We start from the raw sequence: 57671 nt of genomic DNA on the forward strand, positions 1-57671 counted from the left end.
AGCCAGCTTATTGAGCCAGACTGTTTTTATCATGGCAAACCAGCTGATCAAAGGCCTGAGCCTTTACCAAAAGAAATTATTTTGACAAAACAATAAAGTTACATTCAGGATGGATTAAATTCTTTTAATCAGCCTTTCTTTGAAATATATTACTAAATAATACTATATCGAAAAGCCCCGTATTCCAGGGCTTTTTTATTTCTTATTCCTAACCATTCGCCATCTAATTCCCAATGACCATATTTTTCTCCTACCGGTAATAACTCTGCGACCTCACAATCTAGCACATCAGTAATTTGCTTCAATCTACTAAGCGGAGGCTCAATTGTGCCGCTATTATACCTACTCATGGTAGTTATATCTCTACCGCTGAAGGGAAATATATTGCTCCGGAGCAGGATAAACAGGCAGATATCAATATTCAATCTTTTGGGCTATGTAAATTAAAACCTACTTCGGGCGGATATTTACCATGTATTCCTGCACCAATTGCCTGAGAAAAAACAACAGAAAAAGATACCATCAATAGTTATAAAATTCTTACAGAAAATTCATTTTGTCTGTGCGAAACAGATGGGAAAATTGAAATAACTGACACAGGACATAGTAAAATCCATGAAATTTTAAATAATAGATCGGTCTGATTCAATTATTATTTAAGAATTATACATAAGAACAGGGCTATTAATAGAATATTCTTCTTCCGTCAAGTTTTATTGTGTTATTATTGACCATCTTCTTAACAGTTCTGATTACCGTTTCTACACGAAGACCCGTGAGATCAGCAATCTGCTGGCGGGTAAGTTCTACCGGAAAACACTGTTGACAGTCTCCGTCATAATAGCTTTTAAGATAATCCATTAACCCCTGTAAGCGGTGAATAGGATCCTGTGAAGCCATATTGCGTACCATTAAGCTATTATAATACAACCTTTGTGACAGACATGCATTCATTTCAAGAGAGATATCGGGGTGCTTTTCCAGCATTAGCAAAAAGTTATTTTTAGGCATTCTGATGACTTCCGTGGTTTCTAAACTTACAGCATTGGTAGGATAAAGCCTGTCAATAAACAGAAGCGGATCCCCAAAGCTTTGATTTTTCCCTAAAATATTCTGAATAAATTCTTTTCCGTTCTCATTAAAGGTGTTCAGTTTTACCTTACCACTGAGAATCTGAAAATAATAAAGTGAGTGATCACCTTCTTTGAAAATAGTCTCTTTACGGATATATCTGATGTTTTCGCCGCCAAATTCGTGGAGAATAGCCTGGTCGATATTCATACAGCTTATTGTTTTTTTCATGCTTATTATTGGTCTAAAGAATTAGAAATAAGGTTAAAAAATATAGTAGTTCATTTCAATCCTCATGCCATAGTTTTTTTGAGCAGAAAATGTGGTATGAAATACCTATTCATAATACTGTAAAAGTTAGTGTTTTTTGAAATATTGTCAGTATTTTTGAACCCCGAGTACCTATAATTAATTATTGATTTTAACTTCTATGATTTTAATTGTTGATGACAACCCAAGTAACCTGTATTCACTGCAGAAATTACTCGAATCTAAAAATTTCCATGTAGACACGGCAGGTTCCGGTGAAGAAGCTCTTGGTAAAGCACTAAAAAACGATTATGCCTTAATTATTCTGGATGTTCAGATGCCGGATATGGATGGTTTTGAAGTAGCTGAGACACTTGCCGATTACAGTAAAACCAAAGAAGTACCTATTATATTCCTGTCCGCTGTCAATACAGATAAAAAATTTATCACAAGAGGCTATGCTTCCGGTGCTAAAGATTATGTAACGAAACCGGTAGATCCTGAAATCCTTTTGCTGAAGGTGAAAACTTTTTATAATCTCCAGGAACAGAACAGGGCAATGAAAAAAACACAGCAAAATCTGGAACTGGAAGTAAAAGGCAGAAGGGAATCCCAGGTAAGTATGAAATCCCAGCTCGATCATTTTCATCTGATGTTGGAATCTCTTCCCCAGATTGCGTTTACTGCGAATGCCAAAGGAAATATAGACTTCGTAAACGGTAAATGGTATGATTATGCTCATTCCGAACAAAACTTTCCGGAGACCCATGCGGATGATCACAATATTCTGGAAGAGTTTGAAAGGGCCCGAAAAAAGGGGAAATCTTTAGAGTTAGAAGTCAGAATTAAAAATGTACGTTCTCACGATTATCGGTACCATTTGCTTCGGGTTACACCGGTATATGATGAAGGGCAAATTAAAAACTGGGTAGGAACTTTTACGGATATTGACGGGCAGAAAAAGGCTGAAAAGGAAAAAGATGAATTTTTAAGTATTGCCAGTCATGAGCTGAAAACCCCTTTAACCAGTATTAAAGCATATATTCAGTTGCTGGATAGAAAATTGAAATTAGATAAAGACAGTTCCGAAGCAGGATTTGTGGCAAAAGCCCAAAATCAGATTGAAAAACTGAATACCCTGATCACAGACTTGCTGGATGTCTCCAAAATAGAAAACGGTAAATTAAAAATCAACAAAAAACCGGTCAATCTGGAGCAGGTGATCAGCAATGCTATTGATACCATTCTTCAGACTCACGATGAGAATAAAGTGAAAATTGACCGCCATGGCGTCAAACCCGACTTGTTGATTCCGCTGGATGAAATAAGAATTGAACAGGTACTGATTAACTTTCTTACCAATGCTATCAAATATTCACCCCATAATAACCAGGTGATAGTCACTACTTTTGTGGATGATGAAGCACAGGAAGTAAGAGTCAGTGTAACCGATTTTGGAATCGGAATTCCTGATTTTAAACAGGAAGCCGTATTTAAGAAATTTTACCGTGTTGAAGAATCTTCATTACAGTTTCAGGGGATGGGAATCGGATTGTTTATCTGTTCAGAGATTATCAAACAGCACCATGGAACTGTTGGGGTTTCAAGCATTATTAATGAAGGATCTACCTTTTATTTCACGCTACCATTAAATTGATTTTTATGCCGAAAAAAATTATACGAAATCTTCAGATCGGAATAGGGCTGTCACTTTTGATTTTAATAGCCAGTTCAGTTGCTTCTTATTGGAGTATTCAGAATCAGATGAAGCATCGGGAAAGCCTTTCCAAAAGCAGACGCTCTGTTACCGCAGTTAAGGATGTTCTGGTTGCCCTGCTGGATGCCGAAACAGGAAACAGAGGATATCAGCTGACCGGAAGAGAAGATTTTCTTGAACCCTATAAACGAGGAGTCCGGGAATATTCAAAAGCTCTGGTACTTGCTGAATCATTGGGAGTACAGGATCAAAACCAACAGGAAAGACTGGCCGGTCTGAAGACAGCAGTTGATCAGGTGATGAGTAATCTGAACGATCTGGTTGAAAACAGACGCAAAGGTATTGTCATGACCCAGGAGCAGATTATTACCGGTAAAGCATATATGGATGAATGCCGTAAAATCGTAAGAGACTTTGTACAATATGAAGAAAGCCAGGTTGAAATCAAAAATAAGGATTTAACACGCTCTTCCGATACCACCGTTCTTTTCATTCTTTTCTCAGCCATTGCAGCAGTGGTAGTGACTGCATTTTTCTATTTTAAAATGAGGGCAGACCTCATCAGAAGAGATGAGCTCGAGAAAATGCTGAAAGATAAAGATCAGGAAATGACAAAGCGTGTAAGTGCCATTCAGAAGATTGCCAACAGAGTAGCCAATGGGGATTACAGCGAAAAGGCGATTGATAATGCAGAGGATGATCTGGGAGATCTTGTAGACTCTCTGAATCATATGACCGAATCGCTTAAAACTTCTTTTGAAAAAATAAACAAAAGCGACTGGCGCCAAAAAGGGCTGGCTTTACTCAATGAGTCCCTCGTCGGGAATACATCCGTGAAAGAAGTTTCTGATAAAGCTTTGCATCAGCTGATTGAATACGGAAATTGTATCAACGGATCGCTATATCTTTACGATGAGGGTATTTTAAAACTGAATAAAGCATTCGGACTGGAAGCAAACATGAAAAAGATCTTTGAACCGGGAGAAGGAATGGTAGGCCAGACTTTCATTAATGCTAAAACACAGGTGTATAATAACCTCCATGAAGAAGATTTTGTAGTAACCTTTGCAAGCAGTACGATTAAGATCTACGGAATACTACTGATTCCGGTTTTTGCAGACGGACATGCTATAGGCATCCTAGAGTTAGGTTCCACCTCTAACTTTGATGAAGACAGAATCAGCTATTTTGAAGAATGCTCTGTCAATATCGGTATTGCGCTGAACGCTGCCAAAGGAAGAGAGAAAGAACAACAACTATTAGAAGAAACGCAGGCTCAGTCTGAAGAATTACAGGTTCAGCATTCTGAACTTGAAAATCTGAATACAGAGCTGGAAGCACAGACCCAAAAGCTTCAGGCCTCTGAAGAAGAGTTAAAAGTACAACAGGAAGAGCTGATGCAGGCCAACGCAGAACTGGAGGAACGCTCAAGGCTGCTGGAAGAGAAAAACCATCTGATTGCTGAACGTAATACGGAGATTCAGAAGAAAGTAGAGGAACTGGCGTTAAGTACCAAATATAAATCAGAATTTCTGGCCAATATGTCTCATGAACTGCGTACTCCTTTGAATTCAATTCTTCTTTTATCACGACTGATGGCCGAAAATCCGGATGAAAACCTTAATGAAGATCAGGTGGAATCCGCAAAAGTAATTCAGAGCTCAGGAACAAGCTTATTGACCCTGATTGATGAAATTCTTGATCTGGCCAAAATCGAATCCGGTAAAATGACGCTGGAATATCAGGATGTAGTGGTGGAAGAAGTGGTTAAAGATTTAAAGAGCCTTTTCAATCCTGTATTTCAGGAGAAAGCTCTTCAATTTGATATTCAGATCGATTCAGGTGTTCAGAAGGTAATAGAAAGCGACCGCTTGAGAATAGATCAGGTATTGAGAAATTTACTGTCTAATGCCTTAAAGTTTACCACACAGGGAAGCATTGGTTTACATATCAGAAAACATGCTGAGAAATCTGATTTTATTGTGTTTTCTGTAAAAGATACGGGAGTGGGAATTGCTGAAGATAAGCAAAAAATTATTTTTGAAGCATTTCAGCAGGCAGACGGATCTACCAAAAGAAAATTTGGCGGTACAGGTTTAGGTCTGTCCATAAGCAGGGAGATAGCGCGGCTTTTGGGAGGGGAGCTTATTTTAAAAAGTGAACTCAATAAAGGAAGTGAATTCAGCTTTATCATCCCTGTATATGCTGTTACTGAAATAGATCAGAATGAAACAGATCAGAATCTGGTAGAAACCATCCGCGAAGATGTTGAAGAAATTCAGAATATTCTTGAAGACGGAGAATTGGAGTCTTTTCAGCTGAATACCCTGGAAATTCCTGAGGATGTAGCTGATGACAGAGATCAGATCAAAGAAGGAGATAAAGTAATCCTGATTATAGAAGATGATATCAATTTTGCCAAAGCACTTTTAAAGTATGCCCATTTACAGAAATACAAAGGTATTGTAGCGGTAAGGGGAGATCATGGGCTGTCTGCAGCTCAGAAATATCACCCGCACGCCATTTTGCTGGATGTACAGCTGCCTGTAAAAGACGGTTGGGAAGTAATGGATGAGCTGAAATCCCATGCAGATACCAGACACATTCCGGTACATATGATGTCTGTGCTGCATCTTAAAAAAGAAAGCCTACTGAAAGGCGCTGTAGACTTTATCAATAAACCGGTGGCTCTGGATAAAATGACAGACGTGTTCAGAAAAATTGAAGATGCATTAAAGAAAGGACCTCAAAAAGTACTCATTGTTGAAGAAAATGCCAAACACGCCAGCGCATTATCGTATTTCCTGAGTAATTTCAATATTTCGCTGTCTGTAGTTCATAACGTTGAAGACAGCGTAGAAGCCTTAACGTCTGATCTTGTAGACTGTGTCATCCTCGATATCGGAAATTCAAAAGGGAATGAGTATCAGGTAATAGAATCGATAAAGAGCAATGAAGGGCTGGAGAATCTTCCGATCATTATTTTTACAGAACAGAATTTATCGAAAGAAGAAGAACTGAAAATAAAAAAATATGCGGATTCTATTGTGGTTAAAACTGCACATTCTTACCAAAGAATTTTAGATGAAGTAGGTTTATTCTTACATTTGGTGGAAGAAAAAAATAACTCACCTGAAAATAATTCAGGCAGAGTGTTGGGTTCTTTAAAAGAAGTGCTTGAAGGAAAGAAAATACTCATTACCGATGATGATGTACGCAATATTTTTTCTTTAACGAAAGCGTTGGAAAAGTACAAAGCCGAAGTGGTTGTCGCGATGGATGGAAAACATGCCCTTCAGCAAATTCAGGCAAATCCTGAGATTGATGTTGTCTTAATGGATATGATGATGCCGGAAATGGACGGGTATGACACGATAAAGGAAATCAGGAAAATGCCCGCATATAAACGATTACCTATTATAGCCATTACTGCAAAATCAATGATTGGGGAACGTGAAAAATGTATCACTGCGGGAGCTTCAGATTATATCTCAAAACCTGTAGATATTGATCAGCTGTTGTCTCTGCTCCGTGTGTGGTTGTATGAAAGTTAAACAGATAGAATTCTGATGAGTAAGAAAATTTTAATTGTGGATGATGATCCGCGTAATATATTTGCACTGAAACTGACCTTAAAGGCCCGTGGATATACCATCGAAAGCTGTATAATGGCGCAGGAAGCTTTTGAAATTCTGAAATCTGATTCTGAGGTTTCCGTGGTGCTGATGGACATGATGATGCCGGGAATAGATGGTTATGAAGCAGTCCGGACCATAAGAAGGACCCCGGAAATTAAAGACATTCCCGTTATTGCAGTTACTGCACAGGCTATGCCTGAAGATCGTCAGAAATGTATTGAGGCCGGTGCCAATGACTATGTATCCAAGCCAATCGATGTGGATCTTTTAATAAAGGCTATAGAAAAATTATCGTAAATGCTGGAACCGAGTATTGTAAAAGATGAAGAAGTAGAATCTCTCATTAATGATGTTTATGAGATGTACGGTTATGACTTTTCAGGGTATAGCAGGGCTTCTTTTAAACGAAGAGTAAACAGAATATGCCTGCTGGACAGATTTACCAGTTTTGCTGAACTTCGATATACCCTTATGAATGATCCTGAATACTTAAAACGTTTTGTAGAGGAGGTTACGGTAAATGTTACAGAAATGTTTCGCGATCCCGTTTTTTTTAAAGCATTACGGGAAAAAATTTTACCACAGCTCGGTACTTACCCGTTAATCAGAATCTGGATTGCAGGGTGCTCCACAGGTGAAGAGGCGTATTCTATGGCTATTCTGCTCAAAGAAGCAGGTCTTTATCATAAATCCCTGATTTATGGCACAGATCTGAACCCTTCAGTATTGGAAACGGCAAGAGCCGGTGTTTTTCCTTTGCAGCAGATGAAACTTTATTCTGAAAACTATATGCTTTCAGGAGGAATAAAGGATTTTTCCGACTATTATACGGCGAATTATGACAGTGTGAAGTTTGATAAAAGTTTACAGGAAAAGCTTATTTTATCTACTCATAATCTTGTGTCGGACAGTTCGTTTAATAGTTTTCAACTGATTGTTTGCCGCAATGTACTCATCTATTTTGACAGAGAATTGCAGGAAAGAGTTTTCAGGCTTTTTGACAACAGTCTGGAAAACCTGGGTTTTCTCGCATTGGGAGCTAAAGAAACACTGAAATTTTCCACCATAGACAAAAATTACCATCAGGTCGAGGAACAGAAGATCTGGAAAAAACTGGATCACCATTAATTCATTCCCTCATGAAAGCACAAACGAATATAGAACTGATCATTATCGGAGGTTCCGCGGGAAGTTTACAGGTCATTATCGAGATGATCAAAAAGCTGGATGATTCTTTAGCGGTGCCTATTGTACTGGTACTTCACCGTAAAGCTCAATCCGGTAACGTTTTAAAGACTTTATTACAGCAGTTTACCAGAATACCGGTGATAGAAATTGAAGATAAAACCGAAGTTCAGGATAATACCATTTATATTGTTCCTGCAGATTATCATCTGTTATTCGAAAACAGAAAGAATATGTCATTAGACAGTTCGGAAAAAATGAATTATTCCCGCCCTTCTATTGATGTTTCCTTTAGATCCGCAGCGGAAATTTACAGAGAGAATATGATCGGAATTCTTTTGTCCGGTGCTAATGCAGACGGAGTGGAAGGGTTAAGCTATATTAAAAGAAATAACGGGCAAGTGTGGATTCAGGATCCCGAAACAGCAGAAGTAGACTATATGCCCAGACATGCTATAGAAGAAATTGATTATGATTTAGTGATAAAACCTGGTAACTTAGCAGATGGTATCAACCAATTGTAATTGAACCCAATAAAGATAATCTAAATAAAATGAATAAAAAGAGAATTTTAATTTTTGATGATGATACGGCTATTTTAGAAGTAGTTACCATTATATTTGAAGAAAATGGTTATGATGTTAAAATCTCAGAAACATCACACGATATTCTTGAGAAGGTAGCAGAGTATCAGCCGGATGTTATTTTAATGGATAACTGGATTCCTAAAATAGGAGGAGTAGAAGCCACAAAACTTCTTAAAAGCAGCAAGGAATTCAATCATATTCCGGTGATCTATGTCACGGCCAATAACGATATTGTTGCTTTAGCTGCAGAAGCAAGGGCAGATGACTATGTTTCAAAGCCATTCAATCTGGATGATCTGGAGGAAATCGTTGCTAAACATTTGAAAGAACAGGTATAAAAATATCCCGGAACGGATCAGTAAATAAAAATCTCTCAATTTTTTTGAGAGATTTTTATTTAAATTATTCTGTGTTTACTGATTCGATCTGAGTGTTTCCAACACTTTCATCATCTGCTTTTTGTCCAGTACTCCGGTATTTATTTTTTGAATTAAAGACTGCATTAAAAAGTAGAGCTCAGGATTCATAATAATGGTCTCCGAAAAGGTTTTGACCAGTATTAATTTTTTTGACACAATGTTTTGTGCCACAACATATTCATTGCTGAGATTAATATCGATGTTTAATTCCCTTTTTACAGTTAAGCTGAAGTATTCATCAATAAAATTTTTATCTCTTGCCGGATGTATCCGTTCAGTTTCTGTATGATCCATACCGTTATTTTTAGCCTTATTTATTTTGAAACAATTTTTATACCGTATAAATATTAAGTTTATTAATAGTCTTAATGAAATATTTAATAGTATATTTGTGTACTATATTTCAAAAAATAGATTATGGATAAAGTGAATGTTTTCTGGTTCAGAAGAGATCTCAGGCTGGAAGACAATACGGGTCTTCATTATGCTCTTAATTCCGGACTAAAAGTAGTTCCGGTGTTTATCTTTGACACAGAGATCCTGGACCGGCTTCAGGATAAAAGCGACAGAAGGGTAGATTATATTCATCAGGCTTTACAAGAAATTCATAAAGATTTACAGAAATATAACAGTGGAATTTATGTTTATTACGGAGCTCCAAAGGATATTTTTAAAGAAATAGCCCGTGATTTTAGTATTGATACCGTTTTTTGTAACAGGGATTATGAACCGCAAGCCATACAGCGGGATCAGGAGATAGCCGGGATGCTTTCAGAATATCTTATTCGGTTTAAAGATTGTAAAGATCAGGTTATATTTGAAAAAAATGATATTTTAAAAAATGACTCGTCTCCTTATACGGTTTTTACTCCTTATTCTAAAAAATGGAAAGAAAATCTGAAAGAGCTAGAAACGATGTCTGTGAACAGTTCGCATTTTGCAGAATATCAGGGGTCTTCAGAGATTATCCCGCTCAAAGAAATAGGATTTGAAAAAACCGATATCAAATTTCTAAAACCCGTATTAAACAGAGATCTCATAGATTCCTACGGTAAATACCGGGATTTTCCTGCTATGGATCTTACTACCCGTCTTGGAATTGCACTTCGTTTTGGAACCATTTCTGTCAGAAGATGTGTACAATATGCTGTTGAACATAGTGAAACATGGCTTAATGAACTCATCTGGAGAGAATTTTTCATGCAGATTCTGTTTCACTTTCCAAATGTTGTGCATCATTGTTTTAAAAAGAAATACGAACATATTGTCTGGAGAAACAATGAAACAGAATTTAAAGCCTGGTGTGAAGGTAAAACAGGATATCCAATCGTAGATGCCGGAATGAGGCAGCTCAATGAAACCGGATTTATGCACAACAGGGTACGAATGATCACAGCAAGCTTTCTTACCAAGCATTTGCTTATCGACTGGCGTTGGGGAGACGCTTATTTTGCTCAAAAACTGCTGGATTACGATCTGGCAGCCAATAATGGAAACTGGCAGTGGGCTGCAGGTTGTGGCTGTGATGCGGCACCTTATTTCAGAATATTCAATCCTTATGAACAGACGAAAAAATTTGATAAAGACAATCTCTATATCAGGAAGTGGCTTCCGGAAAATTATAAAGAAGAACCCATTATAGAGCATACAAAAGCCAGGGAAAGAGCATTGAAAGCTTATAAGGAAGCATTGGCAGAATAACCTGTAATATCAACTATATTCACTATAAAAATAAAATACATTGGCTAAAAAAGGAATCTTATTGATCAATCTCGGTTCTCCGAGATCAACGGCGGTAGAAGATGTAAAAGAATATCTGGATGAATTTCTGATGGACGAAAAAATAATCGATTATCGATGGTTTTTCCGTGCACTTCTGGTTCGCGGAATTATTTTAAAGACCAGACCGGCGAAATCGGCAGAAGCTTATAAAACGGTCTGGACAGATGAAGGTTCTCCCCTGATTGTAATTACAAAAAAGATACAGCAAAAACTTCAAAACATAGTAGATGTACCTGTTGAGATAGGAATGAGATATGCAGAGCCCGGGATTGAAACGGGAATAAGAAATCTTGTGGAACAAGGTGTTACAGAAATTGTACTTTTTCCATTGTATCCGCAATATGCCATGAGTACTACTGAAACTGTGATTGAAAAAGCAGAAGAAATCAGAAAGAAAAAATTTCCCGATATAAGAATCAATTATATTCAGCCCTTTTATCATCGGGATGTATATACTGACTGTCTTACAGAAAGTATTCGGGAGAAACTTCCTGAAAACTTTGATGCTCTGTTGTTTTCTTACCACGGGATTCCGGAACGGCATATTTATAAAACAGACCCCACCGGAACATGTAATATGAACGATTGCTGTTCCAGAGACAGCAACCCCAGTCATCCGTTTTGTTACCGCCATCAGTGTTTCAATACCACTGAACGGGTCATCGGAAAACTGGGATTACCAAAAGATAAAGTCATTGTTTCTTTCCAGTCAAGACTTGGAAAAGATAAATGGATAGAGCCTTATACAGATCATACATTAGAAACTATTCCTGCTAAAGGAATTAAAAATCTTGCCATTGTTTGTCCGGCATTTGTTTCAGACTGTCTTGAAACGCTGGAAGAGATTTCTGTTGAAGGAAAAGAACAGTTTCTGGAATCAGGTGGTGAAAATTTCACCTATATCCCTTGCCTGAATGATGAAGATCGCTGGATTCAAGTGATCCGGACTTTATGCGAAGAAAAATTAAACCAGTTTTATCTGGCGTAATTTTTTATATAGAGATCCAATTATAATTGAATTGTTGCATCGCTTAACAGCAATGTTTTTATGAAAAAGTATATTTGTAAACTATTTAACTGAAATGAATTATACGCTTATTAAAGATTTTATGGTTTTATTGGAGCAATTTGAAACTGAAACCCGACATGATTCCGATAGTTATCCGGAGACTATTCAGGGTTTTAAATCATGGGTGTCTGATAAAGAACAGCTGGACAAACGGGAAAACATGAATGAGCCGTACTGGGAAGGAAAGGAAAACGGACGAACTCCCGAAAGCGCTATCAACACTTTACTGGTTCATCTTAACCGGTATGCAAAGACCTATTCAAAATCAGCCATTTCAAATTCTGAATTTTCCACCCAGGAAGACTTTATTTATTTAATTAATCTTAAAGCATTCGGACAGATGAGCAAAATGGAGCTTATTAAGAAGAATATTCATGATAAACCGGTGGGAATGCTGATTATAGCCCGTTTGCTTCGTCAGGGCTGGATAGAGCAGGCAGAATCGGATATAGATAAAAGAAGCAAACTTATTCATATTTCAGAATCAGGATTACTGGCATTGGAGCGTCAGATGGAAAGAATCCGTCAGGCTACAAAAATTGTCACCGGAAATCTTACCTATCATGAAAAAATGGATCTTATCCGGATCCTTAATAAACTGGACAGGTTTCATTATCCTATTTTCGCGAGAAATATACAGTCTGATCTTCTGATTTCAACAGTTTCTGAAGAATATCCGCTGGGAAATTGATGCATCATTAAGAATAGCATACCATATTTTGATATCTTAGCCCGCTGATAGGCAGTGTTGGCTTGTAAATTGATACTACAAACTGTATTGAATTTTGATGACTAATGACTAGATCGACTGTAATTTTAATTTTCTTTTTGAGTGGTTTTTTCTTTTTAAATGCGCAGGAGAAGAAAGATTCATTGTATTATAAAATAGAAGAATTTTCAGATAAAAGAAAAGTCACCAAATTTATCCATCGTTTCATATTCCGTAGGGAAGCTGATTCCACTTCAGTAAAGTCCAGAACGAATAAACTCCCTCAGGAAACTTACAATAAAAAATACATCAGAAAGGTGAGAATAGAAACCATTGATCCCTTTGGTTATGATTCCAAAGATCAGAAAGAAAGGCTCAAATGGTATGACTGGCTGGCTGATCATCTTCATTCTACCACAAAAACGTCTACCGTTAATAACTATTTGCTCTTTCAGGAAGGCGAAGAATATAATGCCCAGAAACTCTACGAATCTGAACGTTTGCTGAGAACAATGCCTTTTATAAACAGGGTTAATATCAGCGTTTCCGAAGATCCTTCCACTAAAGACTCTATCGATGTGATCGTAAAGGTTCTTGATTCCTGGAGTCTGAAGCCGAGAATCAGCTATTCAGGAAGTAAAATCGGCTTGGGAATGACTGAAGAGAATGTATTCGGGTTAGGTCATGAACTGAATTTCCTTTACAGAAACGATTCCAAAGAAAAACAAAATTATCTTTTCGGAAGTTATACCGCCTATAATCTGTGGGGTTCTTATATCAATGCTCAGGTTTTAGGGGAAAGGGATTTCCTGAAAAATGAAAGAATCAATTTTAATGTAAGAAGAGATTTTTTCTCACCATTGACGAAATGGGCGGGTGGTTTTACATTCGAATATTTTATGCGGAATGTATTACTTCCTTTAGAAACGGAAACCGCTTTTCCTGAAGTTCAGATCAAGGTATACAGTCAGGACTTATGGGGTGGCTATCAGATTCCTGTTTCATCGGATCCCAATGAAAAAATCTCCAGTAATATTGCAGTGATAGGACGATTCCAGAATTATCAGTACAAAGACAGTCCGGGAATCGACCAGTTTCAGTATTTTAATTCTTACAGTAGTTTTCTGATGTCTGTCGGGTTTATCCGGAGGAACTTTTCCATTCAGAGAAATATTTTTCAATATGATTTACCAGAGGATATTGCATACGGGAATTCAGTGAATTTTACAGCGGGAGCTTTATCCAGGAGCAATGATGTAAAACCTTATTTGGGAATTTCTACGTCTTATGGTACTTTTACAAAGTTAGGGTATTTCAATCTGAAAGCTGAATTTGGAAGATTTTTTAATGAAGATGATCAGAATCGTGAATCTTTTCGCCTGGACGGAACTTATTTTACCAATCTTATGGACTGGAAATTCGCCAGAGCCAGACATTTTTTTTCTCCAACATTAGCATTAGGAAACCCCCAACATAATTATTCTTATAAAGACAGGATTAATCTTTCTTCTCCGGACGAATTTCCTGTTTATAACTCAGACTATATAGGAACTAAAAAGCTTGTTCTGAGATATCAGTTACAGCTTTTTATTAATAAAACCTGGAAAAACTTCCATTTCAGTCCGTACTTAACAATGGCTGTCGGCTGGCTGGGAATGCCTGATGAACAGCTTCTGAAAACAAAAACAAATACGAAAATAGGAGTTGGTGTATTAATTAATAATCCATTTCTGGTTTTCAACAGGATTCAGATTTCTTTTATGTATTATCCCCGCGTTCCTTTCGATAATAATTCGGTTTTTGATTTCAACAGTAATAGGAATAATCTTTTACCAATGAATAGTTTTGCAACGGATATTCCGCATTTTGTCAACTTTGGAAACTAATACGAAACATCCATATTACATTAAATGAACTCCCACCCGGAGGTTAGATTGGGTAAGAAGTGCACGGTTGTCAATCAATAAAAACAAAAAAGGGATATCCATCTATATCTGCCTATTGTAAAGCCTGGAATTTTCATAAATTCCAGGCTTTACTGTTTCTTATTGCTCTTAGATTATAGGTTTCCTGTCTGAAGAGGGATATTAATTAAGGTCATAATTGGCAATGACCAGACTCAGAATAAAATGAACATAGTCCTGGTCAGCATCTTTTCTGTTGATCAGTTTGTTTTTATATTCATAGGAGCTCAGCCTTTTTGATAATCCGTGATAGGTTTCAAAAGTATCGCCTTTAATTTTTACCCTTGTATTACCATCTCTTCTCGGAATAAGCTGATCATCTAAAGTTCTTACTTTAAATAAAGCTTCACATAGCGTTAGACGGGATTTTGCCGATCCGATATATCTTTCCACTATATTAATCTTGAACGAATCAAATAGGATTGTATTAAAAACAATTTTAGAGTTGGGCTCTTGAGTATTGAGTTCAAGCTTATAGTTCATTATTTTAAATTTTGGTAAAGATAAGTTTAATTATTCCAAATAGTGGTACCATTTTAATAGATCATGCCCATTATAATGATTGAGGTGATGGGAAATCACACGCTACAAAGATACATTTTTTTAGATAAAATATTGAAATTTAGTCTTCTTTGTTCGTCAAAATAAATTGAAAAAAATGTAGTTTTTCTTTGAAAAAAAATGATGTACGTTCTAAAATTATCAGCTTATAAATGAGCGATCAAGGAAAAGATAATAATTTTTTTACATTCTTTATTTTTTTCCTCCTGTGCATTTGCGTAAATTTATTCTCTGTATAACAAATTCATATTAATACCAATACAATGGAGAGATATAATTACGGGATGATTGGCCTTGGAGTAATGGGGCGAAATCTTCTTTATAATATTGCAGATAACGGTTTTTCAATTGCAGGATTTGATCTTGACGAAGAAAAAGTAAAAGAATTAGAGGAAGGTGCCACTTCGGAAATGAAGGTGAAAGGCAAAGTTTCTTTGGAAGATTTTGTATCAGTATTGGAATCGCCCAGAAAAATTATTCTTATGGTTCCTGCCGGAAAACCTGTAGATGCTGTTCTGGAAAATATTACCCCGCTTTTGAATAAAGGTGATATCGTTATTGATGCCGGTAATTCCTATTTTGAAGATACCAACAGACGTGTGACTGCTTTAGCCTCAAAAGGACTTCATTTTATGGGGATGGGTGTTTCCGGAGGAGAAAAAGGAGCAAGAACAGGACCGAGTATTATGCCGGGAGGAGATCTTGACGCTTTCCACCTGCTTAAGCCAATGCTTGAATCTATTGCTGCAAAAGTTGAGGGCGAAGCATGTACTGCCTATATGGGAAAAGGCTCTGCAGGAAACTACGTGAAAATGGTTCACAACGGAATTGAATATGCTATCATGCAGTTGATCAGCGAAGCTTATGATATACTGAAAAGAGGAGCAAATCTTACTAATGATCAGTTGTATGACGTTTTCAAGGAGTGGAATGACGGCGAGATGAATTCTTTCCTGATTGAGATTACAAGAGATATTTTCAGACAGAAAGATACCCTGACAGACCATTACCTTGTAGATCAGATTTTGGATAAAGCCGGAGCGAAAGGAACCGGAAAATGGACTTCTGAACAGGCAATGGAAATCGGAGTTTCTATTCCGACCATTGATATCGCAGTGACATCAAGAATTTTATCTGCCTATAAAGAAGAGAGAATAAAAGCTTCTCAGCTGTATGGTGAAAAAGAAATTACAAGTCCGGAAGACATCAAACTATTCATTCAGGAAGTGGGAGACGCTCTTTTCCTGGCTACACTCATCAGCTATGCACAAGGGCTGGCTTTACTGGTAAAAGCATCTGAGGAGTACGATTTCCGGATTCCCCTGAAGGATGTTGTAAAAATCTGGAGAGGAGGTTGTATTATCCGTTCAGTATTGTTAGAAAAGTTCTATCAGGCTTATACTAAAAATCCTAATCTTTCTAATATTTTACTGGATAAGGATATCGCAATTCTTGTTAAATCAAAGATTAAATCATTAAGAAAAACTGCCGGATATGCTGTGTCAAACGGGATTTCCAGTTTAGGAATTCAAACGGCTTTAGGATATTTTGACGCTTATACGACAGCGTCTTTACCCGTTAATTTAATTCAGGCCCAGCGTGATTATTTTGGGGCACATACCTATCAGAGAATCGATAGAGAAGGAGTCTTCCATACTTCATGGAATAATGAAAACAACTAAAATTCGGAAAAAATGAATCAAAATAAAATCTTGCAGCCAACGACTATTATTATTTTTGGGGCTACAGGAGACCTTGCCAAAAGAAAACTTTTTCCGGCATTTTACAACTTATATATAGACGGGAGAATGCCTAAAGGCTTTAATATTATCGCATTGGGCAGAGCTGATAATACCGATGAGAATTTTAGAAGTTATATCAGGGAAAATCTGGAGAATTTTTCAAGAAAAAAAATAACGGCTGAGGACTGGGCAGGTTTTCAGGCTCATATTACTTATTTCCAGCATCAGTTGGACCAGGAAAATTCCTATACCGGTTTGCGTCAGAAATTAGAGAGTCTTGACAATATTTACGGAATGAGAGCCAACAGATTGTTTTATCTGTCAATCGGACCGAATTTTATCTCTACAATTTCCAATCATATCAAAAATACAGCACTGGCTTCTGATCCGAAAAAAGACCGTATTATTATAGAAAAACCCTTTGGACATAATAAACAGTCTGCGATTGAACTTAACAGCCTTCTTTCAGAGACCTTTGAAGAAGAACAGATTTATCGTATAGACCATTACCTGGGAAAAGAAACTGTACAGAATATACTGGCCTTCAGATTCGGAAATTCTATTTTTGAACCGCTGTGGGATCATAAATATATAGAATCTGTACAGATTACCGTTGCAGAAGAGGTAGGTGTGGAGACGAGAGGTGCTTTCTACGAACAGACAGGAGCACTGAGAGATATGATTCAAAATCACCTGTTGCAGATTTTATGTATGGTTGCCATGGAACCGCCGGCTTCTTTAAAATCAGGTGAAATCAGAGATCGTAAAGTAGATGTCCTTAAATCCATTCGCAGAATTACATCCGATCAGGTGGATCATTACGCAGTCAGAGGACAATATGGAAAAAGTACCATCAATGGGGCAGATATAAAAGGATATCGTCAGGAAGAAGGAATTGCTCCGGATTCCAATACAGAAACTTTTGCAGCGATCAAATTCTATCTGGATAATGAAAGATGGCAGGATGTACCGTTTTATGTTCGTACCGGAAAAAAAATGAAAGAAAAGCATTCCTATATTACCATTCAGTTTAAACCCCTTCCTCATTCCACTTTTTCAGGAAGCCCGCATCTTTTATCAGCCAACAGGCTTATTATCAATATTCAGCCGTTAATGGATATCAGATTGCAGTTTATGACTAAAAAACCGGGACTTTCAATGGATTTGCAGCCGGTAGAAATGGTTTTTGATAATTTTGCCTGTCAGGAAGATACACCGGAAGCCTATGAAACTTTATTATTGGATGCTCTTCTGGGAGATCTTACTTTATTCATGCGCTCTGATCAGGTGGAAGAAGCCTGGGATGTGGTAACCACTATACAGGAAGCCTGGGAGAATAATAAAGATTCTTCATTTCCTAATTATGAAGCAGGAAGTTGGGGACCAAGAGATAGTTTTACATTGGTTGAAAGACAGGGACATAACTGGGTATAAAAATAATATTAAACAGACTAACAATGAATATTACAGTATTTGATAATTTAGAAAAACTGTATAAGGAGGCAGCGGATATTTTTGTGGATCTTTCAAAAAAATCGATTGAAAAAAATAGCCGCTTCGTAGTAGCATTAAGTGGAGGGTCTTCTCCTAAAGCTATTTTTACTCTATTGGCAACTCCCGAATATGCAGGGAAAATAGAATGGAACAAAGTCTTCTTTTTTTGGGTTGACGAACGATGGGTTCCACTGGATGATGAGAAGAGCAATGCCCGTATGACCTTCGAGACGTTACTTGGTAAAGTGGCGGTCAACAAAGATCAGGTTTTTCCAATGTATCAAGAGGGAGTACTTCCGGAAGACTATGCGAAGGAATACGAACAACAGATCAGAAATGTTCTGGGGAATGATGGTGTTTTTGATTTTATTCTTTTAGGAATGGGAGATGACGGCCATACCGCCTCTTTATTTCCGGGAGAAGAAGTACTGAATGAGAAAGAAAAATGGGTTTCTGCTTATTATCTTAAGCCTCAGGAAATGTTTAGAATTACTTTAACGGCACCATTGATCAATAAGGCTGAAAATATATTGGTTGTCGCATTTGGAGAATCTAAAAGACATGCGCTGAATGAGGTACTTAACGGGGAATACAATCCTGCGTTGTACCCATTGCAGCTTATTGAAAAAAAAGAAGGATTCAGGTTTTTTACAGATGAAAAAGCCAGAGGATAGTATGCCGTCTTTTTAAAAAGTAAACATGATCTGCTAAAAATTATATAAGCCTGTCTCAGCATTGAAGCAGGCTTTTGTTATTTAAGAACATGAATAGAGTATTAAAACATTCATATGTGATGGCCAAAAATAAAGGATTATACATGGGATCATTTGAGATTCAAAAACGGGAGGACTGTTGTTTACAGCACGCGGATAGTAAAAAGCTTACAGTATGGCTTCTGAAAAACGGATAATATATTATTTATAAAAATAAATTATGTCAACATATGTATAGGTTTTAAAAAATGATCGGCGGTAGATTTGCTTTCATAATTCAATACCAAAAATAATGAAACGTATATTATCTGCAATTCCGGTACTATGTATAGGATTTCTGGCTTTTTCACAAAATATTCCTAATCATAAAACAATTAAAAAAAATATAATGAGCACTATCAGTCATAAAAACCCAAAAGACCTTTTTGATCCGACACCATTTGCATTCTCTCATTCAACAACAGCTGAAGGAAATGGAAAATATGTATTTATATCCGGACAAAGCGGAGGAGAAGATTTAAAGCATACGCTCTCGGAAGATTTCAGAACCCAGGTTAGGTTTTCTCTGAAAAATTTAGAAACAGTTCTCACTGAATATGGATTAGGAGTTGGAGATGTTCTTAAAGTTACCGTACTCATTGTAGATCATAATCCGGAGAAGCTATCTATATGGACGGAAGAAATGCATAATGCATGGAAAAAGAATCAATTCCCGGCAAGTACTTTAATTCCGGTTCCCAAACTGGCACTGGAGGGAATGCAGATAGAAGTAGATGCTGTTGCTTTTATGAAAAAATAAAAAGGAGTATTCTTTATCCCCGAAAAGATGAATAAAATGAAATCAATAAAAAGGCTTTCAGAATAAACTGAAAGCCTCTATGTATTATCTGACAGGTTGAAAATTAATCTTCCATAGCCTCACCAGCCTTTCTGTAGGTAAAATTTCCATAAATATGTCTTCTGGCAAACCGGCTTGGAGAATCAGCATTTACCATTTTAATATAGGTATTTCTTGGAACCCCAATGTATTCATACATTTTTCCGTTTAAATGCTGGATATTCAAAATCTGCTTTTCAAAATAAAAATCCTGAATATTAGATTTTGAGATCGTTTCGGTATATTCTTCTTTGTATTTTTCCTGGGTTTCCGGGTTGATACTTACCAAAAAGTGGTAAGCTTCAATCACAGCCTTGCTTTTTTCTTCTGCTTCCAGTTTTCCTTCTTCGTTATTAATGAATTTATCAGGATGCGAATCTTTCATCGTATTCCTGTAAATGGTCTTTAACTCTTTTAAAGTCACGTCTTTATCTACTCCAAGAAGCTTTCTGTGCTCACCTATTCTTTTCATATTTTGAATCCTTATTTTCGGGGTGCAAAATTAGGAAAATAAATCTGAAAAAAGGTAAGTTATTCATTATTAATTTATTTGAATGTTCCTTAATATAAGGAATTTAACTTAAAATCAAAAAAACAGCACCATTAGTTTCCTAATAGTGCCGACAACATTCAGTGTTTTTACCCACTTGCTTGTTCGAAATAATTTTTTACTCATCATGTACACATCATCATCATTTTATGCGTTTCACTCCCTCATCATTTTTAGCATTTTGTAAGTTGACAAAGCCATTTAATATGCACGTCATCAGGTTTAAATTCTTTTTCAGCAGCTTGAATAACTGCTTCGATTAAAATTAACCATAAGCTCAGTACAAAAATCCGGCAAATCGTTTCTTCAACTTCGATTGTGTTTTTGATATATTGAATGGTTGATTAGTTTATACAAATATATAAAATAAGACACTAAGTAGTGTCTAAAATTTTGTTTTTTTTCAAAAAAAAGATATTTGCTTTGTTTTTTTATTGATATTCAGAATCTTATTTTTATGTTTTGACATTTTCTGCCGCACATTCAAAAATCAAATTTATAGAACATACAGGTTTTTCCGTAAGCACACACTCCTGTTTATGAGTTCTTTTGCTCCTGATACCAGAAATAATATTCCCAGATAGCGTGAGGATCATTCAGTATAATGGAATTCATAAAAGCTACTTATAACAGTGGTTTTACTGGCTGATCCTGCACGATAAGTGGATTTCAATTTTTCAATGTCAATATGACAGTGAAATTGAAAATGGTTATTAGTTTTTACAAATATATAAAATAAGACACTATGTAGTGTCTAAAATTACGAAAATTTTTATTTTTTTTTAAAATTACTGTTAGATAGGTAGTTATACGTATTCTTTATTCAATGAAGTAAGAGGTCAGAATGAATATCTTGTCTATTTTTCAGGGAGTATTTCTTTACGAGTCAGTTTTGAAACTCCCATATAACGAGCGGACCATTCAGTATTATACAATTTATAAAGCTGCTTATGACAAGGTTACTGACTGATCCTGCACGATAAATGGTAATCAGGTTTTTCTCAGTTTGAAAACTGGCTCCTGAAATTTGAAATGGTTATTAGTTTTTACAAATATATAAAAATAAGACACTTCTTGGTGTCTAAAAATAAAAAAATGTTATTTTTTTTTGAAAATCACTTAAAATGAGAATGTTATATTTTGTAAGGGCAGCGATTTCATTCCAAAATGGTGTTTCGGAATCGGAGAGACCTGTTGATTGGATCAAATATATAAAATAAAACACTGATTAGTGTCTAAAATATTCCTGAATTTTAATTTTTTTTTAATTGCTGAAAGATAAGTGGTTATAATAATACACAATTCTGTAGGTCGTATTTCGATCAGAAGCCCAGATTCAAACGTGCGGATTACCTTTTTAAATTTTTTTTTCCCGGTTTAAAATTCTTTTGCTGAAAGATTATTATGTGTGAGCCTATCTTTTACAATACCCATATAGTGCTGTTTTTATCGGTATATAGAGAAATCTGTCTACTCATATTGACGATGTTTTTTATGAAGCCTGATGATTAAATTTAAACAAATATATAAATTAAGACACTTTAAAGTGTCTAAAATAATAAAAAATTTCATAAACTTGTATATTGAATCTTAGTCATGGAAAGAAAATCAGCAGCAGGGAGTATCCGAAACAAAGAACGCAGTAAAAAGAAATTTTTGGATGCAGTTGGGAAAATTCTGAAAACAAAAGGATACGCAGCATTAAAAATCAATGATATCGCGGCTACTGCCGGGGTAGATAAGAAAATGATCTATACGTATTTTGGCGGAATGGACGGTCTTATGGACGAGTATATCCGCTCACAGGATTTTTGGAGTAATGTAACGGCGGGAGAATCACCCAATTTTGAGGATGGCGGAAAAGAGCTGGGTATACAAACCTTATGTGCTCAATTTGACTATGTATACAATAATAAAGAAGTACAAAAATTACTGTTGTGGCGTTTATCCGAACATCGGAAATCACTGGTAAAGCTTACCGAAGTTCAGGAAGCTAACGGAGAGATGATGTTTAAAGCAATCAGTGATCCTTTCTTTAAAGAAAATGCAGATGTTTTTCGTTCCATAATGGCTATTTTAATTTCAGGGCTTTATTATTTAGGAACATCTCCCACGGCAATGAACGGCAGTATTTTTTGTGGTATTGATATGAGTACTCCCGGCGGACGTGATAAAGTGAAAGAAGCCATATCTTTTTTAATGAATCAAACCTTTGAACATTTGCCGGGTAAAACAGATAAAAAAGAATAATTGTTGCTGGATTTTATATAACATAAAAAAGAGGCAGTAAACTGCCCCTTATTGTATCGTATCGTTATGTACTTTTATTCCTTATGATAAGGACACCCTTCAGGTGGATTTTCCATGCTGTTACCTACCACAACTCCGGGCTGATTAAGCAACTGATCTTCTATCACTTTTCTCTGGTCTTCAGGAATATCTTCCAGTTTACGAAGTGTATTGGTCTGAATGTGCGGCCAGCTTGTAGTACCTCCGTCATTTCCGAAATCAAATTCAAAGAATACAATCTGCTCGTACTGAAGCTGAAGAATTTCTTTTTCATCTTCAATTACGGTCTCAATCCACATTTGCATATCCACCTCAACAGTCGGAACAAAACGATTGACAAACGGAACATTTAAAATTCCTCCCTGTGCACCGGTCTTCATTTTAGATGACATCGTTACATGAACATAGTTGGTGATATGCTGGCCTCTTACTGTATCGCGAAGGCGAAGATCCGGGCGTACAGAATAAGGATATAGATCATTAGCCAGAATTCTCTGGGTGTATATTTTATTTGAACCGGGGTCATTCTCATCCGTCAGTGTCTGATCTACCCATTCCGGTGCAGGCTGATCAAGATCGATGATATTAGCTGCTGTTACTCCGGCGCCACCCATGGTACGTGAAATGCTAAGATGATCAGGGTCCCATGCCGCTTTACCATATGGAAACTCAGGAGACCCTTCAATTAAAAAGCTTCCGTCCTGAGGAGCAATATCACCTAATAAAGTTATCGTACTGCCATGAGGAATGACGCCGCTTCGGGAAATAGAGTAGTCCGGAATAAAATAGGGCCCGTCCAGCCCGTCTCCCGGTTTTAATTCCTGAGCCGCGATGATTTCGTAATAAGGTTGGTCTGGTTTCAGCTCACTTTGAAGAATGTATTTTTTCTCCTGTCCGTCAGGCGATACTCTTACGAGAGGTTCGTCTCTGTAATTTCCGTCATACCCGTATTTTTCATAATCACTGGTAGAAAATGCGTGAATACCGCGGTCTTTTTTTATCGATTCTTTACTTGCTGCATGGTTATAAACATCACTCAGCCATAGATACATTCCGTTTTCTTCGTGGATGGGAGTGTATTTCAGGTCCGGTTTTCCCTCTACAGTATTTACACTTTTAATGGTTTGTTCATATTTAACAGCTCCGCAGAATAATTCGCTTGCTCCTCCTCGGTTACGAACTCCGCCCGGAACCAGAGAAAAGGTTAATTTTTCAATATACTCTTCACAGTCGAAACTGAATTTTCCGGGAATGGTACCCGGATTAGTACCCGGTGAAGGCATAATCGTAGTATGTATTCCGCTTGCTAATGAAGGTCTGGTAACATTTTTATTGTAATTGGCATTATAGCTTACCCAGGTACCTTCCAGAGCTGCTAAAACTCCATAATCAACATTATTTCCTATAGCATCCAGATTTTCTTCTTTAAACGGCCTCATAGGATCATCAATAAGAAGTTTGGAGTATCCATCCATCAACTGGGCTAAAAAGCCTTTGCTTGTATCAATACTTCTGCGGAATAGTTTACCTTCCGCCTGTGGGGTTTCTTTTTTACGTTTAAGCATGATCTAAAGTTTTTATGATTATAAATTCGTGTATTCGAAAGTAGGCCCTGCATTATGCTGAGAATCCAGAGGCTGTTTCATTAAACCTACCGCCTGTTCTTTCAGGGCATACATATACATGATTGATTTTTCCAGCTCTCTATGGTTTCCTTCTACAGCGCTTTGAATAGCATCTAATAAGCGTCTGTATGTTTTATTGAATTCAACACCTTGTGCATACAGTTCTTTATTACCAGCGTAGTCATTTACTTTCGGATTGGGTTTCATAGGGTAGGATGCACTCCAGTCCACAGGAAGAGGTTTACCTGTGGGCGGAGTAATGACAGGCATCATTCCGTCCTGATCTGTGAAAGCTTCATAATTACCACCCATATAGAAATGTTCATGGAAAACTTCTTTAAATCTGAAATAATGAGCCAGTTCAGCCCCTTCTTCAAACTGTGAAGGATCCACGTCATAAATAGAATCATCGGCACCTTCTCCCTGTCCTTTAATCTCCTGGAAAACTTGGATAACACCGGTTAGCGCTTCTACCGGATGTAATTTTCCTCCGCTTCCGTAATATTGCTCAGGGCGGATTTGCTTTTCCGGATTTCCTGTGAAGATTCCACCTGTATTTAATTCCTCAAAATTCTGTGGAAGTACTTTATGTTCCTTGTAATAAGCTGCGATCTGGAAAACAGAGATATAAAAGAATACGACATCATAATATTCACCTATAGTATGCACATTATCCATGATAAAGCCTTTCATATTCTCAAGAGTCCAGAAGTTATTTTCCTCTACGGCAACGCTTTTAGCAACTAATGCCTGCGGAACTTTCATTAAGCCGGGCTTGGGAGCTTTTACCAAAGGATTGGTGGGGCTTTCAATGGCGATAAAAGTAGCGATACTATTCGGAGAAAAAGTTTCCAGCCCTACATAGAAATCAACATTCATCGGAAGCTTCATCGGGTAAGTAGGATAGTTCTGTGGTTTGTTGACAGAAGGCTGAATGTGTATGGCATTTAATACATTACAAACCATAATCAGGTGAAGCATTTCTTCCACAGCAACACTTCTTATAATCTGTGAGGCCAGTGCATTGGTTCCGTCTTTGATAGAATACAAAGCTGTAAGATAAGGGGGAATCGTGGAATGTTCAATAAGAATTGCTGTTTGCAACAGATCCTGTAAAATAGGACGGTAATCTAAATCGATTAAGCCGCTTTTAGACGGATAAAGGTCTGCGCTAAATTCTGCGCTTAAGTACTGGTTAAATGCTTCAATCTGATCGTTTAATAAAAGATTTGTGAAGATTTTGCTGTGGTGTTTAATTCCTCCTGTCCAGTCATCTTTACTGATTGTGGTATCAAATAACAAGGATTGTAATGAGATACTATTTTCTACGGCTGCCGCACTTCTGCCGGTCATGTTTACTCCCTTTACCAGGGTAGATTGAGGTTCTGTTTTATGGATAAGTCTTTGTCTCATGTTTTCAGTTTTTAAATTGTACTTCCAGATCAGTCAGGATAGATTCTACTGAACGGATCGTGAATGCAGATAAGGTTAAAGTAGGGTTTGAAGTTCCCAGAGTTGTCATATTTCCGGCTCCAACAATGTATAAGTTGGGATGATCCCATGATTTACAATAGCTGTTTGTTACAGATTCATCCGGTGATGATCCCATTCTGTGGGTTCCCACAATATGGCCGGCTCCGTTGTAAGAATATCTTACATTGTTGTAAATGAATGTATTATTATCTGTTGCGTTATAGGTAGTAAAATCTTCAACGCCTAATTTTTCAAACATTTGATCTGAGGCTAGTTTAGCCTGTTCCATTGCTTTTTTTTCATACTCTGTAAGCTCATAATGAATAACAGGACGTGGAATTCCCAGGACATCCATGTATTGATTATTAATGGTGACTCTGTTATTAGGATTAGGCAATTGTTCAATTTCAAAATGAAATAAAACCTGTCTTGAAAGCCTGTCAGCCAGGGCTTCTTTTAAGTCGGTTCCGAAAAGACCGTCACTTAAAAATTCTGAAAGGTCAGATCCGGGAGAGAATGTTGGCCAGCTCCATCCCCAGTTGTCGAGGGGTGAAATCCAAGCTGAAAATTCGCTTCTGAAGCTTCCGTCACGGAAGGAGGAAATATTGGTTGTAGAACCTGGGCCTCTGTAAGCATACACCGGTTCAGGAAACAATCCCCAGGTCAGCATGACCATATGATCCATAAGATTTCTTCCTACCTGATCACTGCTGTTGGCAACGGTTTTTTCAACTTTCTGCCTGTTTTGGGTAACCGTATATTTTGAGTTCAGTAATATTTTGGGATTTTCAAAAGCATTGGCTGCCAGAATTACGATAGAGTCTGAAGTATCAATCATCTCTTCAATGAAATCTGTTTTTTCTTTTGAGGTATATCTTCTCAAATGAACTTTTGAAATTTTCTCATGATCCTTTTCATCAACGCTTAGTTTGTAAACAACACTCTGGGCTCTGACTTCAATGTGCGGGTTGCGTTTAAGATTATCATTTTCATTAACTTTATATAAAGCTTTTTTTAGCGTTTTTAAAGCATTGTATTTTGCCTGAACCGGACAGATCGGAACACAGGAAGCATTTCCTTCACAACGTTCTCCCATATAAGGATTCCAAAGAGAGCCAAGAGCTTTGTATTTCTCATCGGCAGTATGATCTAAAACCAGTTTGTATCCCGATATACCGGTTTCAGCTTTAATTATTTTGGTATTACCATACTTAGGATTCGGAATAGAATTTCTTCCCTGAGGAGAAGGAACCAGTAATAACGGAATAGGCTGGAAATTTAATGTGACACTTGTATCCTTAAGGCCTTCTATGATTTTTTCATCCATATAACTCTGGGAGATTTCTTCCATCGGGAATACATAGTCTCCGTAATATTCTTCCCTACTTTCGGAAATAGGATATTCCTGTTTGGAAACATTCCCTGAAACCCCGATTTCAAATTCGGCCATTTCATAATAAGGTTTTAATGTTTCATAGTCTATCGGCCAGTTGATAGGTGTTTTTACCTTAGCATCAGGACTGTTGATTTCAATGCCGTATTTTTCCGTAAGTTTAAAATCATTCGGAAGCATCCTTGGAGTGGTACCCAGCCAGTGAAGGGTGGTTCCCCCTCCGACTCTTATCGCATCACTCGCAAAGGGCATTGGCCCAAACTGAACCAGATAGCCCTTTTTTTCAGGAAAAGGAGGAACAATTTTTCCCATATCCAGAACATTCGGCGAAGGAGCCTGCTTTAAATTAGGATAGGGTGAATTGGGAACTTTAGCTTCCTGCATATAAAAAGTACGCATATACTCATTATAATTGGTCATAGATGATACAGAATCCAGTTCCAGACCAGCCTCCAGACCAGCTTCATACATCAGAACAGAGATCTCGCGGAAGAATTCCAGAAAGAAGAAATCTTTGAAAACGTCAATTCCGATTTGGTTTTTAAGTGTTTCAGGATTAATATTCCTTTCATTTGCCTGAATCTCTATTTCTTTACCGGTTTGATTCTGAGCATTTTCGATTTCTTTTTTATAGGATTTTGGCTGCGGCAGATCTTCAGTTTTTTTAATGTTTTTAAGGCCAATTTCTGCAAGGATTTCCTTAAAGGCGTGAGTGGCTATCGCACGGTGAATAAATTTTTTTTCACGCAATGAATACACGTGGTCCGTAAGAAGTTTCGCGATCAATGAACCTGCAATCCCCGTCCCTACGATGATCACATTCTTTTTGTTGTCTGTTTTTCTCATAAGTTGCTGTTTACAGGTTTAATGGCCCAGGATTTATAACCAGGTTGTTTAGCTCCCGGCGGATGCGAATGCATGACATTCCAGACCAGCCCTTCCTTGTAGGAAAGATCATTGACGTAAGCACCTTCCCAGGTTCCCAGATACCAGAGCGTGATTACTTTTCCCGCAATATCATTTAATCCTGGATCTGCCATGATTTCAGAAGCAATGGAATTTTTCAGTTGATCTGCAGTAAACGAATTTTCGAACACATTTTTAGAAACCGTCAGGAAATCTACAAAAGTAGCAGCCTGTAGATTTTCCAGAATATGCGTGTAATAGGTTTCTGCCAGGCCTGTGGCCTGTAATTCGTTCAGCGGAAAACCGGTGAGTGCCTCCGAGACAGACATGAACACGTCAAAGTAATAATCGTCGATGTTGAGGATTTTGTTACTAATAATCATTTCGTTAAAAATTTGATGGGTTAAAATATCTCTACTCAATAAAGAGCATTTAGTAATAGGGGTGTATTTTTCCTGTCTTTCTTTTGGAATACTGCAGTAGAGCCCATCTCTGTTCCTGAAAAGGTTGATTGTTTTCTAAGCTATCCATTAGTATCAGTTTTTGTTTATTCGAAATTAATCAGATCCTGCCATATACGATTCAGTATTTCTACGTAATTTTTACGACTGTTTAAATATGGATTCCTGTAAAGCCTTTAAACAAGGGGATGTGTGGTGATTTGTTTTCACATTGTTTAGAATTATTTTAAATAATGTGGTAGCACAAAGGCTATGTGTAATAAAAAATATAACATAAAAGTGGAGTTAATTTTAATAAATGCTTTTACAACGATATTTATCATGATATCTTTATTCAAACTTACTTAACACATACTTCATATTTTATTCATAAGTTTTGAAATTATAGCGAATATTTTTGTGAGTATAAATAATTTTAATGAAATCAGTTCTACAAAAGACTTTCTTCATTACCCTATGTACTACTGGAGTATGGGCATCTGCACAGGAATTTAAGGGTAAAATTTTCAATTCAGAAACCGGAGAAGTTGTTACAGGTGCCGAAATACAGATTTTCCCGGGTAAACAAAAGGTATTTTCGGGGTTGGATGGTGAATTTAAGTTTAAGAATCTTACCCCGGGTCAGTATACTTATACGATTACTTACAACCCGTTTAAAGCGGTTCATAATACCATTCTGATTGCTGAAGAAAAAAATGAGATAGAAGTATTTTTAAGTACCTCACCAGGAAAAGAAATTGAAAACATCCATATTAAAGGAAGCAAAAAATCAGATACAGACGGTTTTGCAAGAAAAAGAGAACAAAAACTTCCTCAGGTGGCTAATATTGTTTCAGGAGCCGCTATTGCCAAATCACCGGACATCAGTGTGGCCAATGTTATCCAGAGAGTGTCGGGAATTTCTGTAGAGCGAAGCAGTAACGGAGAAGGGCAATATGCAATCCTCAGAGGAATGGATAAAAGGTATAATTATACGCTGGTAAACGGAGTAAAAATACCAAGTCCGGATGGTAAAAACCGCTATATTCCTCTGGATATATTTCCTGCAGAATTACTGGAAAGACTTGAAGTTTACAAATCCCTGCTTCCGGATATGGAAGGGGATGCTGTAGGAGGAGCTGTAAATATGGTAATGAAAGAAGCCCCTGCCCGTGAAGAAATTAATGTAAATCTGGCGCTAGGGTATAGCCAGATGCTGTTCGATAGAAAGTTCAAAAGCTTTCCTTCGGATCAGGTTAAATTCCGGTCTCCTTATGAAGTTTTCGGAAAGGCTTATCAGGCCAATAATTCAGATTTTCCAAAGGCTGCCTATACAATTGAAAATATGACGGCAATGCCTAATTTCAGTGGGGGAGTTTCCTATGGAAAAAGGTTTTTTAACCAGAAGTTTGGAGTTATAGGTGCGGTAAGTTTTCAGAATACAAGCCGCTTAACGGAAAGTCAGTTTTTTAATTCCAGTAATGTAGACGTGATGAAATATGCCGTTATTACTTCATTAAACGACAGAAATTATTATGAAAATCAGCAAAGACTGGGAATTCACACCAAATTGGACTATAAATTTAATCCGAATCACAGTATTTCATTATACAACCTTTTTGTACAGCTAAGAGATACACAGCTAAGAGAAACGATAAATACAAATTTCTCCAATTCTGTTTACGACCCTGTACAGGGTAATGCTTCCTTAAGTTTTCAGAACCGTACAAGACTTCAGCAGCAGCGTATCTGGAATTCCACCTTAAAAGGAGAACATAAGCTTATTCCGGGCCGCCTTAATATGGACTGGTCTGCCGTAGTATCTTCTGCAAGTAATGAACTCCCGGATACGGCCTTTTTCGGGACCCTGGGCGTACGCAATAATTTTACGGATACGCATACTTCGCCAACAGATGCCAACAGAAGCTGGCAGAGAAATACAGATAATGATTATGCCGGTTATCTGAATCTGGGATTAAATCTGGGAAAGAAAACAGAACTTAAAGCCGGAGGATTATACAGAGACAAAAAAAGAAGCAGCTTCTACAACAATTACGTACTGAAACCAGCCCATCCTGCAGCACAATGGGGAACAGACTATCAGGATTATACCGAGATCGATTACGAGGTACAAAACCCGAAAGGAGCTGTTGCCAACCCGCTTACGTATGATGCCACCGAAAAGTTGGGAGCTGCCTATATAATGTTGAATACCCAGATAGAAAATTTACACATCAACGGAGGGCTTAGAATGGAAAATACCAAGCAGGGATATAAACTGTATTTTCCTCAGGGAGAATCAAATCCTGAACTGAATCAGAAATATACCGACTACTTACCAAGTCTGAGTCTGAAGTATACCCTTCATAAAAATCAAAATTTCAGAGCTACTTATTTCCGTTCGGTAAACAGACCCGGTTTCTATGAAATCGTACCTTCCAAAATTACTTACGAAGAATACCAGGAGCGTGGAAATCCCGATCTTAAAAGAGCTTTGGCTGATAATTTAGATTTCAGATACGAATATTTCCCTACAGCAACAGATCAATATATGATCGGTATTTTTCATAAAACCATTAAAGATCCTATTGAATATACCTTGCAGCCGGACCCTACCAGACCACAGGATATTTTTTATTCACCCGGAAACTTCGGAACTGCCTATAATTTAGGACTGGAAGTGGATGTTATTAAATTCTTCAATAAAATCGGATTGAAAGCCAACTATACTTTTACAGACAGTACCATTGAAACACCTAAAAGCCAGAAGATAAGAAATCAAGCCGGCGATCTTGAGACCATTCAGGTCATGCAGAAAAGACCGTTGTACGGGCAGAGTAAACATATCGCCAATCTGTCATTATTGTATAAAGATGTACAGAACGGATGGGATGCCCAGCTTGCGGGTTCTTATACAGGAGAGAGAATCAATACTATTTCTCAGTATCTGGATAATGATATCTGGCAAAAAGGATTCGTTCAGCTGGATTTTGCCGTTGAAAAAAGATTCAAAAACGGGGTAACTGTTTTCCTGAAAGCCAACAACCTGCTGAATACTCCGATGGAACTGTTTATCAAAGGAAGTAATCCTGAAAATGCCAATATTCCGTATCAAGATATTTCTAAAAATGAAACCCTTATCAGAAAGGACTATTACAAACAAACCTATTTACTGGGCATAAAATTCAAACTCTAAGAAGCTATGAAAATGAAATACTTTAAAATACCGGCATTCATTGCTTTACTGGCAATTACTTTTTCATGTGAAAATGCCAATTCCATGGTGGATACAACTGTTGAAGCTCCCAATACCAATGGTGTACACGGGGAAGTATTCGGGATCTGGAATAAAAATTCTACCGTGTATGTTTCTGGAGATATCATTATTCCGGAAGGAAAATCTTTAACCATAGAAGAAGGCGTTACCGTGATTATGGATCCCAATGCAAAGCCTGAGATTATTGTAAAGGGAAATCTTTACAGTATGGGAACGGCTGCTAATCCTGTAAGAATTACCGGTCCTGCTGAAACCAGAAAACCGGATTCATGGGGACAGGTTTGGGGAGGTATTCTGGGTGCACAGTCTTGTCAGGAACTTTTATTGGATCATACCATTATTGAACTGGGCGGAGCTACGACTACGGAGGCGTCTACCTCAGTCAAAATGGGACTTTATAAAGCCAAAGCCGGGGAAAATCTACCTGCAATCTGGTTTTCCAATACCAAAGGAAAGCTGGTTATGACCAATTCGGTGATCAGGAATTTTCAGGATGACGCTACTTATCTGGAAGGAGGTGAGCTGATTATTACAAGGAACAAATTCTACAGTACCGGAAATAAAGGCGGCGAAGGTGTTAACATCAAGTCAGGAGTTCTTGCCGATGTAAGTTATAATTTATTCTTCTCCAATAATACCAATGCGTTAAAGCTATCTAATGCCGGTGGACGTACTCCTCAGGCGCACGTGGTTGCTTATAACAATACAATCATTAATACAGGATGGAGAAGACCGGATATTAAAGGAGGTTCTGTATGGCTGGAGAGTTCTGTATATGCAGAAATTTATAATACGCTGTTTGCCAATACCCGCTTCGGAATTAAACAGGATACTAAAAATAAACCTGATTCACGTTCCAAATCATCCAATAACCTTTATTACGGATATACAGCCAGTGCAGTAACCGGATTTACTCCTAATAACGGAGATATTCTTAGCGGAACTAATGATATTATCAGTACAACTCCCCAGGCTAATGATCCTAAGTTTAAGAATTATCCGTTGGATAATAACCTGATGAGTTTTATATTCAATGACGCATGGGATTTTCACCTGTTACCGGGTTCGCCGGCTTTCGGAAAAGGAAGTGTTGTGATTACCCGTAATTTCCCGAAAGGAATTACCATTAATAATATATTGTATGAATCTCCCGAACCTGCTTCCTATATTGGGGCATTCGGGCAGTAAAATATTTTATTTTTATAAAGACCAAAGAGGCGGCTCGAATGTGAGACCGCCTCTTGGTTTTCGGTAATTTTTTAACTTTAATAAAAGTCTGCGCATTTGTGGCCGGAGCCCCCGCTTTTATTCCACTACAATGCTCTCAATACCTTTTTGTAATGCCGTCTCCTGAATTACCGGTACCGAAAGCCCCTCTGCACGGACCACCGCAATATCCGTCATTCCCATAAACCCAAGTGTTTTCTTAAGATAAGGAACCACAAAATCATAAGCCTGTTTTTCTCCTTCCGAATAAATTCCGCCACTTGAAAAGGCAAGGTATACTTTTTTGTCTTTAATTAATCCTTCAGGTCCGTTTTCCCCATAACGGAATGTAACACCCACTCTTGCGATATGATCAAGCCATGATTTCAGTGTAGAGGTAATGCTGAAGTTATATAAAGGAGCCTCAATGATAATAATATCTGCTTCCTGTAATTCTCTGATCACCGTGTCGGAAAGTGCTACGGTCTCCAGTTGTTCAGGAGTACGGTTTTCAGCAGGTGTGAAAAACGCATTGATCTGAATCTCTTCCAGATGTGGAAAAACAGGATCTGTAAGATCTCTTTTTTTAATTATACTGTCGGGGTATTTGTCTGTAATTTTTTCCACTACTGCTTTTCCCAGTTTTTTACTGACTGAAGATTCCCCTCTTGGGCTTGAAGTAATATGAAGTACTTGTTTCATTTTTTATTCTTTTAAAAATTTGATGTTTCAAAATTATCTATATTTACTAAATAAAAGTTAGTAGTTACTCAAAGGTTAGTACTAACATTTAGGTTAGTCAGAAGAGAAAATTGTAATATGGAACATGAAAAATTAACATATTCACAGCCACAATGCACGATGCATTTATCAGCTACTGAAGACGCTTTGTATGTATTGGGCGGAAGATGGACAATAAGGGTAATGATTGCTGTTTTAGGGGGACATACCCGGTTTAATGAACTGCAGCGAACGATAAAAGGAATTTCGGCAAGAGTCCTTTCCAGTGAATTAAAAAAACTAGAGGTTAATCATTTGATAGAAAGAACTGTTCTGGCAGAACAAAAACCTGTATTGGTAGAATATATACCCACAGAATACAGCCAGTCGTTAAAAGATGTTATTGCTGCTTTAGCAGATTGGGGAAGAAAACACAAAACGAAAATTACCACTTAACCGCAAAATGTACAGGGTGACAGGTTTATTCTTTTCGTGGTATTGATTAAGTTGTATTATTCGTTGTACTTTTCCTAATTTTACTAAAAATAATAATGATAAGATGATTATATGTGAAGATTTGTTATTTTCTCGTGGAGCCAAGTTAGAAAAATACAGTGCCTCAGAGTCTGTTTTTCGGGAAGGAAGCAGTGCTAAATATTATTTGCAGATAAAAAGCGGAACGATAAAACTGAACACCTTTTTGGAAGACGGAAAAGAATTTGTTCATGGACTACCGTTTGAAGGACATTGCTTTGGAGAAAGTTATTTATTTACGGATCATGGCTATGCCGTGAATGCTATTGCGGTAACCCATTGTGAAATCATTAAGCTTCCGAAAAATAAATTCTTAGAAATTTTGCTCGAAAAACCGGAACTCATGTTGGAAATCAACCGGTATACAGCAGACAGGCTGCACTTCAGATATATGATTTCCAGTTTTCTGGCAATTTCCGATCCTATGATAAAGCTTCAGAAGTTATTTGATCATCTTAAAAACTATTTTGGATGTAAAGAAGTCTATTCTTTTCTGATCCCCTATACGAGACAACAAATTGCTACGCTCACAGGATTGAGGGTAGAAACTGTAATCAGGAATGTCAAAAAAATGCAGGAGCAAAATCTGGTTAAGCTGGATAGTACAAAGATCTATTATTAATGCTCTTGATCATGAAAAAGACCCCTAAAAAAGAGCCGATATTATTATTTTAGAATTAAAACAGGTTGATTAGTATTTTGATAAATTCCTTCGGAAATACTTCTGCTTGCCATATAATACAGGAAACTATGCCTGCCCGGTAAAGCGATAATAAGGTCCGCATGATTGGAAGACGCAAAACTTAGAATTCCGTTGATAACATTGTGATCATAGGAATAATAAATACTGCTTGGGATTTCTGTTAAATGTTGACGAATATATTCTTCCAGCTCTTTTTTGTGCTCATTACCGGTATCATCTCCCTCATGGGTGTCAATATTCAAAAACAGCAACTGTACATCCTGTTTTTGAATGATAGATTTATGATGAAACAATCTCTGTAATTTTTTGATTCCCTTTATATCACAAGGAATAAGAATGTTTTTTATAGGACTGTAGCTATAATTATTAGGAACAATTAATGTTTTTACAGGACTTGTTCTCGCAATACTGATGATATTCTCTGAAACATAACTGTCATTGGAAGACTGGTCATCACTTCCCAGTACGATAAGTTCTATAGAGGGCTGGTTTTTCAATAATTCATTGATACTTCTGGTAAGTGCCCAGTCGCTCAATACTCTTGAAACTTTTATGTCAGGAGATTTTTCTCTAATCATATGACTTAGCTGGTCTAATAATAATTCCGTTCTTTCCAGCAGATTATTAACATTTTCTTCATTTACGAATGAGTGACCTTCTGAGATGTGCAGAAAATCAAATTCAGATTCTCCGGCCGTTTTCAAGAGAATAATGTGTTGGTATTCGTAATGATTGGCCCATTCAGCAGCAAGCTTTACCGCATTTTCTGTAGTTGATGTAAAATCAATAGGTACAAGAATTGTTCTCATATTGTAATGGTTTAGATCTTGATTATTCGAGATTGGCTGTCATTTTTTTTACAAGAAGTAGCGCATTGTTAATTTCATCTTCATGAAGATCACCCGCTGCCTTTTTATAAAGTTCCAGCGCCCATGGATAAATGGTTTTTACAACTTCTTTTCCTTGAAGTGTCAGAAAAATCTGCTTGTTTCTTCTGTCGTTTTTATAAGCAACACGCTCTACCAGCTCACGCTTTACAAGACTATTGATAAGATAGGTGATGCTTGATTTATCTTTACTTACTTTATTCGCTATTTCCTGTTGATTAATCCCGTCGTTCCGGGATAAAAGCCCTAGGATTTCAACCAGCTCAACAGAAAGATCCGGATCGTACTCATTCACGCAGGCCTGAATCCTTTGTCGCAACCGGCTTTTCATTTCACTCATGGCCAAGCCCAGCTCCAATGATAATTCTGATATTTTGTCCTGTTTTGAAGCCATTTTTTCTGTTAAAATAAAATTAAGCCATGAAATCTATTGAGAAATGAGCTTAGCTTCATCCTCCTAACAAATATAATTAAAATTAGTTTAATTTAAAACTAATTTTTAATGAAAAAGCTTTTGTTTTTAAAGAATCATTGAGTCACGATGTTTTCTAAAACCACATTTTTAATAGCCGCTTCTTTGTAGCTCCAGTATTCACGGTTTTCAGGCATTTGGTTTTCAAGAATAACCAGACTTGTATCTGTGGAAGGGAAGTAAACATTCAGACAGGTAAATCCGTCACCTAATCCGGTTACTCCAAAGTAATCCAGTCCTTTTTCCTTAATTACTCTGACATTATAGCCAAATCCCATACTCTCTTTTCCGAAAACATTATGCTGAGACATGGCCGAAGGAGTCAGCATTGCTTTTTTAAACTCTGTAGAAAGAAGGTTGCCATGGTAAAGTGCCTGATCCCATTTTGTCAGATCCTGAACTGTGGAAACAATTCCCGCAGCCGGTAATATATCAGTATTGATGAATGATTTATCTACTTTTTTGAACTGATTATCCGTATTCATAAAACCAGGAACCAGCGCCTGATTATTTTGAGAATCAAAGCAAAATGTTTTCGTCATTTTCAACTTTTTGAAAAGAGCATTTGCCAGTTCTGAATACTTCATTTTAGTCGTGTTCTGAAGAATTTTACCCAAAAGCATATATGATAAATTCCCGTACCTGAACTCTGATCCCGGCCTGAATGCTAAAGGCTTATCCGTATCAGTAATTCCATGGGTATGATTCAGAAGATGATGAAGGGTTACCGTATCGGACCAGGACTGTGTCAGTTCCGGTAAATATTTCCTGATAGGAGCCTGAAGGTCAAGCCTGCCTTTTTCGGCTTCCTGTAAAATTAAAACAGCTGTAATTTGCTTTGAATTAGACATGATTTCAAACTGATCATCTGTTTTCAAAGGGATCTTCCTTTCAAAATTCTTATATCCGTAAGCTTTAATATACTTTGGTTTTCCTCCCTGAGCCAGAAGAACAACCCCGTTGAATTGTATCGGACTGGAAGCTGTCATAATGCTGTCTATCTTTCTGAAGTAAATATCATGCTTTTGTGCCTTTATAGAAATGCTCAGTAATAAAGCAATCACTGATGGGTAATATATTTTTTTCTTAGTAATCATATTTTTTTGCAGAGGATTAGTTCTCTAAATATTTTATTATTTTTTGAGTCATATATTTTCTTTCTTCAGGAGTGGCATCATTATCCATATTACCATGATTCACTGGGGTGAAGTCTACCATTATTCCGTATTTTTTCTGTTCGCCTTCCGTAGGTAAAACGCCTTCATCGGCCGGATAATCATTGGATCGCAATGTATATATTTTTGGATGCCGAGTTCTGGGTAAGGGCATTCTGCGATTATCCATGGTGATTACTTTATCGACAAGTTCCGGATGTTTGGTTGTAAATAAGGCTGTCATATCTCCGCCATTGGAATGTCCTATTACAGTCAGTTTATTATATTTAAGGTCTGGAAAATCTTTTTTCATTTTATGTACAACAAAAAGAATGTTCTGAGAACCTCGTTCCCAGTTAGGTTTTCTTGTGACCTGAAAGTTTCCGTCCATAGCCAGCATCTCATCGGTAGGTAATTCATGTTGAATACTGACCACAAAATATCCTTTTGAAGCCAGAAATTCAGTCAGATAGGAATAAGCAAAATAATCCCCGCCTTTATTTTCTCCCCAGCCATGACTGAAGATAACAGGAATTTTATTGGACTTTACTGCATGGTTGGGTGTATAAACAGCAACCGGAATTTTTCTGTTTCTGGAAGAGTCAAAATAGATGAACGTATCGCATTTAAAATCCTGATTATTGGTGATGAACGATTGTGCACTAATTGGTATACCCATAATACAGACGGAGGTCATAAACAGTATTTTTTTCATTTTTTTTTGTGAAGTTTTTTTTGATGATGGATATTTTAACGTCTCTTAAAAACAGAAGGATATCTATTTTTGTATTGGCACTAATTTAATGAAAAACCTTATGGTTATGAACGTTTAAAAATACTATATGAGAAAGAAATATAATGTTTTTTCAAGGCTAATCATTTTCAATTATAAATTACTTAGCCCAATAACAAAAAAAGCAGAGATTAATTCTCTGCTTTTTCTTTTTTCACTGCCTGTTTCATAATGAGGATAATCCCCAATAAAAAGAAAGCAATAATCAGATAGCGCCATGACAGGCCTTTTTGTTCGGTTACCGTTCCGCTTACAGATATAATAAAGCTGGTTATGGAAGTGATTACATAGACCAGTCCACCCATTAATCCGCCGGCTGTTCCTGCATTTTTCGGGAAGTACAGCATACTTGTTGTGAAAAACGAAGTAAATAAAATCCCGGAACAAATGTGGATGAAGAAGGCAAAAGGAATCATAATGAAAAGACTCTCTGCAAAATTACTGGTGATAATTAAAGCTATAATCAGGATCAGCTGCAACAGAATGGGCTGCAGGATACGGGGATTGAAATCAAGACCAAGCCTTCGCTTGCCGATAAAGCCGCCAATCATCCATGAAAATCCTAAGATCAGCGTACAGTATCCAATAACTACAGGCGTAAAATGGAAGGTGTTTTCTATAATAAAAGGTCCTGTAATGTTAAATAGCATTACGATAGAATAACTTAATCCCAAAATAAAAATTCCCAACATAAAGATTCTGTTTTTAAGCATCATCTTATAAAGGCTGATATTTTCTGACAGATCAAGCTTCTTTTTCTGCGGAAGGCTTTCTCCACTGAAAAACCATTCAAACAAGAATAAGAACCCTGCATAAAAAGCCAGAAAATAAAAATTAGCATGCCAGTTAAAAAGCTTTTCAAGATATCCACCAAGAAAAGGGGCCAGAATAGGGCCGCAAGACCATACTATTGTAAAGTAACTCAGGTAGTGTTTCACCCTTTCTGCATCATAGATGTCTACAAAAATGGCTCGTGTAGCCACTACAAGTACGGAAACTGCAGCTCCCTGAAGGATACGGAGCAGACATATTAACAGAATGCTGCTGGTCATGGTAATCAGGATACTGCTTACAATCAATAAAAACAAAGCAAGCAATTTAGGACGGTAACGTCCGATGCTGTCCAGAATTCCGCCCACAAACAACTGAGAGATTCCGTAGCTCAGCAGATAAGAGGTTAGAGTAATCTGAATATCTTTTTCCGAAACCATCATTTCCTTTGCCATAGAAGGGAATGACGGTAAATAGATATCTGTAACAAATCCCGAAAGAGGAATGGATACAAATGCCATAATGGTTATTAGTCTGATACGTTTTTCAGACGCTGCTCTCAACATATTCATTCTTTTTTTACCCTGCAAAAATACTCCAAGAAATAGAAAACTGAGTTTTAAAAGACAAAGTAAAAATTACAAAAATCAAATAATTGATTAAGAGTTCTTGAATTTTAGCGGAGAAGTCTGAGCATGTTTTTTAAAGAAATTGTTGAAATGGGCAGGTTGTTCAAAGCCTAATGTGTATCCTATCTGAGCAATATCCCAATTGGTGTACTTCAGTAAATTTTTAGATTCCTCAAACATCTTTTCTTTAATGATCTGAGTCGTCGTAAGATTCGTGACTGATTTTACAGAAGAATTTAAATGATTCACATGTACATTAAGGTGATCTGCAAAGTCAGACGGCGTTTTTAAAGCCAGCGGATAGGCGGGAGAATCCAGTGGAAACTGTTTGTTGAGCAGTTCATCAAATAGCCGGTACAGACGTACGTTAGCCGGAAGTTCGTTGGGACTCAGATCTTCCACACGGTGTTCCAGTGCAAGGTGTAAAACAGAAGCAAGATGGCTTTTAATGCTATTACAACGATAGGGATATGCTGAATTATTCATTCTGTATATCTGATCAAAATAGACTGTTGCCAGCTGTGTCTGTTCTTCTGTTAAAAAAACAACGGGTTTGCTCCATTCTTTAAACAGTGATGTTTTTTTAAACAGGTTAAATTCTGTATTTCCATTAAAAAATTCCTGATTGAAAAGACAGAAATATCCTTCCTGTATATCACTTTCACATTCCCAGGAATAAGGAATACTCGGAGAAGGAAAAAACAAGGCCGGCCGGTCGATATACAGCTGATGTGCTCCGTAATGAATGGTGCCTTTTCCTATGATAAAGCTGATTTTATAATAATCACGACGATTGTAGGGGCTCTTGAAGCTGCAATACTTCCGCATAGAAATATTGAAATGTGATTTCCCTGTTTCAAAATCTTCAGAATCAAACAGTTTTATCTGATCTTTACGAATACGTCTGTAATAATCTTCTATAGTTTCCAGCTGATCACTCATGGGTGTAAATTGTAAAAATCAAAGATACGAAATTGTAGATAATCATTGTGGGAGATCTTTTTTGATCTCCGTTTTTTTAATTTTTGTGAATTTCCATGGTCAGAATCTTCGATGGCAACCGGAATGGCCCGGTTTGCGAGTCGGCAGCTGATGTAAAGCCGGTTTCTTTTAAAAACTCCAATAGAGGATCATGAGCAAGTATATTAACCCATATAATATCGGTAAAACTTACCGCTGATCTGCATTTTTTCCAGAGAGACTGTTTGATTTCCGGTGAATCAAAATCCGGAAGAATAACAAAACTGATTTCCGTAGCTCTTTTGCCTTCAGGTATTCCGGCATAAACAGATCCGCTTTTTACTATGCTGTATCCTACCGGTTTTTGATCCGCATAAGTCATGATAAGCTGATTGGAGAGGTCATTCAAATCATTGATCATCTTTCTCGGATCTATTTCTTTATTGATATACTGATTGATATCCGACTCTGCAACAAAGTCTTTATGAAGCGTATACACAGAAGAATCAATGATGGTTATAAGATCAGAAATTCCCTCTTCAGAACCTACTGTAAATTTTGAAATGATATCCATGGGTCTTTTTTTATTCAAAATTAGAAGATTAATTCATTCGGAAAGGATACAGTTTGTTAAAATATGATCGGTACAGGTGTTTATTTTGTAAATTTGGTCAGTACAGTTTTACGAAGTCTTATGAGATCTTATCAATACGAAGTTTTTACCACAATTATAGAAGAACAGATTCTTAGCGGAATATTAAAAACCCGGGACCGTTTACCATCCGTCCGTGAAATTAAAAAAACATATCAGCTGAGTACAAGTTCGGTTCAGAGCGGGTTTGAACACCTCATCATCAAGGGCCTCGTTGAAAGTATTCCGCGTTCCGGATATTTTGTTGCGGAAATAGAGGACACAGATATTCCTAAAGGGAAAATACATCTTCCGCCGGTAGTTAGAGATGAGGAATTTATGAAGAATATACTGCTGACTTCCAGAAGAACTTCGGATGTGGGTTCTTTTAACACAGCAATTCCGGGTGATCTGATGATTCCGCAGAAACTAATCCTTCGAACTATGCAGGAAGTCATCCGGGAAAAAGGTGCTTCATTGTTACGCTATTATCCCTCTAATGGGCTTGAGTCATTAAGGACCCATATTACAAAACAAATGGGAAGATATGGCGGAGGTTTTCATCCTGATGAACTGGTTATCACAGATGGTGCATTACAGGCATTAACAATAGCCTTGCGGGCTGTAACGAAACCGGGAGATGTTATTGTAGTTGACAGCCCGTGTGTATTCTCCGTATTGGAAGTGATTGCTAATCTTGGGCTTAAGGTTATTGAAATTCCTGTACATTATGCAGATGGTTTTGATACGGAATATTTCAGACGGGTTTGCCATGAATATGATGTTCGTGCCATAGTTGTAACTCCAAACTTCCATAATCCGACAGGGATACTGATGACTGATGAAACCAAGAAAGACTTGTTAGCAATTGCCCTCGTTCATCAGATTCCTGTCATTGAAAACGATATGTACTCTGATCTCTATTTTACAGGCAGCAGGCCTAAATGTATTAAAAGTTTTGATGAAACAGGACTGGTCATGACGTATTCTTCATTTTCAAAAACACTGGCTCCGGGAATTCGTTTAGGATGGTTATCTACAGGGAGGTTTTATGCAAAAGTGGAAAGAAGCAGGTTTATTCTGGGAAGATCTGTATCCCCTGTATATCAGGAACTGGTTCTGAAACTACTACAGGGAAATACATATGAAAGGCATCTTCGTTCGTTCAGAAAGAAACTAAGCGAGCATGCCTTTCAGATGTTGGATATACTCAGACAATACTTTCCGGATAATTGTTATTTTCACAGGCCGGAAGGCGGGTATAGTATTTGGGCCCGATTTCCTGAAAATATAAATATGGAAGAGTTTTACCAATATTGTGAAGAAAAAAAACTCTTATTTACTCCCGGACATACTTTTTCTTTTACAGAGGAATACAGCCATCATTTCCGTATTGTTTTTGCAGACCGGATGAGTACTGAAAGGATGGTTTTATTGGAGGATACCGGAAAAAGAGTACAGGAGTTTTTATCTGAGAAATAATTATAAACCGGGTAGATATTGCAGGGTTTTATTAGAATCAATTTGTAATTGTGGAATATTATCGATGGATATAAAATTAAAGCCGTCAATCCATTTCTCATTAACAAGGTCGATATCTTGCCCACTGATGATATGTTTCTGGAAAAAATAGGAAATATTACTGCCGAGATAGCCTTCTGCCAGATCAAGGAACATTTCATCTGTAAACTGTACTTTAGTGCCGGTGCATTTTTTTAATAAGTCCAGCATAAGGTTATCCAGAGATTTTTTATTCCCGGTTTTTAACAGAATCTGATTATCCAGCCAGAATGCAAAAATAGCACCCCGTCTGTAGGGAACTTTTTCAACATTGCGATCTTTCCAGAAATCATCTTTTATGGTGTAATTCTGAATATTCCGGTAAGGATTTTTCCAGTGCTTTTTGATGATTTCCTGGTTAAATAATGCAAGCCATTCTTCCGTAGAAATATCTTTTATTCTCAATCTGTTTTTGTAAACATAATAATCTGTAAAACCTTCACTAAACCAGAAATTAAGCTCTTCATTTTTAGTCTGAATTTTATTGCCGATCCATTCATGCATGAGCTCGTGATATAAAAGGTACAGATAAGAATCCTTACTGTTGAAAGGGTTATTGGTACCCTGAATCATGAAAGCATCTTTAATAGCTGAGCCCTTCGAACTGTAGCCTTTAAATAAGCTGTCCTGTTGAGAAACGGTAGGAGTCATCGTTACCGAAAAAGTCTGCTGGTCATAGTCTTTCCAGAAATCTCTTTGAGACTGTATCGCTTTTTTTAAATTGGAAACTAAAAAATCATCGGAAAAACCATTATACCACTGATCTCTAATCACAAAATATACCGGTTTGTCTTTGATTTTAAAAGTATGAAACCTATAATCTCCGCCGATAAATAAAGAATTGTAAAAACCATTCCATAAAGTTGTCTTTATTTTCTGACTTCGGATCTGGGTGAAAAAATTATTATGGAGTTTAAATTGTGGTGGGAAATTTACCCAATCTATATAAAATTCAAAATTCTGATCATCCGGCCCGCTGGTAAATGATTGAGGAACTATAAAAAGATTTTTACCTAAAATATGAAAAAAATGATTATTGATTCGGGGACGGTTGAAAATCTGGTAGTTCGGATCTGTGAAATCCTGCTTAATACGATAAACAAAGGATACTTTCTCATCCTTTTCTTTAAAGATCTTTATTCTGTTTGCTTCAGGACTGACTTCAAAACTAATGCCCGGATTATCCTCCTTTAAGATGATCATATTTTTCAAAAGATTATTTTCTCCCCAGTTTTCATTAGCATAATAAAAAGAAATCGTATCAGAGGGAGTGGTAAGGTGATAATCAATCCGGACTTTTAAGCCGGATTGTTGCAAATCTTCATCATAGTAGACTTTATAACGAACCTTATCTTGTGAATAGACCAGAAAAGGGAATAGAAAACTTAAAATGAGTAATCTTTTAATCATGGATATGCTGTTTTTTTCAAATTTAACTTAAATCTCCTAAAAATTGTATGATATATTGTCATTTTTATAGGCAGTATCTGAAAAGCAATTAACGTGCAAATAATCGTGTATAAAGGCCTTTTCTTCCGACGATCAGAATAAAACTGGCCGTTATGAGCAAAAAAATAAAGATTTTCATCATTTACCCTAAACTTTTCCCCCCGCAGTTAGGCTGGAATCACCATAAAACCTATATTTGCAGCCTAAATTTTTAAATATAATGAAAGAACTAATTGAAAAAATCAACGCGGAATTTGAAGCGTTCACTACTGAGGCAAACCAACAAGCGGAAAAAGGGAACAAAGCAGCAGGAACAAGAGCTCGTAAGTCAGCTTTAGAACTAAGCAAACTGTTCAAAGAATTCAGAAAAGTTTCTGTAGAAGAAGCTAAAAAATAATTCACCTTTAGCCGGCTTTTGAAGCCGGTTTTTTTTATCCGTATTTTCTTACGGAATCACCGGGCTTTAAGTACTGCATAAGTCTTGTTTTCCTTTATTTCTTCTTTCATTCAAACGATATTTTGTCATAAATTTGTTATTTTACACTAGGTGGTGAAAATTACATTCAGAATTCGTATTTTCGGAAGGTCAACTCACAGATTATTATGAAACATTATTATTTCCTGTTCGTTTTTCTTTTTGGATTGTTTTCTGCCCAGAAAATCAGAGTCATAGATTCGGAAAACGGAAGCCCTGTTCCGAATGCAAGAATTCTCCTTCAGGATCAGATTGTATATACCAATGAAGACGGTTTTGCACCGGTGGATCAGGGTGCTGCCGATTTTGTGGTTTCGGCATCCGGTTTCCAAACGGTAAAAAGCCCGGGATTTCGTTCTTCCATACCATTAAAACGTGTTTATAAAAGTATAGATGAAGTAAAACTGGTACGTGTGGATATCATGAAAATTTTTGAAGACGTCAATAAAAATTATAAAAAAAGATATTATAATGAGCCTTCTCTTTACAATGTAGTCTATAAAGAGAAAAAAAGCGATAATAACAGGCTCTATTTTTTAGTCATTGCAGAGACTAAATTATGGAGCAAAAGCAATTACTACAATTATAGAGACGGAGCTCAGAAAAACTACGACAATATCCTTCAGATGCAGCTTAATAATGTAAAATATCTGAAGAATATAAAGTCAGACAGTATTTTTACAGGCGGTGGTAATGAGTTTTCTCATGAGCATGTAGGTAATTACTTTTTCAATTTTGAATTAAATCGTGTATTGTTTCATGTCAAAGAGAAAGAGTCAAAAAGTTCCGGATGGATGGTTTTTGAAGAAGGCGATGAACAATTAATCACGTTTACGATTAAGTCTGCAGCGGGTATTGAGATGGAGGGTGAATTTAAATTCAATAAAGCGGATAAAGTCATCACTTATTTTGAAATCCATTACTTACAGGATCACTACCCGATGGTGAAGAGAAAAACGGCAGAAGGTGAAGAATATGACTATCAGCTTGGAAACGCAATTCTTGTTTTTGATTTCTATAAAAATGGGGGAATGTATGTTCCGGCATCAAGCAGGCTTGAGGGAAATAAATATGTAGCGTATTACAAAGGGGTAAAACATGAAAGGAAAATAAGTAGGGAACTGATCTATAATACCTTTAAAAAAGCTGATGAAAAAGGGCTTAAGCCTAAGGTGGATTTCAGTAAAAATATCTGGGATAATGTTCCGGTGAAAGAAAACAGAAATAACACCATTCTTCTTTCCGCTGAAGAACAGGCTTTTGTTAATAGGAAGCTTCCTGATTTCGGATCTAAATAAAAAAGAATCAAGATATTTGCAATAGAATTTAATTTTTGAAAAAAAAGTCTTTAAATACTGATGTTTAAAGACTTTTTTTTATTCATTTCTTTATCATCTCCGTAATTTCTTTTATCTTTAAACCAATCAATATATACTTATGAGGATAAATAGATTTTTTGCAGTACCGGCTGTGATGTTGGCTGCCCAGTTTTCATGGGCTCAGGTAAAAGTAGATCCGAAAGAAAAACTGGATCCTATTGTCAAAAGCTTTGTAGATGAGATCAATAACAATTCTCAGCTTGAAAATATGGCATATGAGCTGTTGGATGGAATAGGACCGCGTCTTGTAGGAACACCGGAAATGCTGGCCGCGAATGAGTGGAGTGCAGGTAAATTGCGCTCATGGGGAGTAGATGCCAATCTCCAGCAGTTTGGAACATGGAAAGGGTGGCAGAGAGGAATTACCCATGTCGATATGGTATATCCGCGTATAAAATCTTTATCTGCAACACAACTGGCATGGAGCCCTGCAACTAAAAAAGCTGTGGAAGCAGAAGTAATTGTACTTCCTAAAGCTTCTTCCAAAGCAGAATTTGATAAATGGCTTCCTTCTGTAAAGGGAAAAATTGTATTGATGGCACAATATCAGAAAATCGGGCGTTCTGATGAGCAGATTAAAGAATTTGCCACTCCGGAGCTTTATGAAAAACTTAAAGCAGAGAAAGAACAGGCTACTAAAGATTTCGCTGCCTATATAAAGAATATCGGATATGATAATACGACACTTCCGGAAGCCCTTGAAAATGCAGGCGCTGCAGGAATAGCTATTTCAAACTGGACTGGTATTATGGGGGCAAACAGAATTTTTGGAGCTAAAACAGCAAAGATTCCTATGATTGATATTGATGTGGAAGACTATGGAATGCTTTACAGAATGGCAGAAAAAGGAGCTCAGCCTAAAATCAAAATCGAAGCTCAGTCGAAAATACTTCCTGAAGCTAAAAATTTTAATACCATCGGCATGATTAAAGGAAAAGAAAAACCTGATGAGTATGTGATTCTTTCTGCCCATTTGGATTCATGGGACGGAGCACAGGGAGCAACGGATAACGGTACGGGAACGCTTACCATGCTTGAAACCATGAGGCTTTTAAAAAAGTATTATCCAAACAATAAGAGAACGATTGTGATAGGGCTCTGGGGAAGTGAAGAGCAGGGGTTGAATGGTTCCAGAGGCTTTGTGGCGGATAATCCTCAGATTATCAAAGGAGTGCAGGCTGCTTTCAATCAGGATAACGGAACCGGGAGAGTGGTGAATATCAGCGGGCAGGGATTTGTAAAAGCATATGACTATGTAGGAAGATGGCTTGACGGAGTTCCGAAATCAGTAAGAGGTCATATTAAAACTGATTTCCCGGGAATGCCCGGAGGCGGTGGTTCTGATCATGCTTCATTCGTAGCGGCTGGAGTACCGGGAATATCCTTAGGTTCTCTCAATTGGGGGTACTTCGGTTATACATGGCATACAACAAAGGACACTTATGATAAAATCGTTTTTGATGAAGTAAAAAATAATGTGGTCCTTACGGCTGCTCTGGCTTATATGGCTTCAGAAGATCCTGAATTCAGCAACAGAGAAAAAAGAGTGATGCCAAAGGATGATAAAGGAGAAATAATAAAGTGGCCGGAAGTAAAAGAGCCGAGAAGAAGTTCAAAAGATTATAAATAATCCTATTGATACTTTTGAATTGTATTCAATATAGAGTATAAATAAAAGAGGCTGTTTCAGTATAGAAGCAGCCTCTTTGTTTTTTTAATTCTAAAGATTTCAAGAACGAAATGATCCTGGTATTTTAAAACCTTATAGATGAAATTTTATTTCTGAAAACTGCGATACGGCAGGTCTATAATCAGTGTTGCTTAGTTTACCAAATCCGTAGGTACAGAAAATAAACGCTAAATCATTCGCTTTTGCCGAATGATAATCAGTCTGTGTATCCCCTATATAGATTGTGTCTTCTCGTTTCATCTGATTTCTTTCCATGATCAGGTGTATGTTTTCAGATTTTATTCTCCGGGTTCTGCCATGAGATTCGGAATCAGTAAACAGATGGTTGAATCCATAGAAGTCTAGAAAAGCTTCAATATACCCGTCCTGACAGTTGCTGACAATGAAAAGGCGATGCTTTTCGGATAAGGCTGATAATGTAGCTTTAACACCTTCATAAAGAATGCCACCCTGCGTACGAAGAACTTTATTTTCCTGTTCGCTTATTTCCGAAAGGAGGGTGTTGACTTCCTGATCACTGATTCCCGGAGCAATTTCTCTTACAATATCATCGGTAAGAAGTCCCATATACTGATTCATATCTTCAGCTTTCAGTTTCTTTTCAATCAGTTGATGCTTTGTCAGTACATCATTCCATATATTGATAATGGAAGCTCTGGAATCCCATAAAGTTCCGTCTAAATCGAAAATTAAATTTTTATAGTTCAATGTGTATTTTTTACTGGATGAATAATATTTATAAGATCATACTCAATTGTACTCTTTTTCTGGCCTCATCTACTTCCGTTACCTTTACTCTGACATGCTGATGAAGTTTTACAACCTCATTAACATCGGAAACAAATCCGTCTTTCAGCTGAGAGATGTGTACTAACCCGCTTTCTTTAATTCCCAGGTCAACAAAACATCCGAAGGCTGTAATATTATTGACAATTCCGGGGAGAATCATGCCTGCTTTTAAGTCTTTAATACTTTTAACATTGGGGTCGAATTCAAATATCTTAGCTGCTTTTCTGGGATCTAATCCCGGTTTTTCCAGTTCTTTCAGAATATCTTTGATTCCCAGAATTCCGATTTCTTCTGTAATATAAGCTTCAGGTTTTATTAATGCTATTTTTTCTTTATTGGCAATCAGATCATTGGTTGTAAGACCAAGATTTTTAGCCATTTTTTCAATAATTTCATAGGCTTCAGGGTGTACCGCGGAATTATCCAGAGGATTTTCAGCATTGGTTATTCTTACAAAGGCTGCCGCCTGCTGAAATGCTTTCTCTCCAAGTCTTGGAACTTTTTTCAGCTGTTTTCTGTTTTCGAATGCTCCGTTTTCCGTACGGTAATTAATGATGTTTTCAGCCATTTTCTCTCCGATTCCCGAGACATAGCTTAATAATGATTTGCTTGCGGTATTCAGATTAATGCCAACAGAGTTCACACATTTCATGACGGTAGAATCAAGTTCATTTTTAAGCCGGGTCTGATCTACATCGTGCTGATATTGTCCCACTCCAATGGATTTCGGATCAATTTTTACAAGTTCCGCCAAGGGATCGGAAAGTCTTCTTCCGATGGAAACTGCACCGCGTACAGTTACATCATAGGATGGGAATTCGTCTCTTGCAATCTTACTCGCAGAATAGACTGATGCACCGGCTTCTGAGACAACAAAAACCTGTAATGGTTTATCAAAAGCAATCTTTTTAATAAAAAATTCAGTTTCCCGACTTGCGGTACCGTTTCCGATAGAAATTGCTTCAATATGATAGGCATTAACCATGGAGCGGATCTTTTTCATAGACATTCCGCTTTCGTTTTGAGGAGCGTGAGGGTAGAGGGTTTCGTTGTGAAGTAAATCTCCTTTCTCATCAAGGCAGACTATTTTACATCCGCTTTTGTATCCCGGATCAATGGCTAAAATTCTTTTTTCTCCCAAAGGAGGAGCCAGAAGTAGCTGACCCAGATTTTCAGAAAATATTTCAATCGCTTTTTTATCTGCTTTCTCTTTAGCTTCCTGTAATGCTTCGTTGGAAATAGCAGGCTCTAAAAGTCTTTTGTAACTGTCTTTAACAGCTATTGCAATTTGTTCCGAACTTTCATTATCTGATTTTATAATGGCTTTCTCTATAAAGTCAATAGCCTCTTCTTTGTCAATACCGACATTTGTTTTCACAAAACCTTCTGTTTCCGCTCTCAGCATAGCCAATAGCCTGTGAGAAGGTATTCTGCTGAGATTTTCTTCCCATTCAAAATATTGAGAAAATTTTTGAGCGCCCTCTTCTTCTTTTTTAGTTTTTACAACTTTAGAAGTAATGACAGCCTTACGTTGGAAGAGGCGACGAAGATTTTTACGGACGTACATGTTTTCATTGATCCATTCCGCCATAATGTCTCTTGCCCCCTGTAATGCTTCTTCTTCAGTATTTACATCGGAGTTTATATATTTTGATACCAGAAACTGCAGGTCGTTGTTTTTCTGGCTCATAATGATTTTAGCTAAAGGTTCAAGCCCTTTTTCTTTGGCTGCATCAGCTTTGGTTTTCTTCCGCTTCTTAAAAGGCAGATAGAGATCTTCCAGTTCGGGGAGATCAAAACTTTCTTCAATTCTTTGCTGAAGTTCAGGGGTTAAGGCATTCTGTTCTTCAATGGATTTTAAAATGCTTTCCTTTCGTTTGGTGATTTCCTCAAACTGTTTATTGATTTTAGCGATCTGTTCAATCTGAGTTTCATCAAGATTTCCGGTTTTATCTTTGCGGTACCGGGAGATAAAAGGGATCGTGCAGTCTTCTGCTAATAATTGAAGGGTATTGTTGATACTCTTTTCAGAAATGTTGAGCTGTTTCTGTATAAATTCTACGGTCGTCATTGTTCTGTTTTCGGGTAGCTAAAATAAGGTTTTGGAATGAGAAAAGAGAGCGTGTTTGGTATTAAATGATCTGAAAAGACTATTTGAATACTCGTTTCGATAGGCCGGGTTATAGATTATTCTGAGCTTTATAATGAATAAACTCCATTTTTTTTAATTTCTTGATGTATGTTAAGGATATGGAAATATGGTTTTTCTATTTTTGTATCCGAAAACAACAAAGATTTCAAACAAACTTTTTTAAACATTTCAATATGAAAAAAATTAGCGTAATTGCATTAGTAGCAGTAGGATTACTGGCAGCATCATGTAATAGTAAAGAAAAATCAGATACAGGAGTAGCTAGTGAACAGACCGTTGCAGAAAGCAAAGGTGAAGTATTGGCAGTAGATACTACCGCTTCAGTAGTTAACTGGAAAGCTTTCCATAAGGGAGGTTTTGCGCCTCGTTGGGGAACTCTTGCCGTTAAATCCGGAGATTTAAGCATTGATGGAGGACAGATTGCAGCAGGAAACTTTATTATTGATATGACTTCTATTAAAGTTGATCCGGCTTCTGTTACTGAAAAAGATAAAAAACCGGCTGACCTTGAAGCTCACCTGAAAAATCCTGATTTCTTTAATGTAGAAAAAAATCCGGTTTCAGATTTTAAAATTACAAGTGTAACAGACTTAAAAGAGACACCAAAAGACGCTGTAGCAGGAGCTAACAAAACCGTAAGCGGAAATCTTACTTTATTAGGAAAAACTATGAATGTGACTTTCCCTGCTAAAGTAGATGTAACAGAAAATTCAGCAGCTGTTCAGGCTAAATTTACTGTAAACAGAACAGATTGGGGAATCAAGTTCGGTACTTCAGAAGCTGATCCTGCAGAATGGATGATCAGTAAGGATATCGAGATCGCCATCGATGTAAAAGCTAAAAAATAATTGTTGTAAACAATGAAATAATAAGAAAAGAGCTGCTTTTTATAAAAGCAGCTCTTTTCTTATTATTTGAACTGCCTGATCTACAGACAATACATAAGAAATCAGTTTAACAGTGATGCATCCTGAATACGTACTCCATACTCACTTCCTAGATATAAAGGATTACCCTGTTTCTCAGACCAGAACCCGTCCAGGATATCTTTACTTGGACAGCGGTATACGGCAACTCCTTTATAAATTGTATGATCATCACCTTCATAGTTGAAATTGATGACTAAAATCTGATCTTTGTAAAATCCTGTTCCGTTTTGTATGTGATCACCAATGATCCATTGAGCAATAATACGGTTGTTTTCATCAACGGATAAAATTAAGATGCCGTGATACGTAAACTGATTGGACTCTTCCTGATTGCTCCCCTCGATAGCATATGTGCCTGCAAGATCGTGTACTGTCATTGATTCATTTTTATGGAGAGCAAATTTAAAAAATCTTATTGTGATCTTACGGTAAATATTTTCCGGTGGTTTTTTTCATATATAAATTAAACTTTATTTTTGCTGCAAATTAATTGTAGATGATTTCTTTTCTGCTGATCGCTAATCTGATTACTTTCGGAATTTTTGGATTTGACAAACTGCAAGCCAAGAGACACCAATGGAGAATCTCAGAAAATGCTCTTTTAGGACTTTCCTTTATTGGGATCATAGGAGCAGCTTCCGGAATGATTGTTTTTAATCATAAGGTTTCCAAAAAATCTTTCCTTGTTAAATTCATCATTGTAGTTTTAATTGATCTTGTATTACTTTACCGTTTCATCAGGCATTAAACTAAAAGACTGCCTCAATCTGGCAGTCCTTTACATGTTCTTAGGGTTCCGTTTTAATGGTTTTCCATACGCCGCCTAAATAGATTTGCGAAATATTTAGGGTTTCATCATAAAAAATATGCCCATTTGGCGGAGCCGAATTTCTGAATTGTGTCGGAGCACTTTCTCTCAGCCACGAATAATTCCAGGTATACATAGCGGTGTTATGATTATTTCCGGTATAAGTGTTTGTATTTTCCTGTGTGCTGTGCGCAGGTCCCATTACGATAGGATATGCAATTAATTATTAATAATACCAAAAGGTTTCCAGATATTCACTTCGTGTGTAGTATTGATCCATCCGATCGGTGCATCAACGGAAGGATTTGTATTTAAAATAATATCACCTCGTTTCCAGTCAGGAGAAGAAATAACGGGGTAAGTTTCAGCATAGGCTATTTTTACCTTGTCCATATGAGGAACTTCATTTAAATTTTGGTAATACAGGGTTCCCAGATTGTTATTAGTAATATAATTACCTTTGATATTGGGGCAGATTTCAGATAAACATTTATTGTTGGTGATCGTGGTTTTTAATCCGGGCTCTGCTTTGATATCATATACTTTGAAATTTCTAACGGAATTTCCCCTTACCTCATCATAAAGAGATCCTCTTCCGGTAATATGGATACCAATAGAAATAGTATCCGGCTCCTTATGTTTATAAATTAATAGATCATTGTCAATAACTTTATTTCCTCCGGTGCTTAAAGAATGTTGGGTATTATTGTTTAAAGAGATTCCGTATCCGGGTTGTGAAAGAGCAATATAATTGCTGTTGATATTCCAGTGGTTACAGTCTTCGGTAATTATAATTCCAATATGTCTGCAGAAATCAATCGTGGAGTTACATACATTAACATGTGAAGTTTTTTCAGCAAAAATCCCTTCGTAAACGTTAACTATAAGAGTATCAGAGATTTTCCAGCCTTTTTTTAATGTATTTCCTTCAAACCAGATCCCCCGACTGTCCGGAATATCATAAGCCTCATGGATTGAAATGGATGTATTGTTGGAAATCTCATTATTGGCAGATACCCCTTTGATCAAGATCCCTGTCCGACAGTTTTCTGTTTTTACCGTCTGAATTTGAGACGACCAGAGATAGTTGACTTCCAAAGCAGTTTGGTAGCCTCTGATAAGAAGATCTCTGCATACTGTGTCATAAATATGATTGTCTGAAGTGCCGTTGATTCTGATTCCGGTAAAAAGGTTGTCTGAAGTAGTATACCAGATGATATTGTAAATTCCGAAACCTTCCAGTACCACTCCGGATGCATGGATGTTGATTCCGTCATTGTTGTGGGTAATAAGAAAAGGAGGGAAGCTTACCAGACTTTTTGTAGAAGCACCTGTGATTTTGATCGCCTTATTGATTTGCAGTGGCTTATGAAGCATATATCTCTTATTATCAAGATGCAGAATCTGTCCGATTTCCATTTCATCAATGAGTTGCTGGATTTTCTCTGAGTCATCCGTATTACCATCTCCGGATGCATCCGTAATCTTTATGGAAATATCATTGGTAACAATTCTTTTATAATAAGCTCTGGACTCATCACTATTGATTTTTGTCCAATACAGATAGCGGCCATACTCCGGAAGCGGAGTATTTTGTTTTCTAAAATTAACGAGTTCCCCGCTATTGTGATCAATCAGAGTGATAATCTCTCTGTCTAATGTAGAATCTTGAGAATCAATAAATTCTTTGATCGTCAGTAATCCTAAACTATTTGTCATTTTTTGTTTTTAAAAGTTAATAATTGAGCATCGATAATCCTGTAGAATGATCATGAAAACAAAGATAAAAACGGGTAACGTCAGAACCTGGCGCATTATTTTTATTTTCAAGAAAAAGGCTTTGTAAAGTGGTGAAATAGTTTCTCTTTTTGGAAGCAAAAACACCTCGGATGAGGTGTCTTTTTATTATACAATAAGCTGTATGTTTCCCTGGATGATATAATTAAGATTAGGTTCGTTAAATCCTGTTATTTTAATTACCAGAAATCCACTTTCATTTTCAATGGAAGTAATTTGGATATTTCCTTCATCTTTAGAAGAAAGGTTTTGCCCGAAAATGTCGCCATAAAACCATCTTCCATAAGAATAAGTAGCAATATGAATATTGTATTTTACAAACATCATGTATTCCTGGAATTTAATTTTAGTTTTAATTTTGATGCCAAAATTAGCAGGATCACTTCCGATCAATTCGTGAGTGCAGTCAGGAATAAAACCTGTTTTTCCATCCCCTACATCTCCGCTTCTTGTTACCGGAATGACGCCAAATTGTCTTTTGATATTACCTACAGCTTTATTATCTGTACTTTTTTCCTGGCCGTAAGAAGTGATGTTGGTAAAATCACCTACGATCCAGTTAGGGGGAAGAGCCCCATCACCTTCATAGACTGGAAGCTCAAACTTGATGTAATTTCTTGCCTGAGATACATTCATAAGGCCTCTGTAAGTAAATCCGTTATGTTGTTGATTGATGTTGACAATCGTATTGTTTTTCCATGTACCGGTTGCTTCTCTGTCTTCTGACTGTCCTCTGTAGTCAGGACCAATCAGAGGCCGGTCAGTATAATTGAAATAGCTGTTGGAAATTTCAAAATTTCCTGTACGTACCTCGGATAGATCGATGACATCTTTTATGAGTTCTGCATACAAGCCATTAATAGTTACTCCCAAACAGTCTTCTTTGAACTTCATGCCCGTATTTCCGCCTTCTGTTGTAGGTGAAATTAGAGTAGTTGCTGTAGTGCCGCCCTGAAATAAAAATCCTAAATTTCTGGTGGCAGTAACGCGTTCCAGAAGCAGGGCATTATTTTGACCTAGAAACTGATAACAATATTCATCCGGAATGTTTTTTCCGGAATTTGAAGTGGAAATTATATTTTTTAATACGGTATAATAGCAGTTGTCAAATTTTATTGAACAGGTTGATTCAAAGAAAGCTATGTTTTCCAAAACGCAGCCGATACAGAAATTTACAAAATGCAAACCAATATTACAGTTTTTAAAATTAGCATCTCTAATTTGAGAATAAGAAATCATATTTGACCCATATGGATCTAAAAGGTTTGAGTGCAGAGAATATGGGATGTCCTCACCATTTCCCTGCCGATAGGCTGTTGCTACTATTGTATTATGGGTATTTCCGATGAAAGAAGCTCCATTACCATAAAAAGTAACATTAGAAGTAATATAAATGGTGTGATTGATACGATAGCTTTTTTGGCCATTAAATTTCAAAGAACCCCGCTCGATAATAGAGAGATAAAGCACAGCTTTGTTGATGCTTTCAGTGTCATCAGTGAGACCGTCACCTTTGGCCCCAAAAATACCAACGTCTACAGGATCACTGCTATTGGTTACAGTCCGGTTGATATAAAAGGCACCATTCCTGTTTCTGTAAACCGTTCCGTCTACGTATTTAAGGCTAAGAACTCTTTCATAAACATAAGGTTCAAAAGTAAATTCATCAATCAGTTCTATCACATCCTGATCGGGAATTGTACTTGTAACTGAGAAAAATTCATTGGTAAAAATCATAAGCTCTGTTTTTAAAGGTTAATAAATAATCACAGATAATCCTGTAGAATGATCCTGAAAACAAAGATAAAAACGGGTGACGTCAGAACCTGACGCATTATTTTTTCTTTTTAGAACCATTAGGAAATGAAAAAACAGTCATTAAGACTGTTTTTTCATTAATTGTTAATAATGCCAAAAGGCTTCCATGTATTTTGTCCGTCTGTTGTATTGACCCATCCGATCGGTGCATCAACAGAAGGGCTTGTATTTAAAATAATGTCACCTCTTTTCCATTCAGAAGAAGAAGCGGAAGGATAATGATCAGCGTAGGTTATCCTTACTTTTCCTAGATGAAGACTGTCATTTAAGTTTTGATAATATACTGTTCCCAGGTTATCATTGGTAATACAGTTACCGATGATATTCGGATTGATTTCTGATAAACATTTATTGTGGGTAATAGTGGTCTTTAATCCGGATTTCGCTCTGATATCATATACCTTAAAATTTTTAACAGAATTTCCTCTTACATCATCATAAAGGGAGCCTTCTCCGACAATATTAATACCGATAGAAATATTGTCTGGCTGGGCATGATCGTAAATTAATATATCGTTATCAATAATCTTATTTCCTCGGATAGGGGCTGTGTTCGGATCATTATTGGCTAAATAGACTCCGTATCCGGGATGAGAAAGAGCAATATAATTACTATTGATATTCCAATTATAACTCTTTTCTGCAATCACAATTCCAATATGTCTGCAGAAATCAATCATACTGTTAAGCACATTGACATGGGATGTCTTTTCAGCATAAATACCCTGATAAACATTAAAAATGAGAGTGTCAATAATTCTCCAGCCTTCCTGAGTGGTATCTCCATCAAATAAAATCCCCTTACTTCCCGGTATATCGATAAGCTCTTTTTCTCCTGTTATTGGATTTTCGATAATGATATCTATTGAAATTGTAGTATTATTAGAGATTTCATTGTTCACAGAATTTTCTTTCACGTGAATTCCTACCTGGCAATTACCTATTTTTACCGTCTGTATTTGTGAAGACCAGAGAGCAATTACTTCCAGCCCTGTCTGATAACCATTAATGGTGAGATCTTTTAAAATAATATCATAAGCATGAACATCCGAAGTTCCGTTTACTTTAATTCCGGTAAAATTATTAGGGGTGGTGGTGTAAAGGGTCGTATTATAAATGCCAAATCCTTCTAAAACAGTACCTGATGCATTGATGGTGACCTCATTACCATTAACGAGTGTTTTATAGGCATTAATGACGATACCATGATTGTTATTTGTTATTAGAAAAGGAGGGTAACCGTCTTTTCGTTTGGTAGAAGAACCTGTAATTTTAATTGTTTTATTAATCTGTAATGGCTGATAAAGCATATATCTTCTATTGTCCAGTTCCAGAACCTGTCCTGCTTCCATTTCGTCAATCAGTCTTTGGATTTCACCGGAATCATCAGTGAGACCATCTCCATAAACGTCTGCGATTTTTATTGAAATACTGTTACTAACCACTCTTCGATAATATGAAGTCGTGGAATTGTTATTTATTTTAATTCTATAAAGGTATTTGCCATTCTCCGGAACAGGTGTATTCTGTTTTCTAAAATTGACAGTTTCACCACTGAAGGAATCAATCAGGCTTACCATTTCAAGATCTAAAATAGGATCTGAAGATGAAAAAAAAGAATCAATAGTCATCAGA

The 57671-nt window shown here is 36.9% G+C and carries 50 protein-coding genes (1 of these 50 running past the window's edge); 26 read left to right on the forward strand and 24 right to left on the reverse strand.

Translation table 11 applies throughout. The annotated features are described in order from the left end of the window. Window positions 1–296 precede the first annotated feature (296 nt). Window positions 297–497, forward strand: a complete 201-nt coding sequence (locus JO178_RS01095) for a hypothetical protein (RefSeq protein WP_291930529.1) — start codon at window positions 297–299, stop codon at window positions 495–497. A gap of 187 nt (window positions 498–684) precedes the next feature. Here JO178_RS01095 and JO178_RS01100 read toward each other — a convergent pair whose 3' ends face one another. After that, window positions 685–1302: a Crp/Fnr family transcriptional regulator gene (locus JO178_RS01100; protein WP_291930531.1), complete on the reverse strand. Its 618-nt coding sequence runs from the start codon at window positions 1300–1302 to the stop codon at window positions 685–687. A 199-nt stretch (window positions 1303–1501) separates the two neighbouring features. Between JO178_RS01100 and JO178_RS01105 the strand changes: the two genes are divergently transcribed. The 6 genes from JO178_RS01105 to JO178_RS01130 are packed head-to-tail and all read left to right on the forward strand — an operon-like array spanning window position 1502 to window position 8785. Further along, window positions 1502–2977, forward strand: a complete 1476-nt coding sequence (locus JO178_RS01105; protein ID WP_291930533.1) for a response regulator — start codon at window positions 1502–1504, stop codon at window positions 2975–2977. A 5-nt stretch (window positions 2978–2982) separates the two neighbouring features. Then, a complete protein-coding gene (locus JO178_RS01110) occupies window positions 2983–6591 on the forward strand; it encodes a response regulator (protein ID WP_291930535.1) in 3609 nt (1202 codons plus the stop codon). 15 nt (window positions 6592–6606) lie between these two features. Continuing rightward, entirely contained in the window at window positions 6607–6972 is a 366-nt protein-coding gene (locus tag JO178_RS01115; protein WP_291930537.1) for a response regulator, read from the forward strand. After that, window positions 6973–7803, forward strand: a complete 831-nt coding sequence (locus tag JO178_RS01120) for a protein-glutamate O-methyltransferase CheR (protein ID WP_291930539.1) — start codon at window positions 6973–6975, stop codon at window positions 7801–7803. An 11-nt stretch (window positions 7804–7814) separates the two neighbouring features. Then, entirely contained in the window at window positions 7815–8384 is a 570-nt protein-coding gene (locus JO178_RS01125) for a chemotaxis protein CheB (RefSeq protein WP_291930541.1), read from the forward strand. Window positions 8385–8413: 29 nt separating this feature from the next. Continuing rightward, window positions 8414–8785, forward strand: coding sequence for a response regulator (locus JO178_RS01130; protein WP_291930543.1), 372 nt, complete (start codon window positions 8414–8416; stop codon window positions 8783–8785). 75 nt (window positions 8786–8860) lie between these two features. Here JO178_RS01130 and JO178_RS01135 read toward each other — a convergent pair whose 3' ends face one another. Next, window positions 8861–9160 carry a hypothetical protein gene (locus JO178_RS01135; protein ID WP_291930545.1) on the reverse strand — a complete coding sequence of 100 codons (300 nt, stop codon included), beginning with the start codon at window positions 9158–9160 and terminating at the stop codon, window positions 8861–8863. Window positions 9161–9283: 123 nt separating this feature from the next. Here JO178_RS01135 and JO178_RS01140 point away from each other — a divergent pair, with 123 nt between their 5' ends. The 4 genes from JO178_RS01140 to JO178_RS01155 all read left to right on the forward strand — a co-directional run bounded on the left by JO178_RS01140 (window position 9284) and on the right by JO178_RS01155 (window position 14312). Further along, entirely contained in the window at window positions 9284–10567 is a 1284-nt protein-coding gene (locus JO178_RS01140; protein ID WP_291930547.1) for a deoxyribodipyrimidine photo-lyase, read from the forward strand. A gap of 40 nt (window positions 10568–10607) precedes the next feature. After that, on the forward strand, window positions 10608–11636 hold the full coding sequence (gene hemH / locus JO178_RS01145; protein ID WP_291930549.1) for a ferrochelatase: 1029 nt from the start codon (window positions 10608–10610) through the stop codon (window positions 11634–11636). 94 nt (window positions 11637–11730) lie between these two features. Next, window positions 11731–12408 carry a MarR family transcriptional regulator gene (locus tag JO178_RS01150; protein ID WP_291930551.1) on the forward strand — a complete coding sequence of 226 codons (678 nt, stop codon included), beginning with the start codon at window positions 11731–11733 and terminating at the stop codon, window positions 12406–12408. A 104-nt stretch (window positions 12409–12512) separates the two neighbouring features. Further along, window positions 12513–14312, forward strand: coding sequence for a hypothetical protein (locus JO178_RS01155; protein ID WP_291930553.1), 1800 nt, complete (start codon window positions 12513–12515; stop codon window positions 14310–14312). 201 nt (window positions 14313–14513) lie between these two features. Here the strand turns inward: JO178_RS01155 and JO178_RS01160 are convergent, their stop codons facing one another. Then, window positions 14514–14873, reverse strand: a complete 360-nt coding sequence (locus JO178_RS01160) for a prevent-host-death protein (RefSeq protein WP_291930555.1) — start codon at window positions 14871–14873, stop codon at window positions 14514–14516. Between the two features lie 341 nt (window positions 14874–15214). Here JO178_RS01160 and gndA point away from each other — a divergent pair, with 341 nt between their 5' ends. From gndA to JO178_RS01180, 4 genes are all read left to right on the forward strand, one after another. Next, window positions 15215–16633 (forward strand): NADP-dependent phosphogluconate dehydrogenase, encoded by a 1419-nt coding sequence (gndA, locus tag JO178_RS01165; protein WP_291930557.1) that lies wholly within the window; start codon window positions 15215–15217, stop codon window positions 16631–16633. Between the two features lie 12 nt (window positions 16634–16645). Further along, window positions 16646–18127: a glucose-6-phosphate dehydrogenase gene (zwf, locus tag JO178_RS01170; protein ID WP_291930559.1), complete on the forward strand. Its 1482-nt coding sequence runs from the start codon at window positions 16646–16648 to the stop codon at window positions 18125–18127. Window positions 18128–18150: 23 nt separating this feature from the next. After that, the gene (pgl, locus tag JO178_RS01175; RefSeq protein ID WP_291930561.1) at window positions 18151–18861 is read left to right on the forward strand and encodes a 6-phosphogluconolactonase; all 711 of its coding nucleotides are present in this window, start codon (window positions 18151–18153) and stop codon (window positions 18859–18861) included. Window positions 18862–19192: 331 nt separating this feature from the next. Next, window positions 19193–19699, forward strand: a complete 507-nt coding sequence (locus tag JO178_RS01180; RefSeq protein ID WP_291930563.1) for a RidA family protein — start codon at window positions 19193–19195, stop codon at window positions 19697–19699. 103 nt (window positions 19700–19802) lie between these two features. Here JO178_RS01180 and JO178_RS01185 read toward each other — a convergent pair whose 3' ends face one another. After that, window positions 19803–20249: a KTSC domain-containing protein gene (locus JO178_RS01185; RefSeq protein ID WP_291930565.1), complete on the reverse strand. Its 447-nt coding sequence runs from the start codon at window positions 20247–20249 to the stop codon at window positions 19803–19805. Window positions 20250–21923: 1674 nt separating this feature from the next. Here JO178_RS01185 and JO178_RS01190 point away from each other — a divergent pair. After that, window positions 21924–22577 carry a TetR/AcrR family transcriptional regulator gene (locus tag JO178_RS01190; RefSeq protein WP_291930567.1) on the forward strand — a complete coding sequence of 218 codons (654 nt, stop codon included), beginning with the start codon at window positions 21924–21926 and terminating at the stop codon, window positions 22575–22577. 74 nt (window positions 22578–22651) lie between these two features. Here the strand turns inward: JO178_RS01190 and JO178_RS01195 are convergent, their stop codons facing one another. From JO178_RS01195 to JO178_RS01210, 4 genes are read right to left on the reverse strand one after another with little or no spacing between them, the layout of a single operon-like run. Beyond that, the gene (locus tag JO178_RS01195) at window positions 22652–24181 is read right to left on the reverse strand and encodes a peroxidase, FMP-type (RefSeq protein WP_291930569.1); all 1530 of its coding nucleotides are present in this window, start codon (window positions 24179–24181) and stop codon (window positions 22652–22654) included. Window positions 24182–24199: 18 nt separating this feature from the next. Beyond that, window positions 24200–25654: a ferritin-like protein gene (locus JO178_RS01200; protein ID WP_291930571.1), complete on the reverse strand. Its 1455-nt coding sequence runs from the start codon at window positions 25652–25654 to the stop codon at window positions 24200–24202. Between the two features lie 4 nt (window positions 25655–25658). After that, window positions 25659–27953, reverse strand: coding sequence for a GMC family oxidoreductase (locus tag JO178_RS01205; protein ID WP_291930573.1), 2295 nt, complete (start codon window positions 27951–27953; stop codon window positions 25659–25661). Then, the gene (locus tag JO178_RS01210; protein WP_291930576.1) at window positions 27950–28396 is read right to left on the reverse strand and encodes a sugar dehydrogenase complex small subunit; all 447 of its coding nucleotides are present in this window, start codon (window positions 28394–28396) and stop codon (window positions 27950–27952) included. The genes JO178_RS01205 and JO178_RS01210 overlap by 4 nt, the downstream gene beginning before the upstream one ends. A 496-nt stretch (window positions 28397–28892) precedes the next feature. Between JO178_RS01210 and JO178_RS01215 the strand changes: the two genes are divergently transcribed. Continuing rightward, window positions 28893–31649 carry a TonB-dependent receptor gene (locus JO178_RS01215; protein WP_291930578.1) on the forward strand — a complete coding sequence of 919 codons (2757 nt, stop codon included), beginning with the start codon at window positions 28893–28895 and terminating at the stop codon, window positions 31647–31649. A gap of 6 nt (window positions 31650–31655) precedes the next feature. Further along, entirely contained in the window at window positions 31656–32918 is a 1263-nt protein-coding gene (locus JO178_RS01220; protein ID WP_291930580.1) for a right-handed parallel beta-helix repeat-containing protein, read from the forward strand. Window positions 32919–33035: 117 nt separating this feature from the next. On the opposite strand, the gene JO178_RS01225 is transcribed toward JO178_RS01220, so the two are convergent. Further along, window positions 33036–33638 (reverse strand): NAD(P)H-dependent oxidoreductase, encoded by a 603-nt coding sequence (locus JO178_RS01225; RefSeq protein ID WP_291930582.1) that lies wholly within the window; start codon window positions 33636–33638, stop codon window positions 33036–33038. A gap of 117 nt (window positions 33639–33755) precedes the next feature. Between JO178_RS01225 and JO178_RS01230 the strand changes: the two genes are divergently transcribed. Further along, window positions 33756–34112 carry a helix-turn-helix domain-containing protein gene (locus JO178_RS01230; RefSeq protein WP_291930584.1) on the forward strand — a complete coding sequence of 119 codons (357 nt, stop codon included), beginning with the start codon at window positions 33756–33758 and terminating at the stop codon, window positions 34110–34112. A 103-nt stretch (window positions 34113–34215) separates the two neighbouring features. Further along, window positions 34216–34812 (forward strand): Crp/Fnr family transcriptional regulator, encoded by a 597-nt coding sequence (locus tag JO178_RS01235; protein ID WP_291930586.1) that lies wholly within the window; start codon window positions 34216–34218, stop codon window positions 34810–34812. Between the two features lie 44 nt (window positions 34813–34856). Here JO178_RS01235 and JO178_RS01240 read toward each other — a convergent pair whose 3' ends face one another. From JO178_RS01240 to JO178_RS01270, 7 genes are all read right to left on the reverse strand, one after another. Beyond that, window positions 34857–35702, reverse strand: a complete 846-nt coding sequence (locus JO178_RS01240; RefSeq protein ID WP_291930588.1) for a universal stress protein — start codon at window positions 35700–35702, stop codon at window positions 34857–34859. 22 nt (window positions 35703–35724) lie between these two features. After that, window positions 35725–36174, reverse strand: coding sequence for a MarR family transcriptional regulator (locus JO178_RS01245; protein ID WP_291930590.1), 450 nt, complete (start codon window positions 36172–36174; stop codon window positions 35725–35727). Window positions 36175–36308: 134 nt separating this feature from the next. After that, on the reverse strand, window positions 36309–37349 hold the full coding sequence (locus tag JO178_RS01250) for a serine hydrolase domain-containing protein (RefSeq protein ID WP_291930591.1): 1041 nt from the start codon (window positions 37347–37349) through the stop codon (window positions 36309–36311). 16 nt (window positions 37350–37365) lie between these two features. Next, a complete protein-coding gene (locus tag JO178_RS01255; RefSeq protein ID WP_291930593.1) occupies window positions 37366–38121 on the reverse strand; it encodes an alpha/beta hydrolase in 756 nt (251 codons plus the stop codon). Between the two features lie 209 nt (window positions 38122–38330). Continuing rightward, on the reverse strand, window positions 38331–39536 hold the full coding sequence (locus tag JO178_RS01260) for an MFS transporter (RefSeq protein WP_291930595.1): 1206 nt from the start codon (window positions 39534–39536) through the stop codon (window positions 38331–38333). 93 nt (window positions 39537–39629) lie between these two features. Further along, the gene (locus JO178_RS01265; protein WP_291930597.1) at window positions 39630–40541 is read right to left on the reverse strand and encodes a helix-turn-helix transcriptional regulator; all 912 of its coding nucleotides are present in this window, start codon (window positions 40539–40541) and stop codon (window positions 39630–39632) included. A 76-nt stretch (window positions 40542–40617) separates the two neighbouring features. Then, window positions 40618–41133, reverse strand: a complete 516-nt coding sequence (locus JO178_RS01270) for a hypothetical protein (RefSeq protein WP_291930598.1) — start codon at window positions 41131–41133, stop codon at window positions 40618–40620. Window positions 41134–41253: 120 nt separating this feature from the next. Between JO178_RS01270 and JO178_RS01275 the strand changes: the two genes are divergently transcribed. After that, entirely contained in the window at window positions 41254–42672 is a 1419-nt protein-coding gene (locus tag JO178_RS01275; RefSeq protein ID WP_291930600.1) for a PLP-dependent aminotransferase family protein, read from the forward strand. Here JO178_RS01275 and JO178_RS01280 read toward each other — a convergent pair whose 3' ends face one another. After that, window positions 42673–44160: a M1 family aminopeptidase gene (locus JO178_RS01280; RefSeq protein WP_291930602.1), complete on the reverse strand. Its 1488-nt coding sequence runs from the start codon at window positions 44158–44160 to the stop codon at window positions 42673–42675. 259 nt (window positions 44161–44419) lie between these two features. Here JO178_RS01280 and JO178_RS01285 point away from each other — a divergent pair, with 259 nt between their 5' ends. From JO178_RS01285 to JO178_RS01295, 3 genes are all read left to right on the forward strand, one after another. After that, the gene (locus JO178_RS01285; protein ID WP_027373301.1) at window positions 44420–44596 is read left to right on the forward strand and encodes a histone H1; all 177 of its coding nucleotides are present in this window, start codon (window positions 44420–44422) and stop codon (window positions 44594–44596) included. A 206-nt stretch (window positions 44597–44802) separates the two neighbouring features. Then, complete coding sequence (locus JO178_RS01290) at window positions 44803–45972, forward strand: carboxypeptidase-like regulatory domain-containing protein (protein ID WP_291930610.1); 1170 nt, start codon at window positions 44803–44805, stop codon at window positions 45970–45972. A 139-nt stretch (window positions 45973–46111) separates the two neighbouring features. After that, window positions 46112–47683, forward strand: coding sequence for a M28 family peptidase (locus JO178_RS01295; protein WP_291930612.1), 1572 nt, complete (start codon window positions 46112–46114; stop codon window positions 47681–47683). A 132-nt stretch (window positions 47684–47815) separates the two neighbouring features. Here the strand turns inward: JO178_RS01295 and JO178_RS01300 are convergent, their stop codons facing one another. Then, the gene (locus JO178_RS01300) at window positions 47816–48451 is read right to left on the reverse strand and encodes an HAD family hydrolase (protein WP_291930614.1); all 636 of its coding nucleotides are present in this window, start codon (window positions 48449–48451) and stop codon (window positions 47816–47818) included. A 28-nt stretch (window positions 48452–48479) separates the two neighbouring features. Next, window positions 48480–50603, reverse strand: coding sequence for a Tex family protein (locus tag JO178_RS01305; RefSeq protein ID WP_291930616.1), 2124 nt, complete (start codon window positions 50601–50603; stop codon window positions 48480–48482). A 254-nt stretch (window positions 50604–50857) separates the two neighbouring features. Between JO178_RS01305 and JO178_RS01310 the strand changes: the two genes are divergently transcribed. Next, a complete protein-coding gene (locus JO178_RS01310; protein WP_291930619.1) occupies window positions 50858–51532 on the forward strand; it encodes a YceI family protein in 675 nt (224 codons plus the stop codon). Between the two features lie 101 nt (window positions 51533–51633). On the opposite strand, the gene JO178_RS01315 is transcribed toward JO178_RS01310, so the two are convergent. Further along, window positions 51634–51990, reverse strand: coding sequence for a hypothetical protein (locus tag JO178_RS01315; protein ID WP_291930620.1), 357 nt, complete (start codon window positions 51988–51990; stop codon window positions 51634–51636). A gap of 119 nt (window positions 51991–52109) precedes the next feature. Between JO178_RS01315 and JO178_RS01320 the strand changes: the two genes are divergently transcribed. Beyond that, window positions 52110–52361: a DUF1294 domain-containing protein gene (locus JO178_RS01320; protein ID WP_291930622.1), complete on the forward strand. Its 252-nt coding sequence runs from the start codon at window positions 52110–52112 to the stop codon at window positions 52359–52361. A 40-nt stretch (window positions 52362–52401) separates the two neighbouring features. On the opposite strand, the gene JO178_RS01325 is transcribed toward JO178_RS01320, so the two are convergent. The 4 genes from JO178_RS01325 to JO178_RS01340 all read right to left on the reverse strand — a co-directional run. Continuing rightward, window positions 52402–52623, reverse strand: coding sequence for a hypothetical protein (locus JO178_RS01325; RefSeq protein WP_291930624.1), 222 nt, complete (start codon window positions 52621–52623; stop codon window positions 52402–52404). 17 nt (window positions 52624–52640) lie between these two features. Beyond that, complete coding sequence (locus JO178_RS01330; RefSeq protein WP_291930629.1) at window positions 52641–54140, reverse strand: right-handed parallel beta-helix repeat-containing protein; 1500 nt, start codon at window positions 54138–54140, stop codon at window positions 52641–52643. Between the two features lie 186 nt (window positions 54141–54326). Continuing rightward, the gene (locus JO178_RS01335) at window positions 54327–55955 is read right to left on the reverse strand and encodes a hypothetical protein (RefSeq protein WP_291930631.1); all 1629 of its coding nucleotides are present in this window, start codon (window positions 55953–55955) and stop codon (window positions 54327–54329) included. 158 nt (window positions 55956–56113) lie between these two features. Further along, window positions 56114–57671, reverse strand: partial view of a right-handed parallel beta-helix repeat-containing protein gene (locus tag JO178_RS01340; protein WP_291930633.1) — the 3' portion only. The gene runs 17 nt beyond the window's last position; the window shows 1558 of its 1575 coding nt (coding positions 18–1575); the start codon falls outside the window, past its right edge — the gene reads right to left on this strand; it ends in the stop codon at window positions 56114–56116.

This window comes from Chryseobacterium sp., assembly GCF_019236175.1.
Lineage (GTDB): Bacteria > Bacteroidota > Bacteroidia > Flavobacteriales > Weeksellaceae > Chryseobacterium.

What these genes read in the sequence shown, in the direction of transcription:
- JO178_RS01100 (WP_291930531.1), bottom strand. Translation starts at nt 1,302, where the DNA reads ATGAAAAAAACAATAAGCTGTATGAATATCGACCAGGCTATTCTCCAC.
- JO178_RS01105 (WP_291930533.1), top strand. Translation starts at nt 1,502, where the DNA reads ATGATTTTAATTGTTGATGACAACCCAAGTAACCTGTATTCACTGCAG.
- JO178_RS01110 (WP_291930535.1), top strand. Translation starts at nt 2,983, where the DNA reads ATGCCGAAAAAAATTATACGAAATCTTCAGATCGGAATAGGGCTGTCA.
- JO178_RS01115 (WP_291930537.1), top strand. Translation starts at nt 6,607, where the DNA reads ATGAGTAAGAAAATTTTAATTGTGGATGATGATCCGCGTAATATATTT.
- JO178_RS01120 (WP_291930539.1), top strand. Translation starts at nt 6,973, where the DNA reads ATGCTGGAACCGAGTATTGTAAAAGATGAAGAAGTAGAATCTCTCATT.
- JO178_RS01125 (WP_291930541.1), top strand. Translation starts at nt 7,815, where the DNA reads ATGAAAGCACAAACGAATATAGAACTGATCATTATCGGAGGTTCCGCG.
- JO178_RS01130 (WP_291930543.1), top strand. Translation starts at nt 8,414, where the DNA reads ATGAATAAAAAGAGAATTTTAATTTTTGATGATGATACGGCTATTTTA.
- JO178_RS01135 (WP_291930545.1), bottom strand. Translation starts at nt 9,160, where the DNA reads ATGGATCATACAGAAACTGAACGGATACATCCGGCAAGAGATAAAAAT.
- JO178_RS01140 (WP_291930547.1), top strand. Translation starts at nt 9,284, where the DNA reads ATGGATAAAGTGAATGTTTTCTGGTTCAGAAGAGATCTCAGGCTGGAA.
- JO178_RS01150 (WP_291930551.1), top strand. Translation starts at nt 11,731, where the DNA reads ATGAATTATACGCTTATTAAAGATTTTATGGTTTTATTGGAGCAATTT.
- JO178_RS01155 (WP_291930553.1), top strand. Translation starts at nt 12,513, where the DNA reads ATGACTAGATCGACTGTAATTTTAATTTTCTTTTTGAGTGGTTTTTTC.
- JO178_RS01160 (WP_291930555.1), bottom strand. Translation starts at nt 14,873, where the DNA reads ATGAACTATAAGCTTGAACTCAATACTCAAGAGCCCAACTCTAAAATT.
- gndA (WP_291930557.1), top strand. Translation starts at nt 15,215, where the DNA reads ATGGAGAGATATAATTACGGGATGATTGGCCTTGGAGTAATGGGGCGA.
- zwf (WP_291930559.1), top strand. Translation starts at nt 16,646, where the DNA reads ATGAATCAAAATAAAATCTTGCAGCCAACGACTATTATTATTTTTGGG.
- pgl (WP_291930561.1), top strand. Translation starts at nt 18,151, where the DNA reads ATGAATATTACAGTATTTGATAATTTAGAAAAACTGTATAAGGAGGCA.
- JO178_RS01180 (WP_291930563.1), top strand. Translation starts at nt 19,193, where the DNA reads ATGAAACGTATATTATCTGCAATTCCGGTACTATGTATAGGATTTCTG.
- JO178_RS01185 (WP_291930565.1), bottom strand. Translation starts at nt 20,249, where the DNA reads ATGAAAAGAATAGGTGAGCACAGAAAGCTTCTTGGAGTAGATAAAGAC.
- JO178_RS01190 (WP_291930567.1), top strand. Translation starts at nt 21,924, where the DNA reads ATGGAAAGAAAATCAGCAGCAGGGAGTATCCGAAACAAAGAACGCAGT.
- JO178_RS01195 (WP_291930569.1), bottom strand. Translation starts at nt 24,181, where the DNA reads ATGCTTAAACGTAAAAAAGAAACCCCACAGGCGGAAGGTAAACTATTC.
- JO178_RS01200 (WP_291930571.1), bottom strand. Translation starts at nt 25,654, where the DNA reads ATGAGACAAAGACTTATCCATAAAACAGAACCTCAATCTACCCTGGTA.
- JO178_RS01205 (WP_291930573.1), bottom strand. Translation starts at nt 27,953, where the DNA reads ATGAGAAAAACAGACAACAAAAAGAATGTGATCATCGTAGGGACGGGG.
- JO178_RS01210 (WP_291930576.1), bottom strand. Translation starts at nt 28,396, where the DNA reads ATGATTATTAGTAACAAAATCCTCAACATCGACGATTATTACTTTGAC.
- JO178_RS01215 (WP_291930578.1), top strand. Translation starts at nt 28,893, where the DNA reads ATGAAATCAGTTCTACAAAAGACTTTCTTCATTACCCTATGTACTACT.
- JO178_RS01220 (WP_291930580.1), top strand. Translation starts at nt 31,656, where the DNA reads ATGAAAATGAAATACTTTAAAATACCGGCATTCATTGCTTTACTGGCA.
- JO178_RS01225 (WP_291930582.1), bottom strand. Translation starts at nt 33,638, where the DNA reads ATGAAACAAGTACTTCATATTACTTCAAGCCCAAGAGGGGAATCTTCA.
- JO178_RS01230 (WP_291930584.1), top strand. Translation starts at nt 33,756, where the DNA reads ATGGAACATGAAAAATTAACATATTCACAGCCACAATGCACGATGCAT.
- JO178_RS01235 (WP_291930586.1), top strand. Translation starts at nt 34,216, where the DNA reads ATGATTATATGTGAAGATTTGTTATTTTCTCGTGGAGCCAAGTTAGAA.
- JO178_RS01240 (WP_291930588.1), bottom strand. Translation starts at nt 35,702, where the DNA reads ATGAGAACAATTCTTGTACCTATTGATTTTACATCAACTACAGAAAAT.
- JO178_RS01245 (WP_291930590.1), bottom strand. Translation starts at nt 36,174, where the DNA reads ATGGCTTCAAAACAGGACAAAATATCAGAATTATCATTGGAGCTGGGC.
- JO178_RS01250 (WP_291930591.1), bottom strand. Translation starts at nt 37,349, where the DNA reads ATGATTACTAAGAAAAAAATATATTACCCATCAGTGATTGCTTTATTA.
- JO178_RS01255 (WP_291930593.1), bottom strand. Translation starts at nt 38,121, where the DNA reads ATGAAAAAAATACTGTTTATGACCTCCGTCTGTATTATGGGTATACCA.
- JO178_RS01260 (WP_291930595.1), bottom strand. Translation starts at nt 39,536, where the DNA reads ATGTTGAGAGCAGCGTCTGAAAAACGTATCAGACTAATAACCATTATG.
- JO178_RS01265 (WP_291930597.1), bottom strand. Translation starts at nt 40,541, where the DNA reads ATGAGTGATCAGCTGGAAACTATAGAAGATTATTACAGACGTATTCGT.
- JO178_RS01270 (WP_291930598.1), bottom strand. Translation starts at nt 41,133, where the DNA reads ATGGATATCATTTCAAAATTTACAGTAGGTTCTGAAGAGGGAATTTCT.
- JO178_RS01275 (WP_291930600.1), top strand. Translation starts at nt 41,254, where the DNA reads ATGAGATCTTATCAATACGAAGTTTTTACCACAATTATAGAAGAACAG.
- JO178_RS01280 (WP_291930602.1), bottom strand. Translation starts at nt 44,160, where the DNA reads ATGATTAAAAGATTACTCATTTTAAGTTTTCTATTCCCTTTTCTGGTC.
- JO178_RS01285 (WP_027373301.1), top strand. Translation starts at nt 44,420, where the DNA reads ATGAAAGAACTAATTGAAAAAATCAACGCGGAATTTGAAGCGTTCACT.
- JO178_RS01290 (WP_291930610.1), top strand. Translation starts at nt 44,803, where the DNA reads ATGAAACATTATTATTTCCTGTTCGTTTTTCTTTTTGGATTGTTTTCT.
- JO178_RS01295 (WP_291930612.1), top strand. Translation starts at nt 46,112, where the DNA reads ATGAGGATAAATAGATTTTTTGCAGTACCGGCTGTGATGTTGGCTGCC.
- JO178_RS01305 (WP_291930616.1), bottom strand. Translation starts at nt 50,603, where the DNA reads ATGACGACCGTAGAATTTATACAGAAACAGCTCAACATTTCTGAAAAG.
- JO178_RS01310 (WP_291930619.1), top strand. Translation starts at nt 50,858, where the DNA reads ATGAAAAAAATTAGCGTAATTGCATTAGTAGCAGTAGGATTACTGGCA.
- JO178_RS01315 (WP_291930620.1), bottom strand. Translation starts at nt 51,990, where the DNA reads ATGACAGTACACGATCTTGCAGGCACATATGCTATCGAGGGGAGCAAT.
- JO178_RS01320 (WP_291930622.1), top strand. Translation starts at nt 52,110, where the DNA reads ATGATTTCTTTTCTGCTGATCGCTAATCTGATTACTTTCGGAATTTTT.
- JO178_RS01325 (WP_291930624.1), bottom strand. Translation starts at nt 52,623, where the DNA reads ATGGGACCTGCGCACAGCACACAGGAAAATACAAACACTTATACCGGA.
- JO178_RS01330 (WP_291930629.1), bottom strand. Translation starts at nt 54,140, where the DNA reads ATGACAAATAGTTTAGGATTACTGACGATCAAAGAATTTATTGATTCT.
- JO178_RS01335 (WP_291930631.1), bottom strand. Translation starts at nt 55,955, where the DNA reads ATGATTTTTACCAATGAATTTTTCTCAGTTACAAGTACAATTCCCGAT.